Annotated in this window: 46 protein-coding genes and 1 pseudogene (2 of these 47 only partly in view); 18 read left to right on the top strand and 29 right to left on the bottom strand. The window is 71.0% G+C overall.

Going from position 1 to position 57,671, the window contains the following annotated elements:
* Positions 1–257: the 5' portion of a DUF6223 family protein gene (locus tag Aple_RS10585; RefSeq protein ID WP_170321392.1), read on the bottom strand. The gene continues 181 nt to the left of window position 1, outside the view; only the first 257 of its 438 coding nucleotides appear in the window; the start codon lies at positions 255–257; its stop codon lies beyond the left edge, outside the window.
* Between the two features lie 195 nt (positions 258–452).
* Between Aple_RS10585 and Aple_RS10580 the strand changes: the two genes are divergently transcribed.
* Positions 453–1,562 carry a sensor histidine kinase gene (locus Aple_RS10580; protein ID WP_155344334.1) on the top strand — a complete coding sequence of 370 codons (1,110 nt, stop codon included), beginning with the start codon at positions 453–455 and terminating at the stop codon, positions 1,560–1,562.
* Positions 1,559–2,221 carry a response regulator gene (locus Aple_RS10575; protein ID WP_155344333.1) on the top strand — a complete coding sequence of 221 codons (663 nt, stop codon included), beginning with the start codon at positions 1,559–1,561 and terminating at the stop codon, positions 2,219–2,221. The genes Aple_RS10580 and Aple_RS10575 overlap by 4 nt, the downstream gene beginning before the upstream one ends.
* Positions 2,222–2,247: 26 nt before the next feature.
* Here Aple_RS10575 and Aple_RS10570 read toward each other — a convergent pair whose 3' ends face one another.
* Complete coding sequence (locus tag Aple_RS10570) at positions 2,248–3,279, bottom strand: medium chain dehydrogenase/reductase family protein (RefSeq protein ID WP_155344332.1); 1,032 nt, start codon at positions 3,277–3,279, stop codon at positions 2,248–2,250.
* Between the two features lie 130 nt (positions 3,280–3,409).
* Between Aple_RS10570 and Aple_RS10565 the strand changes: the two genes are divergently transcribed.
* Positions 3,410–4,096, top strand: coding sequence for a TetR/AcrR family transcriptional regulator (locus Aple_RS10565; protein ID WP_155344331.1), 687 nt, complete (start codon positions 3,410–3,412; stop codon positions 4,094–4,096).
* Positions 4,097–4,155: 59 nt separating this feature from the next.
* Here the strand turns inward: Aple_RS10565 and Aple_RS10560 are convergent, their stop codons facing one another.
* The 3 genes and pseudogenes from Aple_RS10560 to Aple_RS10550 form a co-directional block, all read right to left on the bottom strand.
* Complete coding sequence (locus Aple_RS10560; RefSeq protein ID WP_155344330.1) at positions 4,156–5,322, bottom strand: xanthine dehydrogenase family protein molybdopterin-binding subunit; 1,167 nt, start codon at positions 5,320–5,322, stop codon at positions 4,156–4,158.
* Positions 5,319–6,077 carry an FAD binding domain-containing protein gene (locus tag Aple_RS10555; RefSeq protein WP_155344329.1) on the bottom strand — a complete coding sequence of 253 codons (759 nt, stop codon included), beginning with the start codon at positions 6,075–6,077 and terminating at the stop codon, positions 5,319–5,321. The genes Aple_RS10560 and Aple_RS10555 overlap by 4 nt, the downstream gene beginning before the upstream one ends.
* 31 nt (positions 6,078–6,108) lie before the next feature.
* Positions 6,109–6,611, bottom strand: a pseudogene (locus Aple_RS10550) ((2Fe-2S)-binding protein); the annotation flags it as partial.
* Between the two features lie 1,013 nt (positions 6,612–7,624).
* Here Aple_RS10550 and Aple_RS10545 point away from each other — a divergent pair.
* Both Aple_RS10545 and Aple_RS10540 read left to right on the top strand, forming a co-directional pair.
* Entirely contained in the window at positions 7,625–8,140 is a 516-nt protein-coding gene (locus Aple_RS10545) for a ricin-type beta-trefoil lectin domain protein (protein ID WP_218038232.1), read from the top strand.
* A 281-nt stretch (positions 8,141–8,421) separates the two neighbouring features.
* Complete coding sequence (locus Aple_RS10540) at positions 8,422–11,577, top strand: FG-GAP-like repeat-containing protein (protein WP_155344327.1); 3,156 nt, start codon at positions 8,422–8,424, stop codon at positions 11,575–11,577.
* A gap of 359 nt (positions 11,578–11,936) precedes the next feature.
* Here the strand turns inward: Aple_RS10540 and Aple_RS10535 are convergent, their stop codons facing one another.
* The 3 genes from Aple_RS10535 to Aple_RS10525 all read right to left on the bottom strand — a co-directional run bounded on the left by Aple_RS10535 (position 11,937) and on the right by Aple_RS10525 (position 16,007).
* Positions 11,937–15,050: an SGNH/GDSL hydrolase family protein gene (locus Aple_RS10535; RefSeq protein ID WP_170321391.1), complete on the bottom strand. Its 3,114-nt coding sequence runs from the start codon at positions 15,048–15,050 to the stop codon at positions 11,937–11,939.
* A 139-nt stretch (positions 15,051–15,189) separates the two neighbouring features.
* Positions 15,190–15,528: a winged helix-turn-helix domain-containing protein gene (locus Aple_RS10530; RefSeq protein ID WP_155344325.1), complete on the bottom strand. Its 339-nt coding sequence runs from the start codon at positions 15,526–15,528 to the stop codon at positions 15,190–15,192.
* The gene (locus Aple_RS10525) at positions 15,525–16,007 is read right to left on the bottom strand and encodes a hypothetical protein (RefSeq protein ID WP_155344324.1); all 483 of its coding nucleotides are present in this window, start codon (positions 16,005–16,007) and stop codon (positions 15,525–15,527) included. Before Aple_RS10525 ends, Aple_RS10530 begins: the two co-directional genes overlap by 4 nt.
* 195 nt (positions 16,008–16,202) lie before the next feature.
* Here Aple_RS10525 and Aple_RS10520 point away from each other — a divergent pair, with 195 nt between their 5' ends.
* From Aple_RS10520 to helR, 4 genes are all read left to right on the top strand, one after another.
* Entirely contained in the window at positions 16,203–16,877 is a 675-nt protein-coding gene (locus Aple_RS10520) for an ABC transporter ATP-binding protein (RefSeq protein ID WP_155344323.1), read from the top strand.
* Positions 16,874–18,814, top strand: coding sequence for an ABC transporter permease (locus tag Aple_RS10515; RefSeq protein WP_155344322.1), 1,941 nt, complete (start codon positions 16,874–16,876; stop codon positions 18,812–18,814). The genes Aple_RS10520 and Aple_RS10515 overlap by 4 nt, the downstream gene beginning before the upstream one ends.
* 133 nt (positions 18,815–18,947) lie before the next feature.
* Positions 18,948–20,189 (top strand): glycosyltransferase, encoded by a 1,242-nt coding sequence (locus Aple_RS10510; protein WP_174889810.1) that lies wholly within the window; start codon positions 18,948–18,950, stop codon positions 20,187–20,189.
* Positions 20,190–20,193: 4 nt separating this feature from the next.
* Positions 20,194–22,338, top strand: coding sequence for an RNA polymerase recycling motor ATPase HelR (helR, locus tag Aple_RS10505; RefSeq protein WP_155344320.1), 2,145 nt, complete (start codon positions 20,194–20,196; stop codon positions 22,336–22,338).
* Between the two features lie 19 nt (positions 22,339–22,357).
* Here helR and pgfA (Aple_RS10500) read toward each other — a convergent pair whose 3' ends face one another.
* The 3 genes from pgfA (Aple_RS10500) to pgfA (Aple_RS10490) form a co-directional block, all read right to left on the bottom strand.
* On the bottom strand, positions 22,358–23,281 hold the full coding sequence (gene pgfA, locus Aple_RS10500) for a cell envelope lipid trafficking protein PgfA (protein WP_155344319.1): 924 nt from the start codon (positions 23,279–23,281) through the stop codon (positions 22,358–22,360).
* Positions 23,282–23,381: 100 nt separating this feature from the next.
* Positions 23,382–24,095 (bottom strand): class I SAM-dependent methyltransferase, encoded by a 714-nt coding sequence (locus Aple_RS10495; RefSeq protein ID WP_218038231.1) that lies wholly within the window; start codon positions 24,093–24,095, stop codon positions 23,382–23,384.
* Complete coding sequence (pgfA, locus tag Aple_RS10490; protein WP_170321390.1) at positions 24,088–25,014, bottom strand: cell envelope lipid trafficking protein PgfA; 927 nt, start codon at positions 25,012–25,014, stop codon at positions 24,088–24,090. Before pgfA (Aple_RS10490) ends, Aple_RS10495 begins: the two co-directional genes overlap by 8 nt.
* 79 nt (positions 25,015–25,093) lie before the next feature.
* On the opposite strand from pgfA (Aple_RS10490), the gene Aple_RS10485 reads away from it, so the two are divergent.
* Together Aple_RS10485 and Aple_RS10480 are read left to right on the top strand one after the other, a co-directional pair.
* A complete protein-coding gene (locus Aple_RS10485; RefSeq protein ID WP_155344316.1) occupies positions 25,094–26,290 on the top strand; it encodes an acyltransferase family protein in 1,197 nt (398 codons plus the stop codon).
* Positions 26,287–28,710, top strand: a complete 2,424-nt coding sequence (locus tag Aple_RS10480) for an acyltransferase family protein (RefSeq protein ID WP_170321388.1) — start codon at positions 26,287–26,289, stop codon at positions 28,708–28,710. Before Aple_RS10485 ends, Aple_RS10480 begins: the two co-directional genes overlap by 4 nt.
* Here Aple_RS10480 and Aple_RS10475 read toward each other — a convergent pair.
* Together Aple_RS10475 and Aple_RS10470 are read right to left on the bottom strand one after the other, a co-directional pair.
* Positions 28,667–30,421 carry a hypothetical protein gene (locus Aple_RS10475; RefSeq protein WP_155344314.1) on the bottom strand — a complete coding sequence of 585 codons (1,755 nt, stop codon included), beginning with the start codon at positions 30,419–30,421 and terminating at the stop codon, positions 28,667–28,669. The two genes, Aple_RS10480 and Aple_RS10475, sit on opposite strands and share 44 nt — an antisense overlap.
* Positions 30,418–34,521 carry an alpha-(1->3)-arabinofuranosyltransferase gene (locus tag Aple_RS10470; protein WP_246264340.1) on the bottom strand — a complete coding sequence of 1,368 codons (4,104 nt, stop codon included), beginning with the start codon at positions 34,519–34,521 and terminating at the stop codon, positions 30,418–30,420. Before Aple_RS10470 ends, Aple_RS10475 begins: the two co-directional genes overlap by 4 nt.
* Positions 34,522–34,650: 129 nt before the next feature.
* Between Aple_RS10470 and Aple_RS10465 the strand changes: the two genes are divergently transcribed.
* Positions 34,651–35,388 (top strand): class I SAM-dependent methyltransferase, encoded by a 738-nt coding sequence (locus Aple_RS10465; protein ID WP_246264338.1) that lies wholly within the window; start codon positions 34,651–34,653, stop codon positions 35,386–35,388.
* A 1-nt stretch (position 35,389) separates the two neighbouring features.
* On the opposite strand, the gene Aple_RS10460 is transcribed toward Aple_RS10465, so the two are convergent.
* The 5 genes from Aple_RS10460 to Aple_RS10445 all read right to left on the bottom strand — a co-directional run bounded on the left by Aple_RS10460 (position 35,390) and on the right by Aple_RS10445 (position 40,014).
* The gene (locus tag Aple_RS10460; protein ID WP_246264336.1) at positions 35,390–36,589 is read right to left on the bottom strand and encodes a glycosyltransferase family 4 protein; all 1,200 of its coding nucleotides are present in this window, start codon (positions 36,587–36,589) and stop codon (positions 35,390–35,392) included.
* Between the two features lie 95 nt (positions 36,590–36,684).
* The gene (locus Aple_RS55495; protein WP_281361542.1) at positions 36,685–36,816 is read right to left on the bottom strand and encodes a hypothetical protein; all 132 of its coding nucleotides are present in this window, start codon (positions 36,814–36,816) and stop codon (positions 36,685–36,687) included.
* A 136-nt stretch (positions 36,817–36,952) separates the two neighbouring features.
* Positions 36,953–38,482, bottom strand: coding sequence for an MmpA family trehalose lipid delivery protein (locus Aple_RS10455; RefSeq protein WP_155344310.1), 1,530 nt, complete (start codon positions 38,480–38,482; stop codon positions 36,953–36,955).
* Positions 38,479–39,096, bottom strand: coding sequence for a PQQ-dependent sugar dehydrogenase family protein (locus Aple_RS10450; RefSeq protein WP_155344309.1), 618 nt, complete (start codon positions 39,094–39,096; stop codon positions 38,479–38,481). Before Aple_RS10450 ends, Aple_RS10455 begins: the two co-directional genes overlap by 4 nt.
* 51 nt (positions 39,097–39,147) lie before the next feature.
* Positions 39,148–40,014: a helix-turn-helix transcriptional regulator gene (locus Aple_RS10445; protein WP_155344308.1), complete on the bottom strand. Its 867-nt coding sequence runs from the start codon at positions 40,012–40,014 to the stop codon at positions 39,148–39,150.
* Between the two features lie 128 nt (positions 40,015–40,142).
* On the opposite strand from Aple_RS10445, the gene Aple_RS10440 reads away from it, so the two are divergent.
* Complete coding sequence (locus tag Aple_RS10440; RefSeq protein WP_155344307.1) at positions 40,143–41,138, top strand: aldo/keto reductase; 996 nt, start codon at positions 40,143–40,145, stop codon at positions 41,136–41,138.
* Positions 41,139–41,169: 31 nt separating this feature from the next.
* Here the strand turns inward: Aple_RS10440 and Aple_RS10435 are convergent, their stop codons facing one another.
* Positions 41,170–41,817, bottom strand: coding sequence for a TetR/AcrR family transcriptional regulator (locus Aple_RS10435; RefSeq protein WP_246264334.1), 648 nt, complete (start codon positions 41,815–41,817; stop codon positions 41,170–41,172).
* 112 nt (positions 41,818–41,929) lie between these two features.
* Here Aple_RS10435 and Aple_RS10430 point away from each other — a divergent pair, with 112 nt between their 5' ends.
* Together Aple_RS10430 and Aple_RS10425 are read left to right on the top strand one after the other, a co-directional pair.
* Complete coding sequence (locus tag Aple_RS10430; RefSeq protein ID WP_155344305.1) at positions 41,930–42,982, top strand: aldo/keto reductase; 1,053 nt, start codon at positions 41,930–41,932, stop codon at positions 42,980–42,982.
* A 34-nt stretch (positions 42,983–43,016) separates the two neighbouring features.
* Positions 43,017–44,006, top strand: a complete 990-nt coding sequence (locus Aple_RS10425) for an SDR family NAD(P)-dependent oxidoreductase (RefSeq protein ID WP_155344304.1) — start codon at positions 43,017–43,019, stop codon at positions 44,004–44,006.
* Positions 44,007–44,158: 152 nt separating this feature from the next.
* Here the strand turns inward: Aple_RS10425 and Aple_RS10420 are convergent, their stop codons facing one another.
* The 10 genes from Aple_RS10420 to Aple_RS10375 form a co-directional block, all read right to left on the bottom strand.
* On the bottom strand, positions 44,159–44,734 hold the full coding sequence (locus Aple_RS10420; RefSeq protein ID WP_155344303.1) for a carboxymuconolactone decarboxylase family protein: 576 nt from the start codon (positions 44,732–44,734) through the stop codon (positions 44,159–44,161).
* The gene (locus Aple_RS10415) at positions 44,731–45,360 is read right to left on the bottom strand and encodes an SRPBCC family protein (protein WP_155344302.1); all 630 of its coding nucleotides are present in this window, start codon (positions 45,358–45,360) and stop codon (positions 44,731–44,733) included. Before Aple_RS10415 ends, Aple_RS10420 begins: the two co-directional genes overlap by 4 nt.
* Positions 45,361–45,365: 5 nt before the next feature.
* Positions 45,366–46,199, bottom strand: coding sequence for a cyclase family protein (locus tag Aple_RS10410; RefSeq protein ID WP_155344301.1), 834 nt, complete (start codon positions 46,197–46,199; stop codon positions 45,366–45,368).
* Between the two features lie 89 nt (positions 46,200–46,288).
* Positions 46,289–48,619 (bottom strand): xanthine dehydrogenase family protein molybdopterin-binding subunit, encoded by a 2,331-nt coding sequence (locus tag Aple_RS10405; RefSeq protein WP_218038230.1) that lies wholly within the window; start codon positions 48,617–48,619, stop codon positions 46,289–46,291.
* On the bottom strand, positions 48,616–49,107 hold the full coding sequence (locus Aple_RS10400) for a (2Fe-2S)-binding protein (protein WP_155344299.1): 492 nt from the start codon (positions 49,105–49,107) through the stop codon (positions 48,616–48,618). Before Aple_RS10400 ends, Aple_RS10405 begins: the two co-directional genes overlap by 4 nt.
* A complete protein-coding gene (locus Aple_RS10395; protein ID WP_155344298.1) occupies positions 49,104–51,506 on the bottom strand; it encodes a xanthine dehydrogenase family protein molybdopterin-binding subunit in 2,403 nt (800 codons plus the stop codon). Before Aple_RS10395 ends, Aple_RS10400 begins: the two co-directional genes overlap by 4 nt.
* Positions 51,503–52,363 carry an FAD binding domain-containing protein gene (locus Aple_RS10390; protein ID WP_155344297.1) on the bottom strand — a complete coding sequence of 287 codons (861 nt, stop codon included), beginning with the start codon at positions 52,361–52,363 and terminating at the stop codon, positions 51,503–51,505. Before Aple_RS10390 ends, Aple_RS10395 begins: the two co-directional genes overlap by 4 nt.
* Positions 52,360–53,208, bottom strand: coding sequence for a nitrilase-related carbon-nitrogen hydrolase (locus Aple_RS10385; protein ID WP_155344296.1), 849 nt, complete (start codon positions 53,206–53,208; stop codon positions 52,360–52,362). The genes Aple_RS10390 and Aple_RS10385 overlap by 4 nt, the downstream gene beginning before the upstream one ends.
* Positions 53,205–54,014, bottom strand: coding sequence for a cupin domain-containing protein (locus tag Aple_RS10380; RefSeq protein WP_155344295.1), 810 nt, complete (start codon positions 54,012–54,014; stop codon positions 53,205–53,207). The genes Aple_RS10385 and Aple_RS10380 overlap by 4 nt, the downstream gene beginning before the upstream one ends.
* Positions 54,015–54,084: 70 nt before the next feature.
* Positions 54,085–54,666: a helix-turn-helix domain-containing protein gene (locus Aple_RS10375; protein ID WP_155344294.1), complete on the bottom strand. Its 582-nt coding sequence runs from the start codon at positions 54,664–54,666 to the stop codon at positions 54,085–54,087.
* A 245-nt stretch (positions 54,667–54,911) separates the two neighbouring features.
* Here Aple_RS10375 and Aple_RS10370 point away from each other — a divergent pair, with 245 nt between their 5' ends.
* The 3 genes in view from Aple_RS10370 to Aple_RS10360 are tightly spaced (at most 41 nt apart) and all read left to right on the top strand, a layout consistent with a single transcriptional unit that may run on beyond the window.
* On the top strand, positions 54,912–56,210 hold the full coding sequence (locus Aple_RS10370) for an extracellular solute-binding protein (RefSeq protein ID WP_155344293.1): 1,299 nt from the start codon (positions 54,912–54,914) through the stop codon (positions 56,208–56,210).
* A 41-nt stretch (positions 56,211–56,251) separates the two neighbouring features.
* A complete protein-coding gene (locus Aple_RS10365; RefSeq protein WP_155344292.1) occupies positions 56,252–57,178 on the top strand; it encodes a carbohydrate ABC transporter permease in 927 nt (308 codons plus the stop codon).
* Positions 57,179–57,183: 5 nt separating this feature from the next.
* Positions 57,184–57,671, top strand: partial view of a carbohydrate ABC transporter permease gene (locus tag Aple_RS10360; protein WP_155344291.1) — the 5' portion only. The gene runs 340 nt beyond the window's last position; the window shows 488 of its 828 coding nt (coding positions 1–488); its start codon is at positions 57,184–57,186; its stop codon lies beyond the right edge, outside the window.

Genomic DNA, 57,671 nt, shown 5'->3' with positions numbered 1-57,671 from the left:
CCCGCCACCAGGGCTACGATGGCTCCCCTTCGTCCGTTGCCGGTGCCGATACGACCGGCGGAGCGGGCCAGAGCCACTGCACCGATGACCGCGCCGGCCAGCCCCAGCAGCGCGGCCACCACAGACCAGAGACGCCCGGAGGTCAAGGCGTAAGAACTGACGGGCTGGACCAAGGTGTGCGCGGCCGCTGGTGCGGCAAGCCCGAAAGCTCCGATCAGAGCGGCCGCGGCCGCGGTGATGACAAATCGGGCTGACATGAGGTGCTCCTCTCCTCCTGCGAGTGGATATGGCCTGATCATGCCCGCCGTACCCACGGACGGTCGTCTAGCGGACGCAGGCAATTCGCGCTGCCGCGGACGCCGCAGGAGCCGCGAAACTACCGCGTGTGCGGTAGTCGACCGATCATCCGCGCGCAGGAGTCGCCCGCGCGGACATCCCGCTAAGGTGCGCGCATGGGTACAGGACGGGTCGGTGTCAAGGATTGGGCGATCGCCGTCTGCGTGGCGGCGACGCTGCTGGTCACCGGACTGTCCGGGCAGGACTCCGCCACCAACCTCTTCGGCTGCGCGCTGCTGGCGGCCGGCGGCTTGGCGCTGGCCGCGCGCCGCCGGGCTCCGGTTCCCGTCCTGGCCATCACGGGGCTGTGTGCGGTGGGTTACCAGGGGGCAGGTTTCGACGTGCCCGCCGTCGCGTACCTGTTCGCGGTTTACGCGGCCGTGCGGGCGGGACACCGCACCATCACGGTGGCGGCGAGCGTGATCATGCTGGCCCTTCTCCCCCTCGCGGCCCTGGCCTCGGGCCTGCACGACACGGGCGAGGCGTTCGCGCAGGCCCGCGGCGCCCTCGAGCTGGCCTGGCTGATCGCGGCCGGCGCCGCGGGTGAGGCGCTGCGGCAGGCCGAGCGGCGGGCGGACGAAGCCGAGCGCACCCGGGAGGAGACCGCGCGGCGCCGCGCCGACGAGGAGCGGCTGCACATCGCGCGGGAGCAGCACGATTCGCTCACCCACCAGATCTCGATCATCAAGGTGCAGGCCGAAGTCGCCGTCCACGTGGCCCGCAGGCGTGGCGAACACGTGCCGGAGGCCCTGCTGGCGATCCAGGAGGCCGGCCGTGAGGCGACCCGGGAGCTGCGCGCGACCCTGGAGGCGCTGCGCGACGACGGCACGACCCCGCCGGGTGGCCTCGACCACGTCGCGGACCTGGTGGAACGGGCTCGGACGACCGGCCTGGACGCGACGCTGACGATCGAGGGACAACGGCATGACGTGCCGGCCGCGGTGGACCGGACCGTCTACCGGATCGTTCAGGAGTCCCTCACCAACATCGCCCGTCACGCCGCCGCCGCGACGGCGTCGGTCCGGATCGACTACCGTCCCGACGCCCTGGCGGTACGCGTCGATGACGACGGCAAGGCCACGCCGGACACCGCCCCGGTGCCCGGCGTCGGGCTGCTCGGGATGCGCGAACGGGTCACCGCCCTCGGCGGTCGTCTGCGCGCGGAGCCGCGCCGCGAGGGCGGCTTCACCGTCCAGGCGGAACTTCCGGTGGACCGTACGTCATGATCCGCGTCCTGCTGGTCGACGACCAGCCGCTCCTGCGCAGCGGGTTCCGCGCGCTCCTCGACCTCGAAGACGACATCGAGGTGGTGGCCGAGGCCGGCGACGGGATGGAGGGCCTGGCTCTGGTCAGGGAGTATCTGCCCGATATCGCTCTCATCGACATCCAGATGCCGGTCGTCGACGGCATCGAGGCGACCCGGCGCATCGCCGCGGACCCGGCCCTGGCCGGGGTGCACGTCGTCATCCTGACCAACTACGGCTTCGATGAATACGTCTTCAACGCGCTGCGCGCCGGCGCGGCCGGATTCCTCGTGAAGGACATCGTGCCCGAAGACTTCCTGCACGCCGTACGGGTCGCCGCGCGCGGCGACGCGCTGCTCGCCCCGTCGATCACCCGCAAGCTCATCAACAGGTACGTCACCCAGCCGCTCGACACCGGCGCCGGCACGGGGCTGGAAGAACTGACCAACCGCGAACGTGAGGCCGTCGCCCTGGTCGCGCGGGGCCTGTCCAACGACCAGATCGCCGAGCGCATGGTGATCAGCCCGCTGACCGCGAAAACCCACATCAACCGGGCCATGGCCAAACTCAACGCCCGCGACCGCGCTCAGCTCGTCATCCTCGCCTACGAATCCGGCCTGGTAGCCCCGCGCAGCTCCTGACATGTCTCGATGATCAGGTTGAAACGCTACGGGGTGAGCACGATCTTGCCGGCGATGGTGCCGGATTCGGCCAGGCGTACGGCGTCGGCGACGCGGGTGAGCGGCAGCTGGGCGGCGATCTGGGCGGTGACGTCCCCGCGCTGGAGGGCCGCGAAGACCTGGGTGAGGTCGGCGCGCAGCCGGGCCCTGAACCGGGTCTTGGCCAGAGCCCGCCCGGCCCAGACGTTGAAGAAGTAGGCGCGGCGGCGGTTGGGCAGCGCGTTCCACAGCCATACCCGGCCGAGCAGCTTGAGCACGGGCCACTGCTTGGACCCCTCGTCATCCCGGGTGGAGGCGCTGCCGTAGGCGACGAGCGTGCCGCCGGGCGCGAGCAGGCGCCAGGAGTCGAGGACGCTGCGACCGCCGACGTGGTCGAAGACGGCGTCCACCCCGCCGGGGGCGAGTTCGCGGACGCGTGCGGGCACGTCCTCGGTGCGGTAGTCGACCGGGACGACGCCACGCTCGCGCAGGGCGTCGTGGTGGCGCGCGGACGCGGTGCCGATCACCGTCACGCCCGCGGCCTGCGCCAGCTGGACCAGGACCGAGCCCACGCCGCCGTTGGCGCCGTGCACCAGGATGGACTGCCCCGAGCGGATCCGTGCCTTGCGGTGCAGCATCTGCCAGGCGGTGATGCCGTTGACCACCACGGTCTCCGCCTCGGCCGCGGTGACCCCCTGGGGAACCTCCACCACGTCCGCCGCTTCGACGATCACATGGCTGGCCCAGCCGCCGACCTTGACCAGCGCGGCCACCCGGGTGCCGGCCAGGCCGGGCTCGACGCCCTCACCGGTCGCGAGCACCGTGCCGACCAGGTCGTAACCGGGCACGAACGGGAAGGGCGGCTGGTCGTAGTACCGGCCGCGGCGCATCTGCTGTTCGGCGAAGGAGACCCCGGTCGCCTCCATCCGGATCAGGACCTGGCCCGGGCCGGGGGCGGGGACGGCTCCGTGCCGGATCTCCAGGCCTTCCGGCTCCACCTTGCCCGGCAGTACGACTTCGACGAGTCCCTCGGCGTTCATGACGACCTCCGCATCGAGTTATGAGCTTTTGCGTTCGTTAGAAGTTGTAACGCCCAGGGACGGGGAGTGTCAATAAGTTTCGTGATAGCCTCTAACTAAATCTTGAAGATGTAGCAGCCCAGGGAAGGCCATGGTGGATACGGACACCACGTCCCCGCGCACGCGTTACCGCACTCAGGTGCGTACGGAGATCAAGGAACACGCATGGGAGCAGATCGCGACGGCGGGGGCGTCCGCGCTCTCCCTCAACGCGATCGCCAAGCAGATGGGCATGAGCGGACCCGCGCTCTACCGGTACTTCGCCAGCCGCGACGAGCTGATCACCGAGCTCATCAGGGACGCGTACCGAAGCCTGGCCGACACCTTCCGGGCGGCCTCGGAGCCCGGCCCGGACCACGCCGCGCTGGCCCACGCACTGCGCGGGTGGGCGCTTGACGACCCCCAGCGGTACTTCCTCATCTACGGCACACCCGTGCCCGGCTACCACGCGCCCGACGACATCACCGCGATCGCGTCCGAGATCATGACGACCTTGCTCGACGCCTGCGCCGCGCTGCCCGCCGACGGCCCCGCGACGCCGTTCGACGCGCACCTCGAGGGCCACCGGCAGTGGGCGGCCGGCCACCCCGCCCCGCCCGCGATACTCCACCGGGCCCTGACCTTCTGGACCCGGCTGCACGGCGTCCTGTCCCTGGAACTCGCCGGCCACTTCACCGGGATGGGATTCGACGCCGCGCTGCTCTTCACCGCCGAGGTGGACGACCTAGGTCAGCCTCCAGCACGCGGTCGAGACGGATCGGCAGGGATCTCTGTCTGACCCCGGTGGCGTGCCAGACGGCGTTCGCGATCGCGGCAGCCGTGCCGACGTTGCCGATCTCACCGGCGCCCTTGACGCCCATGGGAAGGCCGGGCTCGTAGTCGGGCACGAAATCGGCTTCGATGTCGGGCACGTCGGCGTGCGCGGCGATGTGGGGCGAAGGACCCGGGCGCGGCCCCAGGGCCGCGCATCGAGTACGGCGGCAGGATGTCGAGGGGGACCGCGGTGAGCCGCGTACGGATCGCGGGCGCCGCGTAGAGCGTCTTGGTGAGCTCGGTGCACCCCTCGATGTACTCCGCGAGCGGCGACAGCTCGAACGCCGGCTCGTGGTGGATCGCCCGCAGGCGGCCGTCGGCGCCGGCGCCGATCCGGATCCGCTGGTCGGTCGCCGGCCGCATCGCCGTCGTCAGGAACACCTCGTCGCGGGTCAGGGTGACCCGTACGGGCCGCCCGAACCGCGTCGCGGCCATCACGGCCAGCACGAGTTGCGGGCCGCACAGCCCCTTGGATCCGAAACCGCCGCCGACGTGCTCGGTGCGGACGCGCACCTGTTCCAGGTCCAGGGAGAACAGCGTGGCCAGGACGGTGGCGATGAAGAACGGCCCCTGGTTGGAGTCGACGGCCTGCAGGCGCTCGCCCTCCCACCACGCGGTCGCCGAGTGCGGCTCCATGGCGGCGCAGTGCTCCTCGGGTGTGCGGTACCGCTCGTCGACGACCACCGCGGACGCGGCCAGCTCCGCGTCCACGTCACCGACGTCCACGGGCCCGTCGAAGAGCGTGATCGCCGGACGGGCCGCCGGGTGGCCGGCGGAGAAGTCCGTGTCGTGCGGCCGCTCCTCGTACGTCACCGGCAGCGCCTGGGCCGCCGCCCGCGCCTGCTCCGGCGTCTCCGCCACCACGAGCGCGACGGGCCGGCCGGCGAAGGGGATCACATCATCCTGCAGGAGCTGCAGCCCGCCGTCCGGGCCGAAGAAATGCCCGGCCTTCGGGTCGAGCCGGGGCGCGTTCCTGTGATCGATCACGCCCAGCACGCCCGGCATGTCCTGAACGGCCGAGACGTCGATGTCGCGGACGCGCCCCCGGGACACGGTGGACACGACGATCGCGCCAAACGCCAGGTCCCGCATCGGCACGTCCGCGGCGTAGCGCGCGCCGCCGGTGACCTTGGCCCGGCCCTCGATCCGTGGCCGTGCCATGCCGACGGCGCCCGTGGTCAGATCGTTCACGCGCGGGTCTCCTCGGCGAGTTCGGTCAGTACGGCCACGATGAGGTTGCGCGCCAGCGTCACCTTGTATCCGTTGTGCGGCAACGGCTCGGCGGCGGACAGTTCCGCGTCGGCGGCGGCCCGGAACCTGTCGGGGGTGGCGGGCCCCTCCCGCAGGAGGTCCTCGGCGGTCCGAGCGCGCCAGGGCCGGGACGCGACGCCGCCGAGGGCGATGCGCGCACTCCGTACCAGCCCGTCGTGGACATCCAGGCCGGCCGCGATGGAGACGTTGGCGAAGGCGTAGGAGGCGCGCTCGCGGACCTTGCGGTACCGCGACCACGGGGAGACCGCGGACCCGGGCAGGACGACCGCTGTGATCAGGGCTCCTGGCGGCAGCGCCGTCTCCCGCTCCGGCGTGTCGCCGACGGGCGGGTAGAACTCCGACAGCGGGATCTCACCGGCGCCGTCGAGCGTCTCGTAGCGCACGACCGCGTCGAACGCCGCCATCGCCACCGCCATGTCCGAGGGATGGGTGGCCGCGCAGTGCCGGGACCAGCTGTTGGTCGTCGTCGCGCCGATCACCAGCCCGCCGTCCGGCGCCTCGCTCACCCCGTCGAGCGGCAGGAAGCGCACGTCCACCAGCCGGGTGGGCGCCTCGACCCCGTTCTTCATCAGGTCGACGAGGTTCGTGCCGCCGCCCAGGTAACGGGCGCCGCCGTTCGCGGCGACCAGCGCGTCGCGGACCTCCGTCGCACGCTGATAGGCGAACTCCTTCACCGCGCCACCTCCTCGCGGGCGGCCGTGTCGAGATCGCCCGTACGATCGACGGGTACGCGCCGCAGCGGCACAGGTTGCCGCTCATCCGCTCGCGCACCTCCGTCGCGTCCAACTCCGCCGGGCCGTCCGGGGAGACGTCGGCGGTGACGGCGCTCGGCCAGCCGGCCGCGTGCTCGGCCAGCATCCCGACGGCCGAGCAGAGCTGCCCGGACGTGCAGTACCCGCACTGGAAGCCGTCGAGCCTGATGAACGCCTGCTGAAGCGGCAGCAGTTCGCCGTCACCGGCCAGTCCCTCGGCGGTCGTGATCTCGGCGCCCTCGGCGGCCACCGCCAACGTCAGGCAGGACACCACCCGCCTGCCGTCCAGAGCACGGTGCACGCGCCGCACTGGCCGTGGTCGCAGCCCTTCTTGGGTCCGGTGTGGCCGATGTCCTCACGCAACGCGTCCAGCAGCGTCCTGCGGTTGTCGACACTCAACCGGTGCGGCACGCCGTTGACCTGCAGCGAAATCACGCTGCGGTGGTGGTTTGTCATCGCCCTCCCTTTCTCAGGGCTACGCAATCAGTCCTGCGGCAGGCGGAGCATCCCCAAAACTCGCGCGTCCTTGCCCATTCCTGCTCGCGTGGCGGCTGCTCTCGACGGCGATCAGAGCGGCCAGGCCGGCCACCACGCCGGCGGTGTCCGGGGCGGGGCCGGCGTCGTCGCCCCACATCTCGATGAGCTTGTCGCGCTGAAATGACCGTGTAGAACGCGGGAAGGGCACCGGTCGGATCGTTCACCGATGCGAGCGCCTGCCCGCCGGTTTCCTCCCTGAATATGAACGGAATGTCCGCGCGAAATGTCGGTCGACCAAGCATGGTCGCAGGTGGTCGCCAAGGCGTGGACTCCACCGCTCCGACCAATGTGATGGAAATCAGTGTCGCGGTGACATCGGTCGATGGTTGCCGCCGATTCGGTGCGCGGAGTTTGCCGCCAGTCCGGTGCGGCTTTTCTTTTCCGCCTTGGCCTGAGTTGGTTGTCATTGCGGCTTCGCCCTGTCGTCGCTGTGGTGAAGTGCCCCAGTTGACGAAAGAATCCGCTGGTGAGGCAGCCGTAAGGAAGCTGTAATATCTCAAAGATTGACGCCGGGAAATCTGCCCGGTAACGCCGTGATGACAACGCGGCAGACTGCGATCGTTTCTTGACGCTCGGAAGCGACGAGCGGGCTTGGTGTTCTCATGTTCGGCGAGCCATTCTCATGTTGACAGGAGCGGATTCCTGTTGCGTTTTTGTGACGCCGTTTAACCTACCGGAAACATGATCACTTAAAGCACTCGAGTAGCGACTCATCGCGGAATCCCGGCATCAATCGTCTTTATCGTCATCTAGCGCTGATGAATCGTTCATCTGCCGTACACCACACGGCACTCCAGCCCGACTTGAATGCGCGTTCAGGGAATCCGCAACGCCCACAGGGGGTGTCCTTCCTGAACGGACAGCGAGGGAAAATGTCTGGTAGCGGTATCAACTGGGTGATGAGCCGGTCGGCTCATCACCGTGTCCGGAGGATGATCGCGGCCGCGATCATCGCCGCCGTGGCGCTGGCCGTGGGTGTGACGCTGCCCGCGCCCGCCCAGGCCGCGGGGTACGTCGGCGAGAGCATCCTGCGGAGCAAGTTGACCAAGCAGTGCCTGGACAGCAATTTCGCCGGGCAGGTGTACACGCTGCCGTGCAGCGCCCGCGGCACCAACGACCACCAGATCTGGGAGCCGCTCCTTCAACTGCGCAGCGGCCCCGGCGGCCCCGCATATGACATCGTCGCCCTCAAGAACAAGGCGACAAAGAGGTGTCTCGCGTTCGTTTACTCGGGCTCCAGGATCAAGACGACCTCCGAGTGCGACAACGCCGATTCCGCTCTCGATCCCGAGTGGTATGCGCAGGGCACGGGCTGGAGGGACGTCGTCTTCTACCAGTGGCACGGCAATCCCAGCAGGAAGTGGACTCTGTTCACCGATGTCACCGGCGCTGTCTACTCGGAGATCACCGGCAACTACCAGAACGAGCACTGGCAGTTCGGCTGGTAAACACCCGTCCGGGATCCCCGCGTAACTCATGGTGAGTCGCGCGAGCGTGAAGGTGTGTTGACTCCGGCCTCGCCGGGGGTGGACAGAGGTTGCATCCGCCCCGGCGAGGCCGCGGTCACGATCGAGTAATCACATCAGCCTGGCCGTGACCGGGCGGTACCCGCCGAAACAAGGAGCAGGCCGTCGGCCCGGCCTGGGTTGCCCACACGGTGCTCCTTTGCGGTTTATGCGAGAGCCCCCGATTTCTGTCGACGGGCTTTGTTTTCATGAGTGGAGGAAGAATGGCTGTCAGATTAGATGGCGGCGGCACGCAAGGACGATGGCGGCCGTCACGATCTCGCGGGTGGGGCAGGATCGCGGTGGCGATCCTGGTCATGATGTCGATGGTGGTGAGCCTGGCGCGGACGGCCGAGGCCGCCGACGACCCGCTGCCCACCAGCTACACGATCTCCATCCCGCTGCCCGCCGGCGTCGACCTCGCCAGGGTGCGAGCCGAGGTGACGGATCTCAACAACCGGAATCCGCAGCTGAGCGACACGTTCCAGCAGGAGGCCGAGCACTACCCGCTCCGTCTCCGGGACGGGACGTTCACGGTGGAGCGGGACTTCGACGGCACTCTCGCCGTGACGGGTTCCATCCTGTCACTCACCATCGAGGCCGACGAGGTGCAGGCCAACAGTTTGAGCTGGTGGCAGGACGTCCTGGTGGCCGCCGCCAGTTACCTCGCGGGACTGGCGGTCCGCATTCAGTGCGAGGGCTTTTTCGGTCTCGGTACCGGCGGGGCGGGCAGCGTCTTCGCCGCGGCATTCTGCGTGGCCGTGGGCAACGCCCTTAGCGTCCTCATCTATCAGGCGGTGAACATCTTCGCCGACGGCGCCCAGCAGGACTGGAGACGCTGGGGTAAGGCGGTGGGGCTCGCGGTGGTGGCGGCCCTGATGGGAGCCGCCTGGGAATCGGGGCTCAACGTCTGGGCCCGCACCAAGCTCCCGGGCATTATGCGGAACGTGGGCCGATGGGTGAGGGATACAGGCCGAAGCCTCACGGGCTGGGCGAGAACGGCCGGGTCCCGCCTCGAACAGGCCGGCGAGGCGATCGAAATGAACGCCGACGGCTTCACCGAGAGCCTGGCGGACGGGCTGGAGGAAGGCGCCGCGACCAGCTCCGTGAATCTGCGGGTCCTGCCGTTGGGTGACTCGATCACCTACGGAGACGGGACGCCGGACAGCTCCAGCTACCGGGCCCAGTTGTGGGATCTTCTCCTCGCCGATGACGTCGACAGTCTCGACTACGTCGGCGCCCAGAAGACCGGCCAATTGGCGGACGGGGACAACGAGGGGCATCAGGGCTGGACGATCAGCCAGATCAGCGGAATCGCGTCCTGCACGATGCGTGAATACCGGCCGAACGTCGTCACGCTGCACATCGGCACCAACGACATGGCCCGCAACATCGATGTGGCGGGCGCCCCCGAACGGCTGCGCGGCCTCATTGGCCAGATCATCGCCGCCGGCCCGGAGACCACGGTCCTGGTCTCCACCCTCATTCCGTCGACGACACCGGCGATCATGAATCGCATCCAGCAGTACAACGCGGCGATCCCGGGCATCGTCGCCGGCTTCCAGGCCGCGGGCCGGGCCGTTTACTTGGTCGACATGGGCGCGGTCACACCGGGAGACATGACCGACTCCCTGCATCCGAACGCCAACGGCTACCGGAAGATGGCCGCGGCATTCGACAAGACGATCAGCACCGCCCTGCGGTGGGGCGGCTTCCTGACCGCCAAGAACGGCGTCCCCGGAGCGTGCGGCCCAACGCCCGGGAATGGCCCTTCGGTCACTGGCATGGACGGCTGGAACCGATTTGAGCGATTTGGGGGCATGATCGCCGCCGGTGTGCCGGGCGGGACGCGAGAGGAGTTGCGGTTCGCCGACCTCAACGGTGACGGCCGCGACGACTACCTCCTCGTCGACCCGCAGGGACGGGTACGCGCCTGGGGCAACGCCCTCCCCTCCGTGATCTGGACCCCTTGGGGCGAGCTCGCCGCCGGTGTGCCGGGCGGGACGCGAGAGGAGTTGCGGTTCGCCGACCTCAACGGTGACGGCCGCGACGACTACCTCCTCGTCGACCCGCAGGGACGGGTACGCGCCTGGGGCAACAACTTCCCCTCCAAGATCTGGACCCCCTGGGGCGAGGTCGCCGCCGGTGTATCGGGCGGGGCGCGGGAGGGATTGCGGTTCGCCGACATCGACGGTGACGGCCGTGACGACTACCTGATGGTCGACTCGCAGGGACAGGTACGCGCCTGGGGCAACGCCCTCCCCTCCAAGATCTGGACCGAATTGGGCGTCGTCGCCTGGGGTGTCGGAGCGACCTCTCAGGAGGTGCGGTTCACCGACATCGACGGTGACAGCCGCGACGACTACCTGGTCGTGAACGCGCAGGGGAAGGTGCGGGCCTGGCTCAACACCATCGGCCAGTCCGGTGGCGGGTCATGGCTGGTCCAGGGTGAGATCGCCGCCGGTGCCGGGGCGTCCCGGGAGAATGTCGAGTTCGCGGACGTCGACGGCGACGGCGGCGCCGACTACCTGACGATCAACGCCGCCGGGCAGGTCTGGGCGTGGATGGGCGCGCGGTTCGCCGGGGCCGAGCGCTGGGATCATCAGGGCGAGATCGCCGCCGGTGTATCGGACGGGACGCTGGAGGGGTTGCGGTTCGCCGACCTCAACGGTGACGGCAAGGCGGACTACCTGATGGTCGACCCGCAGGGACGGGTGCGCGCCTGGGGCAACAAGCTCCCCTCCGTGATCTGGATCCCGTGGGGCGAAGTCGCCGCCGGTGTGCCGGGCGGGACGCGGGAGGAGTTGCGGTTCGCCGACCTCAACGGTGACGGCCGCGACGACTACCTCCTCGTCAGCCCGGAGGGAGGGGTACGCGCCTGGGGCAACAACTTCCCCTCCAAGATCTGGACCCCCTGGGGCGAGGTCGCCGCCGGTGTATCGGGCGGGACGCGGGAAGGGTTGCGCTTCGCCGACATCGACGGTGACGGCCGTGACGACTACCTGATGGTCGGACCGCAGGGGCAGGTACGCGCCTGGGGCAACGCCTTCCCCTCCAAGATCTGGACCGAATGGGGCGAGATCGCCGCGGGCATCGGCCTTCACGATTCGATGATCACCTTTGCCGACATCGACGGTGACGGGCGCGACGACTACCTGTCGGTCAACGATCGAGGGCGGATCTGGGCCTGGCTGAACAACCGGGGTAGCGGGGGCCCGAACTGGCTCATCCAGGGTGAGATCAGGACCGGCGTCGGGGCGACCCGTGGTCAGGTCTTCCTGGAGGACGTCAACGGTGACCGCCGCTTCGACTATCTGGTCTCCACCTCCACCGGTGCGGTGACGGCCTGGCACGGCAACGGGCAGGTCCGCAAGGGCTGACCCGGACGCGGACCGGCCGGGCGATCGTCTTCACCGGCGCCGCCCGCAACTCCCTGGTCGTGCTGCCCCTGCCGGTCCTGGGAGGTCCTGGCCATCGGGCCCCGCCGCAGGCTGCGGCGGGGCCCTCAGCTGCCGGCCTGTCACAGCGATCGCTCGCGCGGTGTCTTGAGGTCGAAGCGGCTGCGTGCGCATCCTCGTCGTCGCGTGGACCTTCGCCGTGGTCACCTACCGCCGCAAGATCTCCTAGGGCCGTGCTGAAAGTCGGCCCGAAGCGCGGTGCCGGTCTTTCGACCGGTCCGTTTCTTCGGGCCGCTTCCCTCACCCGGCGCGCCTCTTCACGGCACCGGGCGCTCCGCCTGCTACCGGTCGGCCTGGTTGCCGCCCGCGTTCAGCCACGCCTCCGTGGCCCCCGAGCGCGGGTCGACGATCAAGTAGTCGTCAAGGCCGTCACCGGAGAGGTCGGCCAGATGGATCTCGGCCTCGTAACCGACGGCCACCCCCCAGGCGACCTTCTTCGGCGCGGCCCATCGGTTCGCGAACCCATCCAGGTTCGTCCAGCCGGTCAACTTGTTGTTCTGGGTGGGGTCCCGGAGCACGTAGTCCGCCCGGCGGTCGCAGGTGAGGTTCGCGAACATCGTCTTCTCGTTGATGCTCGCCGTCGGCTTGGCGATCAGGCCCTTGGACGTCCATCCGCCCCCTCCCGGGGCGTTCGTGCCGTCGTTGCGCCACGCGGTGACCGAGTGGTCCGACGCCACGACGAGGTAGTCGTCGTCGCCGTCACCGTCGATGTCGGCGAACTGGACCTCGCCCGGGTTCGGCGTGCCGTGCGCGATCGTGCCCACCTCCTTCCAGGCGCTGCCGCCCTTGGCGACGACGCCGTCGTTGCGCCAGGCCCGCACCACACCGGCACCGGTCACGACGAGGTAGTCGTCGTCGCCGTCACCGTCGAAGTCGGCGAAGGCCACCCGTTCCGATGAGGACATCGACACGCCCTTGGCGATCCTGCCGAGTTGGTACCACCCCTTGCCGCCCACCGTGTCGACGTTGTCGTTGCGCCACGCGTCGACGACTCCTCCCGGGCCGACGACGAGGTACTCGGCGTCCTTGTCGCCGTCGAGGTCCGCGAAGCGCACCGTCCCGGAGACGTTGAGGTCACGGACGTGCAGGCCCTTCTCGGTCCAGCCGCTGCCGCCCACCTCGGCGACGTCGTTGTTCTGCCAGAGGCTGACCTCGCCGCGTTCGCCGATCACGAGGTAGTCGGCGTCCCGGTCGGAGTCGACGTCGGCGAACTGCACCTTGGACCCGCCGCCCAACGCGGTGCCCTTGGCGATCTGGCCCCGTGACTTCCAGCCACTGCCGCCCACGTCGTCGACGTTGTCGTTGCGCCAGAAGTCGGCCGCGCCGTTGTCGTGCACGACCAGGTAGTCGGCGTCCTTGTCGCCGTCGAGGTCGGCCAAGCGCACCTTCGACGCGGGATTACCGGTGCCCTCGGCGATCTGGCCCAGTGACTTCCAGCCACTGCCGCCGACCTCGTCGACCTCGTTGTTGCGCCAGGCGTCGATCGATCCGTTGTCGTGCATCACCAGGTAGTCGTCGTCAAGGTCGCCGTCGATGTCGGCGAAGCGCACTTTCGACCCGGGATTACCGGTGCCCTCGGCGATCCGGCCCAGCGAGTACCACCCGCTGGGACCGTTGACGTAGACACCGTCGTTGCGCCAGGCGTCGACCGCGCCGTTGTCGTGCACGACCAGGTAGTCGTCGTCGTGGTCGCCGTCGATGTCGGCGAAGCGTACCTTCGACCCGGGATTGCCCGTACCCGGGGCGATCTGGCCCTTGCGGTCCCAGCCGCCGGTGATCTTGGTCCACGCGTCGACCGCGCCGTCGTCCTTGAGGAGCAGGTAGTCGGTCAGGCCGTTGCCGTCGATGTCCGCGAACCGCACCGCACCGCTGACGCGGGCCACCCCACCCGTGGCGATCTTGCCGCGGTCGACCCAACCGCCGCCCACGGTCGGGCAGGAACCGTCGTCGCCGCCGCCGACGTTCGGATCGGTGACCCCGCCCTGCGGCTCCTCTACCCAGCCGCGGGATATCATGGCGTCCGTCGTCTCCGCGAACTCCTGGGCTATGAAGGCGTACCCGCTGTCGTTGGGGTGCAGCCGGTCGAACATCATGTCGGCGGTCATGGGCCCCATCTCCGCGAGCATGACCTTCTTCCCCTGATCTTGGTACGTCTCGACCAGCGCGCGGACCTCCGTGTTGAACGCGTTGCGCCGGGCCTGCGCCGGCGGGTCGCCCACCACCGGCACCAGCGTCGCCACGGCGATCGCCACCTCCGGCGAGCCGTCGAGCACCTGATCGATCAGGCGGCCCAGGCGCGCGGGGGCGTTCGCCACGTCCACGTCGCGCTGAATGTCGTTCGTCCCCGCCATGAGCGTCACGACGTTCGGGCGCATGGTGGAAGCGTCGCGGCTCGCGGGTCCGGCGATCGTGTCGATCTCCCGGCCCGGATACCCGTTGTGGTCGTCGTCCATCATGCTGCCCGAGCTGTTCGAGCCCACGAAGTCCAGGCCGGAACTGATCTCGCGCAGCCTGTCCCAGAGCATCGCCCGATACCCGTTGCCTGACGAGCTCCCCACGCCGTAGGTGATCGAGTCACCCGCCGGCATCACCCGCAGCGCGCTCCGAACCCTGACCCGGGAGACCGCGTCGGCGAGGTTCCTGCCGACCTCCCGGAGGAACTCGCCCGCGGCCGCGCAGCCCTCCTTGAAGGTCGCCCACCCGGCGGACAGCCGGTCACCCAGCCGGACGAGCGCCTGCCCCAGTCGGTCGATGTGACCGGGCAGCACCTCCTTGGACCAGCGGCTGACGCCGCCCTCCCAGGCGGCCCCCCCTGCGGCCAGGAGGAGCGACTGGGCGAGCGTCTCGGCCCACGCCTTGCCGTCCTTGAGGGTGCCGTCGATGGCCTGGATGATGATCCCCCGCGTCATGCCGCCGAAGAAGTTGCCGATGACGACACACATCACGGCCGCCTCGGGGGCGAAGCCGATGCAGATGGACCGCAGCACCAGCCCGGTCAGCACGCCCGCGGCCGCGGCCAGAATGTTGGCCCAGAACGAGGCGTTCGTGAGCGGCTGATCGGAGTCGACGCGCAGCGCGATGCCGGTATCCGTGATCGACAGTTGCCCGTCGAAGTCGGGCCATTCGCTGGGGTCCTCGCCGCCCCCCGGCATTCCGTTCGTATGCTCCTCGAAGTCCTCGCGAATGGTGTCGCTGAGGCGCGGGTTACGGCTCTGCGTCTCTTGGAGAAACTCGCGCATCTGGTCCCGGTCGAAGCCGGACGCGTCCAGCTCCAGGGTTACGGACTCCGCCGCCACGACCACGGAGAAATTCCCGAGGGAGCCACTCGGCACGGCGAACCGCGGCCCCGCCGCCGCTGTCGCCGGGGGCGTCAGGCCCAGTAACAGAGCCACCACGACGGACATGATCAAGGCCACCCGGCCAGTCGTTCTTCGCGTATTCACGCACACCTCCGCATTCGGTGTTGATCATGTCCAGCCCAGACAAGATCGGCGTGAATCCCCCATTAACACTCGCGGGCGGCTATGACAGCGGTCACCAGCGACCTGGCCCATCGGAGGAGGTCGAGGGGAGCACCGACGCGCCCGCTTTGGCGACGATCTCCTGCAGTGCGGCGACGTGCTGGTCGAAGGCCGCCCGGCCGACGTTGGTGAGCCTCGCCGACGTGCGCGGCCGCTTTCCGACGAAGCCCTTACGGATCTCGATGTAGCCGGCGTCCTCGAGCGTCGTGAGCTGTTTCGACAGGGCGGAGTCCGACAGGCCGACGCTGTCGCGCAGGAACTGGAAGTCCGCCCACCCGGTGGCCGCGAGCAGGGAGACGAGCGAGAGCCGGGTGGGTGCGTGGATCAGCTCGTCGAACTTGGGCTTGATCACCGACGACTCCCGGACCGGTTCGCGAGCATGAGTCCCTGAAGGTACCGCATGAGCATCGGGCCGCCGACCACGAGCATGACGGCGGCGACCGAGACACCAATGGTCGCGGCGTACGAAACCCCGAACGCCTTCAGGATGAACGCGACCGCCAGCGACACGACGTTGGTGACCGCCACGAAGCCCAGGATCGCGACCACGCCACCGGGGCCGAGCAGGTCGTTGCGCGGCTGGGCGCTACGGACCGTGCGGAACACCACCCGCCCGGTGCTGGTGAGCACGCCGGCCACGAACACGGCGGTGCCGATCCCGACGACGAGACTCTGCCGGGTGTCGACGGCCGCCGCGAACGCGACCATCAGGACGGCGATGGCCCACCAGTACCAGTGGGGAATGACGGTCAGCCGGATGACCTGCTCCTGCCGCTGGCCGATCTCGGTGAGCGCGCGTGCGGCCTCCTCGGGCCGTACCTGGTCAGACATGTGCCCTCCTCGACAATACTTTCCTAGATGGAAAGTACAATGAGGTTTCCTGGCTGGCAAGTACTTTCCCTCATCGCACACGCTCGAGCTTGGTCCAGCCGGTCCCCGGGATCCGCCGTTCGGCCGAGGCGGTCGAGATGGATGTGGACGAACGGCCGATCTCCTGTACCCGTCCCGGGCGCGAGGCTCGTCGGCATGGATGACGTGCTTGTTGGACGGGCCCTGGTGAAGAGGTTCGGGCAGACGGTCGCCCTCGGCGGCGTGGACATCGCGGTGCGGGGCGGCGAAGCCGTGGCGATCATGGGCCCGAGCGGGTCGGGCAAATCGACGCTGCTGCACTGCCTGGCCGGGATCATGAAACCCGACGAGGGCGAGGTGCACCTGCTGGGGCAGCGCATCGACACGATGGGAGAGCGCAAGCGCAGCGAGTTGCGCCGTACCCGCTTCGGCTTTGTCTTCCAGTTCGGCCAGCTGCTGCCCGAGCTGCCCGCCGAGGAGAACGTCGCCCTCCCGCTCATGCTGGGCGGCGTGCCGAGGGCCCAGGCCGTACGCCAGGCCCGCGAGTGGTTCGCGCCTCTCGGCCTGCAGACGATGGAGACGCGGCGGCCCGGGGAGCTGTCCGGCGGCCAGGCGCAGCGGGTGGCCATCGCCAGGGCGCTGGTGAGCAAGCCAGCGGTGGTGTTCGCCGACGAGCCCACCGGCGCCCTCGACCAGCGCACCGGCCACGACACGATGCGGCTACTGGTCGAGGCGACCAGGCACAACGGCGCCAGCCTGATCGTGGTCACCCACGACCCGAACGTGGCCGCCTGGTGCGACCGCACCGTCGAGGTCCGCGACGGGCAGCTGGTGAGCGAGGTGCGCGCATGAACCTCGCACTGACCTGGCGCCTGCTCAAGGGCGGCGGACGCCGCGGCATGCTCGGCACCTGGCTCACGCTCGGGGCGGTCGCCGTGTCAACGGCACTGCTGCTGTTCGCGGTGGCCGCCAACTTCGCCTTCCAGGCCAGGGCCGATCGCGGCGCCTGGCGCAACCCGGTCCCGGCTTCCTCGGGCGCCGTGGCGATCGAAGGGTCGCGCCAGGACTTCGTCCGCGACCAGGCGATCACCGTCGTCGACCTGGCCGCGCTCGGCGAGGCACCCGATCCGCCGCCCGGCCTGCCTCGCTTCCCCCGCCCCGGCGAGGCGTGGCTCTCGCCCGCCCTGGCCGAGCTGGCCGGGCGGCTTCCCGATGCCGAGCTCGCCGCGCGTTTCCCCCGCCAGGCGGGGGTGCTCGGCGACGAGGCGCTCGTGTATCCGGGTGAGCTGGTCGCGGTCGTCGGCCACAAGCCGGCCGAACTGGCCGCGTCCGGCGGCGGCGACTCGATCGGCGACACGGCGCCGGTCAAGGTCGCCACCCTCGGCGGGCAGGCGAGCCAGGAGGCGACGCAGTACCAGATGCTCGCGGTCATCGCCAGCGTGCTCATGGTCGTGCCGCTGCTTATCTTCGGGGGCGCGGCGGCCCGGCTCACGGTGGCCCGGCGCGATCAGCGGCTGGCCGCGCTCCGCCTGGTCGGCGCGAGGCCCGGCCAGGTGGTGGGGATGACCGTGGCCGAGGCGGTGATCGTGGCGTTGGCCGGCGCGCTGGCCGGGACCGTCGGCTACGCCCTGGCCGCGCCGCTGCTGTCCAGGATCGAGATGCAGGGAGGCCCCTGGTTCGCGGCCGACGTGTTCCCGAGCCCGCTGGTCATGGCGGCGGTGCTGGTCGCCGTGCCGCTGCTGGTGGGCCTGTCGGCGGTGGTCGGGCTGCGGCGGGTGGTGGTCAGCCCGCTGGGGGTGGCCAAACGCGAGACACCGCCCGCCATGCGGTTCGTCAGAGTGCTCGCCCTGCTTGCGGTGCTGGCCGTCATCCCGCTGCTGTCGATGAACACCGGCATCGCGATCATCGGGGTGGCGCTGGCGCTGGCGTTCCTGGGCGTGAACCTGGTCGGGCCCTGGGTGGTCGGCATGATCGGCCGGATCACGGCCAGGCTCGCCCGCGGCCCAGTACGGCTGCTCGCCGGCCGCAGGCTCGTGGACGACCCCCGCTCCGCCTGGCGAACGGTGAGCGGGGTGGCGCTGACCGGGTTCGTGGCCGGTTTCCTCGGACTGCTCAGCCCTGCCGTGCTCGACGGCGGGACCGCCGGACCCCCTGAACTCCGCGTCACCACGTCCGCCGGGCAAGCCCAGCAGGTGAGCGAGCAGGCCCGCGAACGCCTGCGCGAAGCCGGCGTGACGGCGACCGTGAAACCCGAGCGGAACGCCGTGGTCACGGCCCTCGACGGCGCCGCCGACGCGGCCACCGTGGACCGGGCCCGCACGGCGCTGGCCGGGCTCGTTCCCGGGCGCACGCCCACGACTCGGGCCGACAATCAGTCCACCCGGCAGATCTTCACCGACATCCGGGTGGGCACGAACGTCGTGCTGGCGGTGTCGTTCCTGGTGGCCATCGCCAGCTCGGGCATCACCGCCATGTCGTCGGTGCTGGACCGGCGGCAGACGTACGGGCTGCTGCGCCTGGCCGGCACGCCGCTGGAGGTGCTCGACCGGGCCCGCCGGGCCGAGACGCTGATCCCGCTGACGGTGATGGGCGGCGGAGCGATCCTCGTGGGCGTGTTCTGCGCGCTGCCGTTCATGTCCGGCGCCACGTCCGGCGGCGCCAGCACGGTGGGCGCGGCCACCCTGGCCGGATGCGTCGTCGTGGGGTTCGCGGGCGTGATCGGCGCGGGCGCGCTCAGCCGCCCGCTCCTGCGAGCGGTCACCGCCGACCCGGCTCCCCGCCCGGACTGACCGAAGGGAAAGGAGAGCTCCCGCTCCTTTCCACTCTCAACGTATAGCGGACCGGGGGGCTTGCGGCAAGACCCCCGTCATGCCGCAGAATCGCTGGCCGAAGCCAGAAGCTGCGGCAATGGGGGGTTGCGAAGTGCGTGTGTTGTTGTCGACGTATGGGTCGCGCGGGGACGTCGAACCGATGGCGGGACTCGCGGTGCGGCTGCGGGAACTCGGCGCGGAGGTGCGGGTGTGCGCGCCGCCGGACGAGGAGTTCGCGCGGCGGCTGGCCGGTGCCGGCGTGCCGCTGGTGCCGGTCGGCCCGGCGGCTCGCGCGCTGACGGACCAGGCGCCGCCGCCGTCAACGCTGCCCCGGCGCGCGGCCGAGTTGATCGCCGCCCAGTTCGCCGCGGTAACCGCGGCGGCCGAGGGATGTGACGCGTTGGTGGCGACCGGCATGACGCCGACCGCGGCCGGCGCGCGGTCGGTGGCCGAGAAACTGGGCATCCCCTCCGTGTCCGTGACCTTCCAGCAGCTCACCCTGCCGTCGCCGCACCGCCCGCCGCTGGCGTATCCGGGACGGCCGCTGCCGCCGGAGGTGACCGACAACCAGGCGTTGTGGGACCTGGACGCCCAGAACGTCAACGCGCTGTTCGGCGCGGCGCTCAACACGAATCGGGCGTCGATCGGCCTGCCACCGGTGGACAACGTCCGCGACTACGTCATCGGCGACCGGCCGTGGCTGGCGACGGACCCGATCCTGGACCCGTGGCAGGGCACGCCGGACCTCGACGTCGTCCAGACCGGCGCGTGGATCCTGCCCGACGCTCGCCCGCTCCCGGCCGAGCTGGTGGCGTTCCTGGACGCCGGCACGCCACCGGTGTACGTGGGCTTCGGCAGCATGCCCATGCGCGCGTCGACGGACGTCGCCAAGGTGGCCATCGAGGCGGTCCGAGCGCACGGCCGCCGCGTGGTCGTGGCCCGCGGCTGGGCCGACCTGGCCCTGATCGACGACCGGGACGACTGCTTCATCGTCGGCGAGGTCAACCAGCAGGCGCTGTTCGGCCGGGTGGCCGCCGTGGTGCACCACGGCGGCGCGGGCACCACGACGACCGCCGCCCAGGCCGGCACGCCCCAGGTGGTGGTGCCCCAGCTGGCGGATCAGCCCTATTGGGCGGGCCGGGTGGCCGAGCTGGGCATCGGCGCGGCACACGACGGTCCGGCTCCGACGACCGAGTCCCTGTCAGCCGCGCTCGCGACGGCTCTCGGGACCCGCGCGCGAGCGACCGCCCTGGCTGGCACGATCCGTACCGACGGGGCGACGGTGGCCGCGAAGCTGCTGCTCGACGCGGTCGGCCGAGAGAGCCGCCCAGTGTCCACCTCGGATCGGAGCTGATGTCGTGAATCCCCTGACTACCAGCGCGTTCGACCTTTCCGGCCACCTCGCGCCCAAGGCCGACCCGGCGCTGATCGCCGGTGATGAGCGGCACTTCGCGGCCATCGCGGAGAGCCTCGAGCAGTCGATCACCGACCTGTCCGGCCGCCTCGACGCCGAGCGCAAGGCGCCCGGTGGCAAAGGCCGGCAGGCGCTCGACCGGGACCTGGAGGTCCACCGGCTGACCTCTCGCCTGCGCGCCCTGCGCCGCTTCGGTCTGGACCTGTGCCTCGGGCACATGGTCAGCGCGGACAACCCCGAGCCCGTGTACGTCGGACGGCTCGGCCTCACCGACAGCACGGGCCGCCGGCTGCTGCTCGACTGGCGCTCCCCCGCGGCCGAGCCGTTCTTCGGCGCCACCCACGCCAACCCGATGGGCCTGGCCAGCCGCCGCAGGTATCGCTGGACCCGCGGCCGGATCAGCGACTACTGGGACGAGGTGTTCACCGCCGACGGGCTGGTCGGGCACGCCGCGCTCGACGATCAGTCCGCCTTCATCGCCAGCCTGGGCGGCAACCGGTCGGCCCGGATGCGAGACGTGCTCGGCACCATCCAGGCCGACCAGGACGCCATCATCCGCGCGGGATCCCGCGGCGCTCTCGTCGTCGACGGCGGTCCGGGCACGGGGAAGACCGTCGTCGCCCTGCACCGCTCCGCCTACCTCGTCTACTCCGATCCCCGCCTCGGTCACCACCGGGGCGGCGTGCTGTTCGTCGGTCCGCACCAGCCCTACCTGGCGTACGTCGCCGACGTCCTCCCCAGCCTCGGCGAGGAGGGCGTGCAGACCTGCACCCTGCGGGACCTCGTCGCGGAGGGTGCCGCGGCGGCGATCGAGACCGACCCGGACGTGGCCCTGCTGAAGTCGTCCGCGAACCTGGTGAAGGCGATCGAGCCGGCCGTCAGGTTCTACGAGAACCCGCCCGCCAAGGGGATGACGGTCACGACCCCCTGGTCCGACATCTGGCTGAGCGCCGACGACTGGGCCGAGGCGTTCGAAGCGCCAGAACCCGGCACGCCGCACAACGAGGCGCGCGACCAGATCTGGGCGGAGCTGCTCACGATCCTGATGGACAAGCACGACGGAGACGCCTCGGCCGACCTGCTCCGCAAATCGCTGTTGCGGGACAGGGAGCTGCTCACGACCTTCAACCGGGCGTGGCCGCTGATCGACGCGGCCGACCTCGTCGGAGACCTGTGGTCGGTGCCCGCCTACCTGCGGATGTGCGCTCCCTGGCTCAGCCCCGACGACGTACGGGCGCTGCAGCGCGCGGACGCCCAGGCCTGGACGGTGTCCGACCTGCCGCTCCTGGACGCGGCGCGGCAGCGGCTCGGCGACCCCGAGGCGGCGCGACGCAAGCGCCGGCACCAGGCCGCCGTCGCCGCCGAACGCGAGCAGCGGGCCAGGGTCACCGACATCCTGCTCGAAGCCGACGACGACGGCGAAGGCGCGGTGACGATGCTGCGCGGACAGGACCTGCAGGACACCCTGGTCGACCAGACCGCGCCCGGCACCGAACCGGACCTGCTCGCCGGCCCGTTCGCGCACATCGTCGTGGACGAGGCGCAGGAACTGACCGACGCGGAGTGGCAGATGCTGCTGCTGCGGTGCCCGTCCCGGAGCTTCACCATCGTCGGGGACCGGGCCCAGGCCAGGCACGGGTTCACGGAGTCGTGGCAGGAACGGCTCGAGCGGATCGGGCTCGACCGGATCACCCTGGCCTCCCTGAGCATCAACTACCGGACGCCGGAACAGATCATGGCGGCGGCCGAGCCGGTCATCCGGGCCGTGCTCCCGGACGCCAACGTGCCGACCTCCATCCGCGGCGGCGACACCCCCGTCGTCCACGGATCCGCTTCGGAGCTGGGCTCGATCCTCGACGCCTGGCTCGCCACGAACGCCGACGGGATCGCCTGCGTCATCGGCGACCCCGCGTTCCGGGCGACGTCCCGCGTCCGGTCGCTGACCCCGGAGCTGGCGAAAGGGCTCGAGTTCGACCTGGTCGTCCTCATCGACCCGGAGGCGTTCGGCGAAGGCATCGAGGGAGCGGTCGACCGCTATGTCGCGATGACCCGGGCGACCCAGCGACTCGTCATCCTCACGAGCTCCTGAGGCCGAACTGGAACGCGTTCTACTCTGGCGCCTTCTCGCGGCGCGAACGGGTCAGGATCACGCCGACGGCCAGCGAGAGCACGCCGAAGACGAGCGCCGCCAGCGGGAGGGTGCTCCTGATCAGCCGCACCTGGTCGAGGCTCTCCCGTACGGTGGCGACCTGCGCGTCCACGGTGGCCGGGGTGAACTTCGCGGTGGCGATGAAGGCGGGCAAACGCTCCACGCCGTCGGTCGTCTTCAGCACCTCGTGGCGCTGCTGCTGCTGGTTGACGGGGGCGCCGGTGGTGGGCTCCACCCAGTACGTCACCACGCCGTCGTACACCCGGTCGACCTTGACGTTGCCGGTCTCCGGCAGGTCGAGCACGGAGGCGGGCGCGTCCAGCGTGTCGATGACGGTCGGGGGGATCTTCTGCTCGAACTTGTAGACCCGGAGCCCGCCGATCGTCTCCTCGCCGACGAACACCGCGTCGTACGCCTTCTTGGTGCTCGGGTTGAAGACCTTGTACGTCTTCTTCTCCACCCCGAACGGGAACAGGTAGATCTGGCCCTCCAGCGTCACCGGCACCTCGTCGATGTTGGCGTTGCAGCAGTTCACGCCGACGCCGTTGTACTTGTTGAAGGCGCTGCGGAACTCCGACAGGGAGATGCCCTGCTTGTTGTTGGTGACGTCGTCGACGGCGGTGAACTGGTCCCAGACGACGTGGTCGCCGGTGGCCTGGTCCACGTCGCCGCGGGTGGTGACGGTGATGTCCAGGTTTCCGGTGAGGACCTTCAGGTCGCCGACGCTGAAGTAGGTGGCGTTCTCGGCGGCCAGCTTGGTGATGCCGTACTGGTCACCGGGGGCCTGGACCAGGCGGTCGGCCACGGGATACCTGACCAGCGGCGCGAGGACGACGAGAAAGGCCCCGAGCGCGATGAGAGTGATTCCGAGCCTGCGGCGCATCGGCCCCTCCATGTCCGTGAAACATGGTCCATTTCGCGTCATGGTAGAGCTTGTTGTGACATGCGTCACTGAGGATACTGAAAAGTAACCGAAACATGTTCTAGCGCGATTTGCGGGCGTGCACGGTCAGGATCGCGGCCGCCGACGGCCAGTGGCGGAGGAGGCGGTCGACCGGTTTGAGGGGCCCCGGGACGTCGTGGTAGCCCGCCCCGCGCACGATCAGTTCCGCGAAGCCGTACGCGAGGAGGAACTCGCGGAGCGCGGGCAGCGTGAACAGCCGCAGGTGCCCGGCCACCGAACTGCCCGGGCGGCCGAACACGTGCGCCATGCTGACCTCGGAGAACACCGGCTGCATGCCGAGCAGGAGCATGCCCCGGTTGAACCAGGCCGCCAGGTTGGGCGTCGACAGCAGCAGATGCCCGCCCGGCCGGAGCACCCGCCGCAGCTCCATGATCGCCGCGTCCGGATCGACGAGATGCTCGATCACCTCCGAGAAGATCACCACGTCCACCCGGCCGGAGGCCATCGGCAGCCCGGGATGGGCGGCGCCCCCGCGCACCACCGTCAACCCCTTGCCGCTGGCCGTCCGCAACGGCGCCGCCGCCCAGTCCATGCCGACCACCCGATGTCCGGGCGCGGCCTCGACCGCCATCCGGGTGATCCCGCCGTCGCCGCAGCCCACGTCGAGAATCGTCAGCGGCTCGCTCGCCGTCCCCACGATCTGCCGGAGGAACCCGACAATCCGCGTGGTCCGATCCTCGGCCGCCGACACCGGCGTCTCCGGATTCTCGTAAAAGTCACGTAACTCAGCCATCTGACTCCACATCTCCGCGCGGCCGGTAAAGCACGAGGCCCGCCACCAAGGCGACCGCCGCCGATCCCCCGCACACCCAGGGCGCGGGACCCCGGGCGAAGCTGAGGACGGTGATCGTGGGGCGGAGGTCGTTCGCGTGGGTGGTCGTTTCCTCGGGTGGGGTGTGGAAGTCGGCGGCGAGGGCGGTCAGGCGGGGGACCCCGCCAGCGGTTCTGATGGTCTGGTTCTGGGTTTCGCGGACGCGGAGCGGAGTTCCGGTAACCGGTTCTACCCAGTAGGTGCGGTCGACGGAGGCGTACAGGAAGGCGGGCACGTCGGGGGTGGCGGCGGGCAGTATCCCACCGGGAACCGGCCCGACGCGGCGGTCGGGGATCGTCTGGTGGTAGCGGTATACGGTCAGTCCCGAAACACGTTCCTCGCCCTCGTAGCGCATGGGCTGGGTCTGCAACGTGACCGGATCGAAGAACGGATAATCCCGGCGCCCGGCGAAATATGGCCATTTGTAGGCCAAGCCCGACTGCTCGACGTCGCTCTCCCCGACGTACGCCCCGCAGCACGTCACGACCAGCCCCGACGTCTTGTCGAACGCGACCCGGCGATCGCTGTAGGCGAGCACGATCCCGGTCGACGTCTGCACGGTCGTCGTCCCGTCCCAGACGACAAGATCCGCGGTGGCCGCGTTCGGATCACCGCGAACGGTCGAAACGGACTCCACGTCGAGCCCGGTCAGCACCTTCCCGCTCGCCTGATCGAGACCTTCCGCCCCAACGGCGCGCAGCCGGAACACCCCGTAATAGTCCTCCGGCGCCACCGCCAGCGCCCCCAGCAGATAGGTGGGCACGACCACCGCGAGCACCCCGAGAAACCCCGCCACCGCGAGCAGGAGGAGACCCGCCGACCGCCGCATCCGACTTCCCATCCGCAGTAGAACAGATTCTAGGCAAGAGGTAGGGTAATGCGACTTGTCACCTTCCGCCGCACCCCTGGCCAGGCGCCTGATGCACGTCGACCAGCACACCGCGACCACCCCGCGGCTGAACGCGGTCGACGGCCTCCGCGTGCTCGCCGCCCTGGCGGTCCTGGTCTTCCACATCGCCGGCATCACCGGCCTGCAGTACGGCGAAGGACCGCTGGCCTGGCTGCTCTCCCGGGGCGAGGCCCGCGTGGCGGTCTTCTTCGCCATCTCCGGCCTGCTCCTCTACCGCCCCTGGGTCAAACACCTCCTGACCACCGCGCAGCCCCCCGGCACCCGGGTCTACCTGACCCGCCGGATCCTGCGCATCTTCCCGCTCTACTGGGTGGTCGCGATCACCGCGCTGGTCGCCTTCAATCTCGACGCCGCGAAGACCGTCTGGGACTGGGCGGAAGTCCTCCTCCTGGTGTACGTCTTCGACCCCACGCCGTGGTGGCCGGTGGTCCAGCTGGCCCCCATCGGCCTCCAGCAAATGTGGACGCTCTCCATCGACGTCAGCTTCTACCTGCTCCTCCCCCTGCTGGCCGCCGCCCTCGGCCGGGCCGCCCGCGCCGGCGGCGCGTCCGTCGACACGCGGGCCAAACGCCTGCTCATCCTGCTCACCGCGCTGTCCCTGACGTCCTTCGCCTACATGTACGCCGTGCGCCATCCCGTCTACACCATGCGCATGGAATGGTGGCTCCCGCGCTTCTTCCCGTGGTTCGCCGTGGGCATGGCGATCTGCGTGCTCACCGTCTGGGCCGGGGCCGACTCCCCCGGCGCCGAACGGATCCGCCGCCGGGGCGCCGAGATCGCCGCCAACGCGGGCACCTGCTTCGTGCTCGCCGCCATGGTGTTCGGCCTGGCCGCGACCCCGCTCGGCGGGCCGAAGACCCCGCAGTCACTCGCCCCCGACCTGCTCCCCGACGCGTTCCGGCTGGTCGCGTACGCGGTGATGGCGTTCCTGATCGTCGCGCCGGTGGCCCTGCAACCGCCCGGACGGACCTGGGTGAACGTGCTGCTTGGCAACCGAACGATGCGGTGGCTGGCCAACCTGTCGTACGGGGTGTTCGCGTGGCAGATCATCGTCGTCTGGGCGTATTACGACATCAGCGGGCGGGCGTACCTCGATCAGCAGTTCTTTCCGGTGTTCTTCGTCGTGCTGGCGGTGAGTTCGGTGCTCGCGTGGGGGACGTACCAGCTGGTGGAGAAGCCCGCGCGCCGGTTCGGGAAGCGCGCGTGACGCGGCGGATCGACGCGATCAGCGGGCTCCGGGCGCTCGCCGCGCTCGGCATCCTGGTGTTCCACGTGGCGGCGATGACCAACTTCACGATGACCGGCGGGGTGGCCGGCGCGCTCGTGGCGCGGCTGGACGTGGCTGTGTCGATCTTCTTCGCGCTGTCGGGGTTGCTGCTTTTCCGGCCGTGGGCGCGGGAGATCCTGCTGGCGGAGCCGCGGCCCGCTGTGCGGGAGTATCTGTGGCGGCGGGCGTTGCGCATCCTGCCCGCGTACTGGATCACCGTCGTGGTGGCGATGACCATGCTCGCCGAATCGACCGGGTACACGGTCCGCCAGTGGATCCAGATGCTGCTGCTGGTCCAGGTCTACGACCCCGACCCCGGCTGGCCGAACGGAGGGCTCGGCCCGACCGCGCTCGGGCAGATGTGGAGCCTGGCCGTCGAGGCCGCCTTCTATCTGGTGCTGCCCCTGCTCGCGTGGGCGGCCCGCCGCTTCATCCGGTCGGGCAACACCGATTCCCGTGCGGTACGGCTCCTCGCCGCGCTGGGCGGTCTCGGCGCCACCTCGTTCGTTTACGCGATCTTCATGCACGTGCCGGAACGGGTGTTCTGGATCCAGTTCCTGTTACCGCACTACCTGGTCTTCTTCGCCCTGGGTATGGCGGTCGCCACCGTGCTGACCTGGGCGGAGGCCGACTCGCCGGGCGGGCTCCGGGCGCGCGGGGCGCGGGACACGGCGGCCAAGTCGGCCGGGACGCTGCTGGTCATGGCCGCGCTGGCGTACTGGCTGCTGATGACGCCGGTGGCCGGGCGGTTCGGGGATCCGTTCACGGGGTTGCGGGACGAGGAGCTCCGGCTGCTGCTGCACGCGCTGATCACGCTGCTGGTGGTGCTGCCGGTGGCCTGCCAGCCGTCCGGGCCGACGGGGGTCAACCGGGTGCTCGGCAGCGGGCCGATGCGCTTTCTCGGGCAGGCCTCCTTCGGCATCTTCCTGTGGCAGTTCGTGGTGATGGAGGCGGTCTTCCGGGTCACTGGACTGCCGTATTTCGGAGGAAATTTCCTGACGGTGCTGGGTTTGTCGCTGGTGGGCACGGTGGCGCTGGCGGCGGCCACCTACTACCTGGTGGAGCGGCCCCTCCTCGGACGCCCGGCCGAACCTCGGGAACCAGCGCCCACACCGCCAGAACCAGTCACGAAAAAGCGGGAAATATCGGTTAAGCCACCCAGGCGGCCGCGTCAGCGGGATGTGGCCCATCAGGACGCGCTGGATGGAATCCGGGCGCTCGCCGCCCTGGCGGTGCTCGTTTACCACGTCGGCGGCAAGACCGGTCTGACCGAAGGCTGGGGCGCCTGGGCGGTGTCGCGCGGGGACGTCGGCGTGGCGATCTTCTTCACCCTGTCCGGGTTGTTGTTGTACCGCCCCTGGGCCCGCGCCGCACTGGACGACGGAGACGGCCCGGACACCACCGCCTACCTGTGGCGGCGGGCGTTCCGCATCCTCCCCGCCTACTGGCTGGTCGCCGTCATCGCGATGATCTTCTTCAACTCCGGCCACAACGCCTCCCAGTGGGTCTGGGCGAAATGGCTGCTGCTGCTCCAGATCTACGACGTCGGCTCGTGGTGGGGCGGCACCGAAGGCCGCGGCTTGGAGCAGATGTGGTCGCTCTCCGTCGAAGTCGCCTTCTACCTGGCCCTGCCGCTCATCGCCGCCGCCCTCGCCGCCTTCGCCAGGAGAAGCGCGGCCACCGGGACGCGCGCGCTGGCACTCCTGGCCGGAGTCGGCGCGCTCGGCGTGATCTCGGTCATCTGGACGGTGATCGCGCACCAGCCCGGCATGCCGCCCGAGTTCAACATGCTGCTCCCCCGGTACTTCCTGTGGTTCGGGGCCGGAATGGCCCTGGCCATCGCCTCGGCCTGGGCCGCGACGGACGAGCGGGCGCGCTCGTTCTGCGCGGTCGTGGCCCGACGTCCCGCCCTGTCCTGGACGATCGCGGCGCTCGCCTTCGCCGTCGGCAGCACCCCGCTGACCGGCCCTCTGCACCTGGGCGCGCTCCCCGCCACCGAAGGCACCACGAAAGCCGTCCTGTGGGCGGTGGTCGGCCTCTTCCTGGTGGCGCCCTCGGCGTTCAGCACCGGCCGCGGGGGCCTGACTCACCTCGTCTTCGGCAACCCCGTCGCCCGCTACCTGGGACGCGTCTCGTACGGGATCTTCCTGTGGCAGTTCGTCGTCATCTACGGCTACTACGAGCTGACCGGCAATGAGGTGTCCTTCGGCGGCGGCTTCGCGACGGTCCTGGCCGTCGCCGCGGCGGGCACGCTGGCCCTGGCGGCCCTCACCCACCACCTGATCGAGCAGCCCTTCCACCAGCTTGGCCGGGCGGTCACTGCGGGCGCGGCGCCGGTGACCCGATCCGTATCCCGCTGACGCACACCCCGGCGCCGGCGGTGATCCCGGAGATCCGGACCGCCGGGCCGCCGCCGGTCGCCTGGAGGTAACGCACGCCGCTACCCCGGTCGAGGGTGATCGGCACGCGGGCGCCGCCGAGGGAGAAGGTGGCGAGGGCGGCGCGGGTCGCGGTGTAGGAGAAGGCCACCGTGTACTTCCTGGCCGGCAGGTCGTGGGCGAGCGGGATGTCGATCCGGCCGGCGACCAGCCGGTAGCAGGCGGGCGTCGAGGCCGGCGCGGCGGCGACCACGGTGGTGAGCGTCATCGGGCGGAGCCGTCCGGTCCGGTCGAAGACCATCGGGTCGGCGGCGGGGGCCGGGCGGCGCATCGCGTCCCGCAGGTCCGGACCGGCCAGCGGCCCGAGCACGCGGGAGGTCATCCGGTAGTCCCCGAACCAGCTCGACATCAGCTGCCGGGGCACCGGCGTGTCGTAGATCTGCACGCTCGACGGCGTTCGCGCCAGTTCGGCGGCGGCCGTGGCCAGGTAGTCGCGGGCCGGTTGGGTCCGGATGTTTCCGATGTACGCCGACGACGACCACACGGCCAGCACCACCACACCGGCGATCGCGACCACGGCGGCCAGCCTGGGCAGGCGCGGCCAGGCGTCCGGTCCCAGCGTCGCCAGGCCGAGGCAGAGCGCGACGACGGGAGCGGTTCCCGCCAGCAGTTCGGTCTGCCCGCCGAGGATCTCCCCGACCGAGGCCACCGGACCGAGCAGCGCGGGGAGGGCTCCGGCGGCCAGGACGTACCCGAGCAGCATCAGCCATGCGGCGGCGGCGTTCGCGCGCGCCCTCACGGTGACCGCGACGACGATCAGGATGACGATCCAGGCGGCCACGACGAGCGCGGGGGCGGGTAACGCGATCCCGTGGTCCGGCCGCCCGAAGTACCACCGGCCCGGCCCGCCGATCAGGCCGGTCGCGAAGGTCTGGCCGATCAGCCGCCACAGGAACCTGACGCCGGTGGCCGGGTCCGGCGCGTTCCACCCCGATGCCGCCAGGCGTACGACAACGCTGACGGCCACCACGAATCCGTACCCGGTCCACAGGACAGGCGCACGCCGTCGGCGCAGATAGACACGGGACAGAACAAACAGCAGGACGGGCACCGCCGCGACGGACAGCGAGAACAACGCGCCCGCGATCACCCAGGACACGGCGGCTATCGCGTGCACCCGCCGTCCTGTCCGCTCCCACAACACGTGCGAGGTGACGGCCATGGCCACCGCCAGCTGCGGGACCAGCGCGGACAGCGACGCCGACCACCAGGTCAGGACGGGCAACGTCAACGGCGTCACCAGAAAGATGATGAAGGGTCCCAGAATCGCCGGACGCCGCCCGAAGACGACGACCAGCATTCGCAGCACCGCCAGCGACACCAGCGCCTGCACCACCAGCATGGTGATCGCGACGACCGTCCAGTCGTAGGCGTCCGCGCGCGCCGGGAACCACGCCAGCAGCAGTCCGCCCGGCGTCAGCCGCCCACCCAGCGGCGTGAACAGGGAGCTCCAGCCGAGATCCTGCTCATGCGCCCGGACGATCAGGACGAAGTCGTCCTCGCGGAAGAACGACCGCAGCACCCCGGGCGTCCGCCATCCAAGCTGCACGGCCACCAGGATGACACCCACCAGAACGGTCAGCCGGGAACCCGCCGGCGCGACGACGGTGGGCCGTATCTCGGTCTGGGTCATGTGCGCGCTCCCGCCAGAGCATGAACCTCATCGGGTTCCGGCACAGGAGGTTCCTCCGGCTCCAGCAGCCCGGCCACCAGCCGCCCCAGCACCGGCAGGCACAGCAACTGGGCCACGACATCACCGATCACCCCGGCCGCCGCCTCCTGGCCGAGCCCGGCGAGGTACTGACCGAGCCCGGCCGCCAGACCGGCCAGCCCGAGGAAGACCACCACCAGGAGGGGCGAATCGACGACCCTGGCCGCGCGGAGCGCCGGCGCCCGCCGCAGGCCCACGACCAGGGCATGCGTGCCCAGCACCAGCAACAACCCGAACAGCCCGCCCGTCCAGACCCCGACCACGACGGCCAGCCCGGCCGCCGCGCGGGCGGACACCCCGGCAGGGACGGCCGCCGGGATCGCCACCCCCGGCCGCCGCCACCTGGCCAGCGCCACCAGCACCATCACCAGCACGAACCCGGCCACCAGCGCGGCACGGTAGCTCGTCTCCGGCGGGTACTCCAACGTGACCCGATGCTCTGACGCTCCTGGTGGCAGGATCCACGCCTGCCGCCACCCGTCGAGGCGGACGGCGGTCAGCTCGGTGTCCCCGAGCCTGGCCCGCCACGCGCCATTGAAGTTCTCATTGACGACCAGATAGCCAGGCTGGTCGGTCTGCGGCCAGAACGTGCGCTCACCGCCGGTCCACTTCTCGGTGACGACGGGGGTGGACGTGACGGACGGCAGAGGACGGTCCAGCGGATCCCTGACGGCCATCGACAGGATCCGATAGGGGTCCCGCGCGGCCACCCGGATGCGGTTCTCCCCCGCCGCCAGCGTCCACTTCTGGCAGCTGGCGAAGGTCAGCGGCCGCCCGCTGATCAGGTCGGCCACCGTGCCGCCGACGATCCGGGTCTGGACGGGATACCCGTTGACCGACAACGCCGGCCCGACCCCGCAGATCGTCCGGACCGGGAACGACCCCGGCACGCCCGCCGGGCGCACGCCCGGGATGCGGATGTCGGCGACGTGCACGGCCTGGCTGCGGCGCGGCAGGAACTGCAGCACCACCTTCCGGGTGGTGACCGGCTTGAACCGGAAGACGCCGTCCGCCGGCACGTACCCGCCGCGCAGCGCCTTGTCCGCCCAGACCAGCAGCTGCATGGGCGCGGCCCCGGTGATCGTCTCCGGATACGTGATCTCGATCTGGTCGATCTTGCGCCGTCTGCCGAAATCGATGGTCAGGGTGGGCTTGGCGTCGAAGGCTCCCGCGTACCAGATGGTCTTGGGGTCGCCGTCGAAGGCGGACAGGCCGACCGCGGCCGGATGGTCGACGAGCGTCGAGGAGGCCGAGACGTGCGGGTAGATGTTCGGGAACGTGGTCGCGGTCTCGATCGCGTGCGGATCGGTGAGCATGGTCTGCCCGACCGCCTCCCTGGGCGCGGTGGCGGGCGAGGTGATCGTCCGGTCGAAGCCGAACCCGTCCTCACCGCGCATCTGCAACTGACCGGAACAGGTCCAGATGAACGACCCCTGCATGCACCCGGGTGCCGCCCCGGTGCTTCCCCCCAGCGCGTAGGTCGGAATCACCGGGTTGGCGGCCACCCCCGGCACCAGCACGGTCCGCCCGGCGGCCACCCCGGGAATGGCCAGTTCGGTGATCCCCACCCGGCTGCCGAGGTTCGACTTCGGCCGCCAGGCGACCCGGGTCACGGTGATCCGCACCCGATCGGTCGCTCCCGGTGGAACGTGCACGAGCTGGGCGGCACCGGTGTTCTTCACCGTCTGCCGGACCTTCCCCGCCGAGGTCTCCACCTCGATCTCGGTCACGGCCGGCCCGACGAACTGGGTGAAGGCCACCGCCAGCTGCGGGATCGACACCTTCCTGACCAGGTCCACCTGAAGCCACTCGCCGACCGCGCCGTCCCACCCGCCGGACCGCCACGACGTACGGGCGTCGCCGTCCACGGCCGCGAACGGCAGGTTGCCCGTGTCCCGGGTGTCCGGCAGCGCGGTCACGTCGGAGGCCGAGGAGGACGCGGTGATCGCCTTGATCCCGGCCGGCCGAGCGACGGAGGTGAAGGAGTCCCAGCCGGGATCGAGCAGGTCGTGCTCGGCGGCCGGGCGCCGGAACTTCTCACCGGCGGTGAGCGTCGGGGAGCTCGCGAACCGCAGCTCGCTGAAGGCCACCTCGCGGCGGCGCAGCGTGTCGGTGACGATCGTCCGGCTCCCTGGCACCGACGCGGCGCCGGGGTCGTCGCCGAGCAGCACCGGCCGCCCGTCCGCGAGCAACCCCAGGTCGGCCAGGGCGAGCAAGGCTTCTGGGCCGCCGGTCACCCGGAGCGGGTCACCGGTCAGGGTCGCGGCGAGCGGTGCCGGGCGGTCGACCCGGTAGACCTCCAGCGCCTGGTACGGCTGGTTGAACCAGGTGGTCGCGTTCGCGGTCTTCGGGTCGCCGACCACCGGGCCGAAGCCTTTGACCAGGGTGAGTCCGGCCTCCGCGACCGCCTCGTGCACGCGTGGCGGCCAGGCGCCCCGGATGGAGAACTTATCCAGGTCATTGCGGACCAGCACATAGCCGACCCCCATCCGGCGCAGCACCTCGGCCAGGCCCGCCGACCCCTGCCCGGTGGCGAAACGCTGGTCGATCGCGTCCAGCAGCCGGGTCAGGCCCGCCGACCCCCACGGCACGATCATCCGGCTGGCCCAGCGCGCTTTCAGCAGGGGTTGCAGGGGTTCGTCCATCGGGCGGCCCCACAGGTACTCCCCCCACCGCGCGCCCGGCTGCGCCAGCACCATCGAGTCGCCCGCGTTCTGGTTCAGCCAGGTCGCCGCCTCCCGCCAGTATCCGGGAATTTCCGGGTACGACCCGCGGGCGGCCAGCCCCGCCGTCGCGATCGGCAGGAAGGTGACGCCGAGCAGCACCGACGAGGTCGCCGCGATCGGCGCCCTGAACCGTGGCACGGCGGAGACCGGCAGGTAGGCCAGCCCCAGCGCCACCGGCAGCCGGACCAGGGCGTCGAACTTGTGGATGTTCCGGAACACCGCCAGGGTGCCGTCGAAGAGGTCGCGCAGGTTCCCGGCCAGCGGGTTGGCGACCACGCTGAGATGGCCGGTGACCATGATCGCCGTACCGGCCAGCACGAGCAGGATCAGGAAGGCGCGTTCCGGGAGGCCGCGCCGTACCAGGCCGACCAGGCCGAGACCGGCCACCAGCGCGGTGAGCACCACCAGCCACGGGCGGACCGAGTGCTCGTAGGCGGCCGGCCACCAGGGCAGGCCGTCGATGGGCAGGTAGCCGATCCAGTTGTTGGCGCCGCGCAGGGTGTTGGTGAGCGAGGTCACGCCGGTGGTGGCGGCGGCGTTCTCGGTGTACGGCATGAACGAGAAGGCGTGGCGGCCCAGGATGGCCAGCGGTGCCAGCCACCAGAAGGAGGCGGCGGCGGTGCAGCCGAGCCACCACAGCAGCAGCCGGTTGCGGCGCGGGCCCCGGCCGCGGGTGAGCAGGTAGAGGAACGGGATGATCAGGACGGCCAGCTCGGCGGTGGCGTTGACGCCGCCGCAGCAGACGAACGCGAGCGCGGAGAGCGCGGCGGCCCGGCGTGGGCTCGCCCCCTCCCGTGTTCCTCTGACCAGCGGGATCAGCATCCAGGGGACGAGCGCGCTGGGCAGGAACTCCGAGGAGTTGACGCCGATCAGGGCCTGCGCGTGGGGGGCGAGGGCGTAGGCGAACCCGGCGATGACGCGGGTGTTGGCGGTGCCGATGCCGAGCGCGTCGGCGAGGAGCACGATGCCGAGGAAGGCGGCGCAGAGGACCAGGGCCATCCAGAGGCGTTGCAGCACCCAGGGCGGCAGGCCGAGCTCGGTGCCGGCCACGTAGAAGGGGCCCATCGGGAAGAGGTAGCCGTATGCCTGATTCTGGATATATCCGAAATGGGTGCTGTCCCAGAGGGTGAGGGCCCGAGTCAGGAAGCCCCAGGGATTGACCGGCATGTCCAGCTTGGTCTCCGAGATGATCCTCTCGGGGGCGACCGAGAAGGCGACCACGAAGAGCGCCAGGCAGGCGGCGAGCAGGCGCGACCGGCGGCGGAACCGGGAGTCGGCCTGCTCCGGAACGATCAAGAATCTCCTCCGAGTCACGCGCGAGTAGCCCTGAGGCTAGAACTCGTTCCAGATAAGAGCCAGGCCGTTCCCCGAATTGTGACGGAACGCCCATCGGCGCCTGAAACAGGTACCAGTAAGCTGCCCGCCGTGGACATCCCGCCCTTCCGCGCCGACCTCGCCAGGTCGGTACGGCTGTTCGCCGCGTTCCGCCAGGAGCAGCGCGATCCGGAGTTCTTCTACGGCCTGCTCGCCCGGGACACGGTCGCTCAGCTGCGTGCCTTCGTCCCGCTGGACGGGCGGCTCGTGGTGGACGTCGGGGGCGGTGCCGGATATTTCGCCGAGGCGTTGCGGGGCGCGGGGGCGCGGATCGTCTGCGTGGACGTGGACGCCGGGGAGATGACCGCGCGGAACGGGGTCATGCCGGAGGGATCGGTCCTGGGCAGCGCGTTGCGGCTGCCGCTGCGGAGCGGGACGGTGGACGTCTGCTTCTCGTCCAACGTGCTGGAACATGTTCCGGATCCGTACCTGATGGCCGAGGAGATGGTGCGGGTGACCCGGCCGGGCGGGCTGGTGTACCTGTCGTTCACCAACTGGCTGTCGCCGTGGGGCGGGCACGAGACCTCGCCGTGGCACTACCTGGGCGGCCACCGCGCCGCGCGCCGCTACCTGCGCCGTCACGGGCGGCCGCCCAAGAACGTGTACGGCGAGAGCATGTTCGGGGTGTCGATCGCGTCCGCGATCCGATGGGCGCGGCGGCAGACCCAGGCGGACGTGGTCGCGATTCTGCCCCGGTACCTGCCGTCCTGGGCGTGGTGGGTGACCAGGGTTCCGGGGGTCCGCGAGTTCGTGACCTGGAACCTGGTGCTCGTGCTCCGCCGCCGATAGATCACGAAATTTCCGGCGAGACCCGGGATTCGGGGACGATCGCGGGCGCGAAACGCGCGGCCAGTTCCGATTCGACCAGGGCCGCCATGAGGGTGACCGTGCGTTCCCAGGAGAACTCCCCCGCCCAGGCCCGGCAGGCGGCGCCGATCTCGGCCCGGGCCGGCGGGTCGGAGAGTTCCTTCAGCGCGCGGTCCACCACGTCGGCCAGGTGTTCCCCTTCGGCCGCGAGCCAGCCCGTCACCCCGTCCCGGACGGAGTCGCGTAGGCCCGCCACGCCGTACGCGACGGTCGGGACGCCGAGGGCGGCGGCCTCTATCACGGTGAGGCCCCAGCCCTCGAACTCGGAGGCGGTGACGTGCAGGGTCGCCGCGCCGAGCAGGCGGATCTTCGCCTCTTCCGGCAGATGGCCATGCAAGACGACTTTTCCGGATAATCGGCGGGCTTCCACCATCTGGGCGAGCGGCTCGAACTCCGGCCCCCGGCCGATGACGTGCACCCGCAGCCCCGGCCACCGGTCGGCGAGCAGGTCGGCCAGCTCGACCACGCGCGCCACCCGCTTGTGCCCGACCAGCCGCCCGAGAAAGACCAGCGCGGGTTCGCCGAGCGCCGGATCGGGCCGCACTCCCTCGGCGACGGTCGCGCCCCCGTTCGGGATGACCTGGATCGGCGCGGTCCAGCCGAGCCGCTCGCGCAGGTCGCGCATCGACGAGTCGGACACGGTGACCGTCCGGCACCGCCGGTAGAGCCGCCGCGCCACCGGCCCCTCGACGAAGCACCCGATCCGCGCCAGCCACGGCGGGAAGAACGCCCAGAACTGCCGGCCGTGCACGTGGTGGATGAGCGAGATCACCGGGGTACGGCGGGGCAGCACGGCGGGGGCGAAGAACGGGATGCCGTTCATGCAGTCCACGACCAGGTCGAGCCGCCGACGGCGGAGCAGCAGCCAGAGCGCGGCGAGCGGGTAGAGGGTGTAGCGGTTGCCCATCCGGCGCAGCGTGACGCCGTGCCGTACCTCGGATCTCGGCTGATCGGGTTCGCGGGCGGTGACGAACCAGACGTGGGCTCCCTCGGCGCCCAGGTGCATGGCGACCCGCCAGGCGTACTCCTCGGCGCCGCCGGCGACGGACTGCAGCGGTTCGCGGAAGTTCAGGATGGCGACCCTAGCGCCCGATAAACCAGGGCCAATGTGAGCCTTACTCATGTTTACCAACAACATCTCCTCCCGGAGCGGCGCTTTCGGGCATGGCTCACGCCAAGGTCAGACCTGAAGGGGATCTCCGGCGCGGACGGGAAAGGTCAGCGAGTGCCGTAGTTGTAGAGCGGTTGGTCCGGCGGCTGCAAGCTCGGCGAGGCGACATTGAGGATGGCCACCGAGGCGACGCCGGCGAGCACAGCTCCGATCGCCACAGCCACGAGCACCTTCAACACCGGCTTCTCCCTTCCGCAGGTTCCAGCGCAGTGTGCCGAGAGTAGAACGTGATACAGGCAATAGCCAGAGACCTTCCCAAACCGTGATAAAGAAAGTTACCGCTCGGTATGTCGCGAAATTTCGGGACGTTGCTGGTCACAAGCGCAACAGGAGGAGTCCCTCGCCACGGAAAATCGGGGTCGCGTCCTGGAGCTTCAGCAGGAACGCGTTCTCGTTGCCGTCGATGAGGACGTAGCGGACCCCGGCGGCGGCCAGCCGGGCCCTAGCCGGTCCCGGCCCGGCGAGCAGCGCGCCCACCCGGCCCGCCAGCGGGTCCTCGGCGCTGACGCTGATCTGCCCGTACTCCCGCGATTCGACCACCAGCGTGTCGTTCCAGACCACCCGGCGGGCGAAGAGTTTGGTCGCCGGGTCGAGGATGACCCGGCCGCCCGTCCACCGGAACACCCGGTGCGCCCGCCACGGCAACGACACCAGCGCGCCCGGCGCCGGATCGGCGTTGACGATCCGCTGCACCTGCCGCCATTCGGCCGGATAATCGGCCGCCGCGAGCCGCCCGAACGCCCCGATCGCCAGCGTCGGCAACACCAGCACGGGCACCGCGACCGCCGCCAGGCCGATCCTGCCGCGCGCGAACGACGCGAGACCGAGCGCCTGGACCAGGGCCAGCGGCGCCAGGTACACCTGCCCGTCCCGCAGCGGCCCGAAGCCCGGCCACCAGCTGATCAGGCCTTTCGGCACCTCCGGCGCGAAGGCTCCGAGGCCGGCGATCGCCAGCCCGAGCAGGGCGGCCACGGCGAGCCCGAGCAGCGCCGGGTCGCGCCGGCCGTGCCGGAGCAGCCGGACGAAACCCCAGACGGCGACGGCCGAGACCAGGAGGCGGATGGTCGCCGACGCCCAGAAGCCCTGGCCGGGCACGCCCGCCTCGGCGTTCCAGATGCCGCCCAGCGAGAGCAGGCTGCCGACGACGCCGAAAGGGCCGTCCGCCCGGGCGGCGAAGGCGTCCACCCCGGCCGGATCGGTGGCCGCGCCCGAGCGCAGCGCCGGGATCAGCCACGGCAGGCTGAGCACGGCGGCGACCCCACCGGCGACGGCGACCGCGCGCCACCGCTCGGCGCGCCGGGCGGCGACCGGGATCACGGCGAGCAGGGTGACCAGCATGGCCTGGAATCCGCCCACGGCCGCGGGAATCAGGGCGATCGCGAATCGGCGTACCCCGCCTTGGGCGGCGGCGCGGACGGCCCACGGCAGTCCGGCGTATCCCAGGAGGAGCGCCCACTGGCCGAGCAGCAGCCGCTGGGCCAGGTACAGGTTCCAGGCGTAGAAGGCGGCGGCCACCAGGCGGGCGGCCGTCCGATCGGAGGGCATCAGCGCCGCCGCTCCCGTCGCGGCCAGCAGGAAGATCCCGAGCAGGATCAGCTTCTGCACCACCACGGCCGGGATCGGGTACGACAACACGGCCACGACCAGATCACTGGGAACCGCCCTGGGGAATCCCCCTAAGTCCCGAAATATGGGTGGATCAGGGACGAAGACCATGTCGTACCGGAGGGCGAAGCCCGGGCCCAGGGCCGGGCCGAGGGCGAGCATGCCGAGCAGCACTCCGAGCAGGGCCGGCGAGAGCCGTACGAGCAGGGAGTGCCGCGCGGTCGGGAAGGGGTTCCTCATCTGCCGGGCGTGAGCCGGTAGACGAGGCCGGCGTGGTCGTCGGTGACGTAGATCGAGCCGTCAGGGCCGGGCACGGCGGCGACGGCGTAGTCCCACGCGACGAGCCGGGTCGCCTCGCGGACGACCAGGATCGTGCGACCGTCCTGCTCGGTGAACGCCACGCCCTGCGGGTTGGCCAGGCCGTCCAGCAGCGTCGTCACGGTCGGCGCCCTCCCGGCGGAGGTCGGAGCGAGAATCGACACCACACCGCGACGTCCGGTGGAGACGACCAGGCGGCCGTCCGGGCTCCATGCCGCCACCCGGGCGTCCGGCACATCGGCCCACACCTCCGCGGTCCACCCCTCCGGCAGGTTCAGCGAGCGGCCGCTCGCCATGCCCGCGTCGGCGCCGTCGGCGACCGTGAGGGGCACCGGGGACAGCGGACCGATTCCCCGCCCGGCCGCGAGGGGCTCGGGCGAAGCGGTCGCCGGCGTGACCGTCGGCAGGCCCGCGTCGCGGCCGCCCGCCGCGCTCGCGCATGCGCCGACCCCGAGGAGCAGCGCTCCGGCAACGACGCGCGTGCCGATCGTTTGCAGCCTCAGGCTCATCCTGTGCACGGAGTGGAACGTCTGCATGTCTTGACGGTAAGCGTTCTGGGGCCGCTCAGACCGGGACGACACCGCCCTTCAGCCTGGGAGGCGGGAGTCGTCCGTTGCCCTCGTGGGGAACTCTTCGATACCGAGTACTCGCAGCAGTTCCAGCCGCTCGCGGGTCTCGGCGTCCGCCGGGGTGAGTACCAGCAGCTGCTGACCCTGGTCGGGAGTGACCAGGGTCTCGCAGTTCATCACCAGGCGGCCCACCCGCGGGTGCAGCATGGTCTTGCGGTCGGCGCGCCGGACCGCCACCTCGTGCTCGGCCCAGAGCCGCCGGAAGTCGGCGCTCGCGGCCTGCAAACGGCCGACGAGTCCGGCGACCGTGGGGTCGCCGGACTGGCGGCCGACGGCGGCGCGCAGGTCAGCCACGAGCTGACGGGCCTGATGCTCCTGCTCCTCAGGCGGGCAAACGGCGCGCGCGGCGGGCTCGGTGAACCAGCGGTATACGACGTAGCGCCGGTCGCCTGAGAAGCCGGTGTGGTCGCCCGTCAGCAGGACGGCCGCCCGGTTCTGGGCGAGGATCTCACCCAGGTCGGACAGGACCAGGGCCGGGGTGTCGCCGAGCAGGTCGAGCATGCGCACCAGGCCGGCGCGGGCCAGGCGGGCCACCCCGTCGGCGGGCGGAGGCCGATGGCCGGCCAGGTGGAACAGGTGGTCGCGCTCGTCGTCGGACAAGCGCAACGCCCGGGCCAGCGCGCCGAGCAGCTGGGTCGAGGGCTGACTGCTGCGGCCCTGCTCGAGGCGTACGACATAGTCCACCGACATGCCCGCGAGCATCGCCACCTCTTCCCGGCGCAGGCCGATGGCGCGGCGGCGAGGGCCGTCGGTGAAGCCCACCTCGGCCGGGCGAATCGCCTCGCGGCGGCGGCGCAGGAAGTCGGCGAGCTCGTCACGTTGCATGGCTTCATCCTGCCTCGCGGCCGGCGAGCCGAGCCAGGGAGCGGCTCTCCCATGATGAACGCTCCGCTCCCGCCCGTCCCGGCCCGGGCGCATGGTTGGGGACAACATCGAGAGCGAGGGAGAACGTGATGCAGAGACGAACCCTGGGCCGCACCGGACCGGCTGTTTCCGCGCTGGGCCTGGGTGCGATGGGCATGTCAGGCGCTTACGGCGTGGCCGACCGCGCGGAGAGCATCGCCACCGTGCACGCCGCGTTGGAGCGCGGCGTCACGCTGATCGACACCGGCGACTTCTACGCCATGGGCCACAACGAGTTGCTGCTCGCCGAGGCGCTGCGCGGCCGGGATCGCGACAGCTACCAGCTGAGCGTCAAGTTCGGCATGCTGCGGGGGCCGGGACCCGATTTCGGCGGGCATGACTGCCGTCCCGAGGCGGTGAAGAACTTCCTGGCCTACTCGCTGACCCGGCTGGGCACCGACCACATCGACATCTACCGTCCCGCCCGGCTGGACCCGGCGGTGCCGATCGAGGAGACGGTGGGCGCGATCAAGGAGATGATCGACGCCGGATACGTGCGGCACATCGGCCTCTCGGAGGTCGACGCGGCGACGATCCGCCGGGCGCACGCCGTACACCCGATCGCCGACCTGCAGATCGAGTACTCGCTGATCTCCCGCGCGGTGGAGGCGGACGTTCTGCCCACGCTGCGAGAGCTCGGCATCGGCCTGACCGCCTACGGCGTCCTCAGTCGCGGCCTCATCTCCGGGCACTGGACGGCCGGCCACACCGCCGGCCCCGGCGACAGCCGCGGCTTCAGCCCGCGGTTCTCCAGCGGGAACGTGGAACACAACCTCGCCCTCGTGGAGGCGCTGCGCCGGGTCGCCGAGGCGAAGGGCTGCACCGTCGCCCAGTTGGCCATCGCCTGGGTGGCCGCACAGGGCGAGGACATCGTGCCGCTGATCGGCGCCCGCACCCGCGACCGGCTGGCCGAGGCGCTGCCGGCCATGGGACTGAGCCTCACCGCGGACGACCTCGCCGAAATCGAGAAGGCGGTGCCGCCGGGCGGGGCCCGCGGCGACCGATACCCGTCCGCGTTCATGTCCCACCTCGGCGTGGGCAACTGAGTCTGGCTGGAAGATCTATCGTCCTGGGCGTTCAGGAGCGAGGCGGGCTCGGATCGGCGCCGTAGCGTAGTCCGTCGATGAGGAGCGCGACCATGCGCTGGCTGTACGCGACTCCCTCCTCCGCCACCGGCATGCACAGATTGGCGACGGCGTACAGGAGGTCCTGGGGGCTGATGTCGGTACGAATCTCGCCGCTCGCTGTCGCGGCTTCGAGCAGTGACCCGAGGGTGGGTCCGAGTCGTCCCATGAAGTAGCCGGGCAGGGCGTCGAACGCCGGATCGCCCGAGTGCAGGGCGGTGGCGAGGCCCCGTTTGGTTGCGACGAACTCGGTGTAGCGGAGGAGCCACTTCGCGAGTGCCACTCCTGGATCGTGCGCCGCGGAAAGGGCCGGGGCTGCGTCGGCGCAGGCGTCAACCTCGCGCTGGAAGACGGCCTTGACCAGGTCTGAGCGCTGCGGGAAGTGCCGGTACAGCGTGCCGACTCCGACGCCGGCCAGATCGGCGATCTCCTTCGCGGGGGCGTCCACGCCTGACGTGGCGAAGACGGCCTTCGCCGCCTCGAGCAGGGAGTCGATGTTGCGTTGCGCGTCGGCGCGCAGCCGGCGCGGCGCGCGTTCGGGTGCGCCGCGTCCCGCCGAGCCGGTCGAGTCGACTCCGGTCGGCGCTGTGTTCTCCGTCACGCCACTCCTTCGCTTGCTTAACCGGAAAGCCTTTCCGTATAGTTCCGGAAAGACGTTCCACTTCGGTCCAGGATACGACATCTGAACGGACCGCAACCTCAGGAGAAACGGCATGCAGTACCGCACCCTCGGCAGGACCGGCATCAAGGTCAGCCCCTACGCGCTCGGCGCCATGATGTTCGGAGCCGCCGGCAACCCCGACCACGACGACTCGATCAAGATCATCCACAGAGCTCTGGACGCGGGGATCAACTTCATCGACACCGCCGACATGTACTCCCACGGCGAATCCGAAGAGATCGTCGGCAAGGCCCTCAAGGGGCGCCGCGACGACGTCGTGCTCGCCACCAAGGCCCGATTCCCCGTGAACTACGACCCCAGCGGCGCCACCCCGCCCGTCCCCAACCAGTCGGGCGCCTCACGCCGCTGGCTGATCCGCGCCCTGGACGACTCACTGCGCCGCCTGGACACCGACTACGTCGACCTGTACCAGATCCACCGGCCCGACCCCGACACCGACATCGAGGAAACCCTCTCGGCCCTCACCGACCTGGTGCGCGCCGGCAAGGTCCGGGCCATCGGCACCTCCTCCCTGCCCGCCTCGGACATCGTCCACTCCCACTGGGTCGCCGAGCGGCGCGGCCTGACCCGGCTGCACACCGAGCAGCCGCCGTACTCGATCCTCAACCGCGGCATCGAGCGCGAGGTCCTCCCCGTAGCCCAGCAGTACGGCATGGGCACCCTGGTTTGGAGCCCCCTCGCCGGCGGCCTGCTCACCGGCCGCTACCGCAAGAACCAGCAGAACGCCACACACCGGTCCCAGTTCGGCTTCCAGCACCTGCGCGACGAACGCCGCCTGGACGCCGTCGAGCAGCTCATCCCGCTCGCCCAGGACGCCGGAATCCCGCTGACCCACCTGGCCACGGCCTTCGCGATCGCCCACCCCGGCGTCACGTCAGCGATCATCGGACCGCGCACCATGGACCACCTCGACGACCTCCTCGCCGGCCTCGACGTCACGCTCACCGACGAGATCCTCGACCGGATCGACGAGATCGCGCCACCCGGCACCGACATCGGCGCCCTCGACATGGCCTACAACCCACCCGCCATCGAGCACGCTCGCCTGCGCCGCCGCCCCGTCGACGAACGCGCCGCCGCCTGACCGTCATCGCTCCCCCACGAAAAGGACCGGTCTCATGACTCACAAGCAGCACCCCATCGGGACAGGATTCACCGCCGCGTCGACGGCCGCCGACGTCCTCGCGGGCATCGACCTGACCGGCACGAACGTCATCGTCACCGGCGGCCACTCCGGGCTCGGCCTGGAGACCACCCGAGCGCTCAGCGACGCCGGCGCCTCCGTCACCGTGGGCTCGCGCGACCCGGACCGTGCCGCGGTCGCGCTGGCCGGGATCGAGCGGGTCGAGACCAGCCGGCTGGACCTGCTCGACCCGATGTCGATCGACGCCTTCGCGGCCCGCTACCTCGATTCCGGCCGTCCGCTCCACGTCCTGATCAACAACGCCGGCCTCCCGGCTCCGGACGGACTGGTACGAGACGCGCGCGGCTACGAGTCGCAGTTCGCGACCAACCATCTCGGCCACTTCCAGCTGGCCCTGGGCCTGCTGCCCGCACTGCGCGCCGCCCACGGCGCCCGAGTCGTCAACGTGTCATCCGGCGCCCAGCGAATGTCCGACATCCGCTGGGACGACCCGCACTTCACCACCGGCTATGACGGCCACCTCGCCTACGCCCAGTCCAAGACCGCCAACGTGCTGTTCGCCGTCGAGCTGGACCGCCGCTGGGCGGAGGACGAGATCCGCGGCTACGCCGTACACCCAGGCGTCGTCGTCGGCACGAACTTGAACAGCTCGGCGGGCGAGGACCAGCTGCGGGCCATGGGCCTGATCGACGAGTCCGGCCGGGCGATCATCGACCCCAGCCGCGGGAGGAAGACCCCGCAGCAGGGGGCCGGCACCATCGTGTTCGCGGCGACCAGTCCCCTGCTCGCCGGGATCGGCGGTGTCTACCTCAAGGACAACGACATCTCACCGCTGGACGACGACTCGAAGCCCGTCACCTTCGGCACCGAGCAGGACATCCGATCCGACATCGCGCCACACGCCATCGACCCGCAGTCCGCCCAGCGGCTCTGGGAGCTAAGCGAGGAGCTGATCAAGGCGTGACGTCCCGCACGGGCTTGTCCGGCTTCGGGGGGATGACAGCGGGCGGGAAAGCTGGAGCGAGGGCCTTGTCGTTGCGGGGTTTTGGGGGGGCGGATGGATTTTTGCGGATGGATTTTTTCTGAGAGTTCGCGCCTTTACAAAGTAGATCAATACTAGCCAGGTTCGGTGGGTGCGCCCACCGCGAAGACCGTCAGTAGCTGGGCCAGCGTTCGGTAGTAGCCGACGAGTACGGTCAGGTCGATCAGCTGGCGGTCGGTGAGCGCGGCTGAGGCGGCCGCGAACTCCGCGTCGGTGACCGTGGCCGAGGTGAGCAGGGTCGCGACGAAAGTGGCGGCGGCGTCCTCGGCCGGGTCGGCGGAGTGGAAGGACCCGAGGGAGAGCGCGGTCAGTTCGGGGGCGGTGAGCCCGACCGCCCGGCCGACGCGCTCGTGGGCCCACCACTCGAAGGTGCTCCCGGTGGCGTGCGCCGTCTGCAGGATGGCGATCTCCCGGATCCGGGGAGTCAGGTCGGTGCCGAAGCGGACGGCCGCGCCGAGCGCCTGCAACGCCAGGCCGACGCCCGGGGCGTGCAACATGATCCCGAACGGCCCGTGCAGGGAGCCGTCGTCCGCGGTGAGCGGGAAGTGTTGCACGCCCTTGGCGCGGTCTCCCCCGGCGATGGCCTGGTAGACCGCGTGCTGGGCCTCGTCCAGGTCGGCGGGGGTGAGCCGGGGCAGGCGCTCGGTCATCGCCGGCGGCCGAAGACGAGCCAGCCGAGCAGGAAGCCCAGCAGGACGCCGACCGCCGCCTTGCCGTACCGGTCCCGGAGCACGGGGAGGATCAGGTCGACCGCGTTGAGGCCGGCCGGCTCCGGCTCCGGTTCCCGCGACGGCGGCGGCAGTGGGGCTGCCGCCTGCTGGGGGGTGTCGGCGGGCACCAGCTGGGTGCTCAGGTTGCTGACGAACTGGCCGATCAGGCGGTTGCTGACGTCGGCGATGGCGCCCCGGCCGAACTGGGCCATCCGGCCGGAGATGTCCAGGTCGGTGTCGATCAGCACCCGGGTCCTGGCCGGGCCGACCGGCTCCAGCCGGGCGTGGATCCGGGCGGCGGCCGTGGCCTGTCCCTTGGGGTCCTTGCCGCTGGCGGCGATCACCGCGACCCGGGCCGCGTCGTCCCGCTGGTCGAACCTGGCGGTTCCGGTGAAGTGCGCGCCGATCGGCCCGACCTTCACCCGGACGCTGCCCAGGTAGGTGTCGCCGTCCCGGCCGTCCAGCCGCGCCCCCGGCATGCAGGGCGCGATGCGTTCCAGGTCGGTCAGGAGCGCCCAGGCCCGGTCCAGGTCGGCGTCCAGTTCGAACTCGTTCTTGAGCAGCATGGCGGTCAGCCCTTCCAGCCGGCCAGGCCGTCGATGACCTCGTCGGCGCCGCAGTCGAAGAAGGCCATGATCCGGCACGGGCAGGCCTCGCCGCCCTCGATCTTCCACGGGAAGGCCCCGATGATCGCGCGCTGGTTGAGCACGGTCTTCAGGTCGCCGCCGACGTTCTCGGCGTGGATGCAGCCGTCCTGGAAGGCCAGGTGGTGCATGGGGAAGATGTCAGAGGTGATCTCCCGGCCGGACATGTGGTGAGTGTAGGTGTACTCGCCGAGGAACTCCTTGTAGCCCATGCCCACGTGCTCCTCGAACTTCTTCAGCAGGTCGGGGCGCATGTTGCGGATGGTGGTGTTCATCGGGTGGTCGCCGGATCCGGCGTCGATGCCCCACCAGGCGATCTCCATCTCGGCCATCCACTTGGCCAGCCGCAGGCTGCCGCCCGGGTGCATGGTGAAGTAGCGGACCAGGTCCTGCTTCTCCCGGCCCTGGTAGTAGTCGATGAACCCGGTGTGGATGATCAGGATGTCGCCCTTGCGGACCTCCACCTTGGCGGTGATGTGCTCAGGCTCGATGAGGTCCCAGTCGGACACCACGTCGGAGACGTCCACGATCACCCCCGGGTGGATCAGCTTGGTCAGCGGCAGCGAGGCCATGTCCAGGCCGCCGTCGGTGCCGTGCATCGGGCCGTCCAGGTGGGTGCCGCTGTGCAGCGAACTTTCGATCCGCTGCGAGACGATCTGGTTGGTCTGCAGGTTCTGGGTGTAGTACATCTTGCCGCCCGGGTAACCGACCCAGCCGGGAGTGTGGATGCCCCAGGGGTGGGTCAGGTCGACGATCCGCATGATGGTGCTCCGTTCAATGTGAGTGATAGATATTCGAGTGGAGTGAAGTCGGTAGGGCTGGTACGGCCACCGGCCCAGGTCAGCGGGCATCAGGCCAGCAGGCCGCGAATCTGAGCGGGGTGGATGGGCACCGAGGTGATCGCGTTCGGCCGGCCGAGCGCGTCGTCCACGGCGGCGGCCACCGCCGCGGCGACCGCCGTGGTGCCGCCCTCCCCCGCGCCCTTCACCCCCAGCGGGTTGATCGGGCTGGGCGCGTCCTCGGTGATCAGGGTCTCGATCGGGGGGATCTCCAGGGCGGTGGGGATCAGGTAGTCCATGAACGTCGTGCAGAGCGGGGTGCCGTCCTCGGCGTACCGGAACTCCTCGTACAGCGCGCCGCCGAGGCCCTGCGCGACGCCGCCTGCGATCTGGCCCTCCACCAGGGTCGGGTTGAGCGCGCGGCCGACGTCGTAGCCGACGATGAACCGTTCGACGTGCGTCTGGCCGGTGCCGGGGTCGATCCGGACGACGGCGGCGTGCAGGCCGTACGGGTAGGTCATGTGGTCGGAGTGGAACCAGCCGTCGGCGGTCAGGCCCGGCGACTCCTTCAGCTCGGCCGCGCCGGACGGGTCCAGCAGGCGGGCGATCTCGCCGAAGGTGAGGGCGCGGGCCGGGTCGCCGGTCACCAGCACCTTGCCGCCGGCCAGGCCGAGGTCCTCTTCCGGGACGCCGAGGGTGTGCGCGGCCACCCGGCGGGCCTTGTCGGCCAGGGCCTGCGCGGCGTTGGAGACCGCCGAACCGGCCATCACGGCCAGCCGGGTGGCGAACGCGCCCCGGCCGTACTCGAACTGGTCGGTACGCCCCCGGACCACCCGGATCGAGTCGTGCGCGATGCCCAGCACCTCGGCGGCGACCTGGGCCAGCACGGTGTCCACGCCCTGCCCGACCGAGGACGCGCCGCAGGTCACGGTGACCGCGCCGGAGCTGTCCACCGAGATCCGGGCCCCCTCGTACGGCCCGATGCCGCTCTTCTCCACGAAGAACGCGAACCCGAACCCGGCCAGCTCCCCGGCCGCCCGCCGGGCCGCGACCTCGCGCCGCACACCGTCCAGGTCGAACTTCTCCCATACCTTCGCGCGCAGCAACGCGTAGTCGCCGGAGTCGTGCACCAGCTCGGTGCCCATCGCCTGGATCGGCCGCTCGTACGGCATCGCCTCGGCCGGGATGAAGTTGCGCTCGCGCACCTCCACCGGATCCAGCCCAAGCTCACCGGCGATCCGGTCCACCAGGCGCTCCCGGGCGAAGGTGCCCTCGTAGCGGCCCGGCGAGCGGTAGGTCCCGGCCGGGGTCTTGTGCGTCAGCCGGACCTGGGCCCGGACCCGGAAGTTCGGGATCCGGTACGGCCCCGGCAACATCGAGGCGGTCAGCGAGGCCACCGTCGCGCCGTGGGTGCGCACGTAGGCGCCCTGGTCCAGGACGAAGGCGGCGTCCAGCGCCTCGATCACGCCGTCCGCCCGGACCAGGGCCCGCAGGCGGTGGTGCTGCCCGCGGGAGTGGTTGGTGGCCATCAGGTGCTCCTGCCGATCCTCGATCCACTTGATCGGGCGGCGCAGCCGTACGGCGGCCAGGGTGACCAGGACGTCCTCGGGGTAGAGCTCGCCGCGCGGGCCGAAGCCGCCGCCGACGTGGGTCTCCCTGACCTGCACCTGGCGGGGCGGCAGGCCGCACATGGCGGCGACCGCCTCCCGGTTCCAGAACGGCACCTTGGCCGCGCCGTCCACGATCAGCTGCTGCTCGGCCGCGTCGTAGACGGCCGCCAGGCCCCGGCACTCCATCGGCACGCCGGTGTGGCGGCCGATCCGGGCGTCCGACTCGATCACCCGGTAGCCGGGGCCTGGGGCGGCGAAGGCGGCGTCCACGTCGCCGTACTCCACGGTGAAGGCGGTGGCCTGGGAGTCCTGCGCGGGCAGTTCGCGGCCCAGGCCCGCCGCCCAGGTGGCCTGCTCGGCGTCGACCCAGGCCACCGGTTCGGCGTCGGCGTCCAGGTGCGCGGGCAGCGGGTCGAGGTCCAGCCGGACCAGCTCGGCGCCGTCCTCGGCCAGGTAGGCGGAGGTGGCGAAGACCACGGCCACCGGCTCGCCGACGTACCGGACGATCCGCCGGGCCAGCACCGGCTGCCGGTAGGGCAGCAGGTCGGGCAGCGGGGTCAGCCGGAACCCGATGGCGGGCAGCTCGGCGATGTCGGCGTGGGTCCACGCGGCCACCACGCCGTCCAGCAGCAGCGCGGGGGTGACGTCGAGCGAGCGGATGCGGCCGTGCGCGATGGGCGAGCGGACCACCCGCATGTGCAGCTCGCCGGGGCGGATGACGTCGCCGGCGAACCGGCCGGCGCCACGCAGCAGCACCGGGTCCTCCAGGCGCAGCGCCCGTGCCCCGATCACGGCCGCTCCTCCCCGCGCATGGCGCGGGCGGCGCACATCGTCGAGGTCAGGATGTTCTGGTAGCCGGTGCAGCGGCAGAGGTTGGAGGAGAGCACCTCGCGCAGCTCCGTCTCCCCCGCGTCCGGATGTTCCTCCAGGTAGCCGGCGATCAGCACGAGGAAGCCTGGGGTGCAGAACCCGCACTGGAGGCCGTGGTTCTCCCAGAACGCCTGCTGCACCGGGTGCAGGTGCTCCTCGTCCGGGGCCAGGCCCTCCACCGTGCGCACCGAGGTGTCCTCGGCCTGGACGGCGAACATCAGGCAGGACCGGACCGGCTGCCCGTCCACCAGCACCGTGCACGCGCCGCAGACGCCGTGCTCGCAGCCCAGGTGGGTGCCGGTCAGGCCGCAGTCCTCGCGGAGCGCGTCGGCCAGGGTGCGGCGGGGCTCGACCGCGATCTCGTACCGGTCGCCGTTGACGTACAGACGGAGCGGAATCGCGGAGCTCATGATGCGGTCCCTTTCTCGGTTCGGCGGATGTCGGCGCCGGTGCGGATGGCGGTCCTGACCCGGTGCGGGGTGGCGGGCAGGTGGAAGACGCCGAGGCCGAACGGCGCGAGCGCGTCGCTGACGGCGTTGGCGATGGCGGCGGGCGCGCCGATGGTGCCGCCCTCGCCGACCCCCTTCGCGCCGGTGATCGATTCGGCGGAGCGGGTGTCCAGGTGCACGATGTCGATGCCGGGCATCTCGGCGATGGTCGGCGGCAGGTAGTCCATCAGCGACGTGGTCACCAGCACTCCCCGCTCGTCGTAGATCAGTTCCTCGTAGAGCGCGTTGGCGACCCCTTGCGCCACTCCCCCGTGGATCTGCCCGTCCACGATGGCCGGGTTGATCAGCCGCCCGGCGTCCTCGGCGACCAGGAACCGGGTGACCGACACGTGGCCGGTCAGCGGGTCCACCTCGACCTCGGCGACGTGGCAGGCGTTGGCGAAGGTGCCGGACGGGTCGTACCTGCCGACCGCCTCCAGCGCGGGTTCGCCCTTGTCGGGGATGAGGTGCGCGTTCAGGTAGGTGTCGCGGGCCAGCGTGGCCAGCGAGACCCCGCTCTCCTCCCCCGCCCGTACGGCCTGCCCGCCGGCGAGTTCGATGTCGTCGGGCAGCCCGCCCAGCCGGGCGGCGGCCAGCACCCGCAGCCGGGCGGCCAGCTCCCGGGCGGCCAGCAGCGACGCCCCGCCCGCGATCACCATCGCCCGGCTGGCGAAACTCCCCCAGCCGTACGGCGTGGCGTCGGTGTCGGAGGCGATCACCCGGACCGCGCCCGGCTCAAGCCCCAGCTCGTCGCAGACCAGCTGGGCCAGCGTGGTCCGCAGCCCCTGCCCGTGCGGGGAGGCCCCGATCCGCAGGGTGAGCGCGCCGGACGGGTCCATGGTGAGCACCGCCCGCTCGTACCCGGGGGTGATCAGCGGCGCGGGCTCCCGGCCGAGCTTGATCGGGCGGGACCTGGCGGCGAAGGCGGGCGTGCCGTAGCCGGTGCGCTCGGCGAAGCAGGCGATGCCGAGGCCGAGGTAGCGGCCCTGCGCGCGGGCCCGCTCCTGCCGGTCCCGGAAGTCGGCCAGGTCGGCCAGTTCGGTGGCGGCGCGCAGCGTCTCCAGGTGGGAGGCCTGGTCCAGGACGAGCCCGCTGGGCGAGCGGTGCGGGAACTCCGCGATCAGGTTCTGCTCCCGGATCGCGACCCGGTCCAGCCCCAGTTCGGCGGCGGCCACGTCGAACAGCCGCTCCATGGCCAGCACCTGGACCGGCCGGGACACGCCGCGGTAGGGCGCGATCGGGCACTTGTTGGTGACGATCGCCCGGGACCGCACCGAGTACTCCCGCACCCGGTAGGCGCCCGGCAGCTCGGCCATCGCCATCAGCGGCTCCACGCCCCACGTCACCGGGTAGCAGCTGTAGGCCCCGACGTCGCAGACCAGGTCGCCGCGCAGGGCCAGCAGTTCGCCGTCGGCGGTGAAGGCGCCGGTGATGTCGTAGACCTGCTCGCGGCTGTGCCAGGCGGCCAGGAAGTTCTCCTCGCGGGTCTCCAGCCAGGCGATGGCCCGGCGCAGCCGCCGGGACGCCCAGACCAGGGCCACGTCCTCCCTGGCCAGCGCCATCTTGGCGCCGAAGCCGCCGCCCACGTCGGGGGCGACGACCCGCAGATCGTCCTCGCGCAGGCCGAGCGAGTCGGCGATGCCGGTCCTGATGAGGTGCGGCATCTGGGTGGTCACGTGCAGGGTGGAGCGCCCGCCGGCGCGGTCGTAGGCGACGTGGGCGGCGCGGGCTTCCAGCGGCATGGCGCTCTGCCGGGCCGAGCTGACCTGGATCTCGACGATCCTGTCGGCCCGGGCGAAGGCCGCGTCGAAGCCCTCGGTGTGGATGCGGCCGTCCACCACGGTGTTGGGGTCGCCGGGATACTCCACCGCGTGCACCAGCGGCGCGCCGGGGGCCAGCGCCTGCTCGGTGGAGACCACGGCGGGCAGCGGCTCGATCTCGACGTCCACCAGTTCCAGCGCGTCCTCGGCCTCGGCTTCGGAGGCGGCGATCACCAGGCCGACCGGTTCGCCGACGAAGCGGACCGTGTCGACGGCCAGGATCGGGGTGTCCACCGCGACGAAGTCCGGCCGGTTGAGCACGGCCCGGATGGGTTTCACATCGGCCAGGTCGGCGGCGGTGAACAGGGTGACGCCAGGCGGGGCGGAGACCGAGATCAGCCTGCCGGAGGCCACGCCGCTCCGGACGAACCGGGCGTACAGGCAGCTCTGGTCGCGGGCGGCGATGTCGCCGACGTAACGCCCCCAGCCGCGCACGATCGCCGGATCCTCCAGCCGGGGCAGCGCCCGCCCGGTCCAGGTCGGCGGTTCGGCCCCGGTCATCGCCGCACGTCCAGGCCGAGCGCCCGGGGCACCAGGGCCCGGACGAGGTCGCGGCGGTAGGCCGGGTCGCCGTGCGCGTCGCCCGGCGGATCGCAGTCGGCCGCGGCCGCCTCGGCGGCGGCGGTCACCAGCTCAGGCGACCAGCGCTCGCCGAGCAGGACGCGCTCGGCGGCATCGGCGCGCACCGGCACCTCGGCCACCCCGCCCAGGCAGATCCTGGCCTCGGTGACCAGCCCGTCCTCGACCCGGACCGCGGCGGTGGCGGCCACGATCGCGAAGTCCCCGGCCCGGCGGGCGAACTCGGCGATGCCGGTGCGGTAGTGCTCGTCCAGCGCGGGCAGCGCGATCGAGGTGAGGATCTCGTCCGGGGCCATCGCGGTGGTGAAGACGGCCTGGAAGAAGTCCGCCGCCGGGATCACCCTGGTCCCCCTGGCCTGGCTGCGCACCGTCATCTCGGCGTCCAGCAGCCGGGCGACCAGGCACCACTCCGAGGCGGCGTCGCAGTGCGCGATCGAGCCGCCGAACGTGCCCCGGGTGCGGATCGGCAGGTGCCCGACGTGCGCGGCGGCCCGCCGCAGCAGGTCGCCGAGCGGGCCGGGCAGCGGGTTGTGCTCCATCGCGTGGTGCCGGGTCAGCGTGCCCACCCGCACGCGGTCCCCGTCGGCCGCCAGCCCGGCCAGGCCCGGCACCCGGTTCACGTCAACCAGGCGGGCGGGGCGGGCCAGCCGGAAGTTCATCATCGGGATGAGGCTCTGCCCGCCGGCCAGGATCTTGCTGTCGTCCGGATCCTGGGCGATCGCCGCCAGCGCCTCGGCGAGGTCGCGCGGGCGGACGTACTCGAACGGGCTGGGCTTCACCAGGGCTCCCCACGGTAGTTGAGGGAATAGACATCGGTCCTGCGGTCCTCGCGGGGGCGGATCGCCGGGCCGCGCACGCGGGCGGCGCGCACCGCCGCGATGTCGATCTCCACCAGGGCGGTGTCGGCGACGGTGCGGGAGAGCGGTCCTGCCAGCACTTCACCGTAGGCGTCGCAGGCCACTGATCCGCCCAGGGTGGCCGGGCCCCCGTGCGAGCTGCCGGCCACCTGGGACACCGCGACCACGGCCACCTGGTCCAGGTTGGCCTGCGCGAGCACCGAGTCGACATGGCGGGTAGCCCCGGCGGCGGGGACGGTGCGGTCGAAACCGGCCACCCAGGCGGCGGGGGCGATCACCAGGTCGGCGCCCTGGAGGGAGAGGGCGCGCAGCACCTCCACGAACCGCAGGTCGTAGCAGACGCACAGGCCGAGCACGCCGTACGGCGTCTCGCGGACCGGCAGGCCCAGGTCGCCGGGGGTGTAGACGCCCTTCTCGCGATCGAACAGGTGGAGTTTGCGGTAGTGCAGGACGGGCCCGTCCCCGTCTACCGCGACGACCGTGTTGAACAGGTCGTCGCCGTCGCGCTCGCAGAAGCCGTACACGACCAGGCCGGACCGCCCGGCGACCCGGGTGAAGGCGGCCAGGCTCGGCCCGTCGAGCGGTTCGGCGACCGTACGGGCGAGCGCCGGATCGACGACGTAGCCGCTGACCGCCAGCTCCGGCAGGGCCACCAGGTCGGCGCCCGCCCGGAAGGCCGCCGCGGCGCGGGCGACGGCCAGGTCGCGGTTGGCGGCGACCTGGCCGGCCACCACGTCGATCTGCTCCAGCGCGACGGTGGTCATCATGCGGTGCGGGTCAGCGGCAGGGCGTCGACGTCCACCCCGGCCGCGCGCAGCATGTCGGTGTCGGCGGGGCAGGGGCCGCCGACGCTGACCACCCGCTCGCCCCGGTCGGCGGCGACCGCGTGCCAGAAGCCGATCTCGATGTGGATGGTGTCGCCGGGCCCGAACAGGAGCTTCTCCCCGGTGGTCACGTTCTCCGCGGTGCCGTGCCCGGCCAGGATGTGGATGGTGTCCTCGGACTCGGCGTGCACGTGTTCGCGGTTGCGCTCGCCCGGCTCGAGGACGACGTAGTTCATGTTGGCGGTGACCGCCCCGGCGCCGAGCCAGACGACCAGCCGGGCATCGGCCGAGATGAACGGCACCAGCAGGCCCGGCCGGTCCCGATGGTAGGTGGTCACGCCGGGCTCTGCGGCGGGTTCGGCGGCGGTGCCGAGGGCCGGGTCCACCGGGCTGGGCCCGCCGACGAGCCGGGCTCCCGCCTCGGCCGCGAACGTGTACACCGACCCGGGGCGGATGTGCGCCATCGCGCCCTCCCCCAGCTCGTGACCGGCGGCGCCGCCCCCGGCCAGGTGTTCGGTCACCGTCACCGCGCCGCCGGCGACGTAGTAGACGGCCTCGCCGGCGTGGGCGAGCGGCCGGGTGGCCGCGCCCGGTCCGAGGTCGATGGCGTAGAGGCTGCGGCAGCTGGCGCCGACCCGGGGCCCGATGATCTCGCGCCAGGTGCCGCCCGCGGCGAGGCCCAGGTCGGGCCCCCACTGCTCGGGGGAGACGACGCGCATGCCCGGGGAGGTCTGATGGTTCTCCGTCACGCCAAGGACCATAGCATTCAATTGCATCGAAGTTATTAAGTGGTACTAAAATCAGTCATGGTGGGATGTATCAGTCGATGTTTATCCACACCGCGACGGCCTCATCCGGCCCCGGGTTGACGATGCGGTGCGGGCGGCCGGACGGGTAGGCGATCACGTCGCCCTCCGTCAGCTCGTAGATCTCACCGCCCAGCTCCACGGTGAGCGAGCCCGAGACCACCAGGCCGAACTCCCGGCCGCCGTGATGGGTGGCCCGCGGGCCGCTCGCGCCGCCCGGCTCGTAGGTGTTGACCGCCAACTCGACCCCCGCCTGCGTGTCGTTGTGCGCCACCCGCCGGGTGGTGCCCTCCCCGGCCCGGATCAGGGTCTGCTCGGCCAGCCGGGTCACCGGCGTGCCGGCGCCCGGGTCCGGCCGGTCGAAGAGGTCGTACATGTGCAGGCCGAGCGCGGAGGCCACCGAGACCAGCGTGCCGACCGAGGCGTTGGAGACGCCGCGCTCCAGCATGCTCAGCATGGAGGTGCTGATCCCGGTCCGCTCCGCGACCTCCTTGAGGGTCAGCCCCCGCCGGGAGCGCAGCACCCGGATGCGGGCGCCGACCTGCGCCATGGTCTGGTCGGCACTCTGCTGGTTGGGTGCGTCCGGCGCGTCCAAAGGATCTCCGATCAGAGGTGGGCGGGCAGCGCCCACGGTTTCAGCCACAGTGAACTGGGGTCAAGCAGGCTCGGCCGTCTGCCGTCACGCCCGCCCACAGATTCCACTACCACTGAAACTACTTCATAGATATTTTACGCGCGACTATTGCATAAATCGGTCCGCACGCCACATAGTGGCTGGCACGCAGCCGTCGGGAGGCTGCCGGACCCGCCACCACCTCCCACTCCCGAAGGACGACCCACATGATCATTAAGAAGTACGCCACAGGCTTGGCCCTGGTCACCGCCGCCTCCCTCACGCTGACCGCCTGCGGCCGCGACTCCGGCGGCGACACCGCGAACGCCCCCGCCACCCCCGCCGCCACCGCCATCGACGACAGCCCCGCCAAGGGCGAGATCACCGTCTGGGCGATGGGCGGCGAGGGCGACCAGATGCCCAAGATCGGCGAAGCCTTCCAGCAGGCCAACCCCGAGGCCAAGGTGACCGTCACCGGCGTGCCCTGGGACGACGCCCCCACCAAGATCTCGACCGCCATCGCCTCCGGCCAGACGCCCGACGTGACCCTGCTCAACCCCGACGCGCTCGCCACGTTCGTGGCCGCCAAGGGCTTCGCCCCCGTGCCCGCCGGGCTGATCGACGAATCGGGCTTCGACGCCAACGCCATCGCCGCCACCAAGATCAGCGGCGCGAGCTACGCGGTCCCCCTCTACGTCGACACCCGGACCCTCTTCTACCGCAAGGACCTCGCCGAGAAGGCCGGCGTCGCCGCCCCCAAGACCTGGGCCGAGCTGAACACCTTCGGCGCCGCGCTGAAGAAGGCCGGGGCCAAGGAAGGGCTGCTGCTGGCCACCGGCGAGGCCGGTTTCACCCACCAGGTGCTCCTGCCGTACATCTGGCAGGCCGGAGGCGCCCTCACCAACGCCGACCAGACCGAGTTCACCCTGAACACCCCCCAGGTGATCGAGGGCCTGGCCAAGTACCAGTCGCTCGTCAAGGACGGCGTGTCCAGCCAGACCGGGACCTACGAGCCGTGGGGTTCGGTCGAGGAGCGGCTGGCCCGCGGCGAGGTCGGCTCGGTGGTGAACGGCTCCTGGCTGATCGGCCCGCTCAAGGAACTGCTCGGCGACGAGTTCGACCAGAAGATCGGCATCGCCACCGTGCCCGCCGGCGCCGGCGGCGGCGTGAGCTGGCTCAGCGGCGGCCAGCTGGCCGTCTTCGCCGACGCCAAGAACCCCGACGGCGCCTGGAAGTTCATCCGGTTCATCTCCACCCCCGAGCAGGCCGCGAGCTTCAGCGAGCTGACCGCCGACCTGCCCGCGGTCACCGCCGCGTGGGGCGTGGCCGGACTGGACAAGGACCCCGCCGTGGCCGTCTTCAACGACCAGCTCAAGTCCACCGCCACCCCGCCGGTGATCCCGACCTGGGCGCAGCTCTCCGCCATCGTCGACGGGTACGGCGAGCGCCTGGCCCGGGGCACCATCACCCCGCAGGACGCGGCGGCGGGCCTGCAGCAGGACATGTCGGCCGTCGGCCTCAAATAGCCCCCGCTGCGATAATCCCCGCTGCCTAGGAGACGTACCGCATGAGCCCCACTGCCAACGCGACGACGGCCGCGCACCGCCGCCGACGGCCCGCGTGGCGACGGCGCCGCGCCCTGGCCGGCTGGCTGCTCGCGCTGCCGTTCACCGCGCTGTTCGCCGCCTTCATGGTCGGGCCGCTCACCGCCTCGCTGGCGCTGAGCTTCTCCGACGCGACCAGCCGCGACCTGCGCACGCCGTTCGCGGTGGGGTTCGTCGGACTGTCCAACTTCGTCGATCTGTTCTCCGACGAGAAGTTCCTCCGGGCGATCGGGAACACCCTCTACTTCGCCGGGGTCGGCGTGCCGCTCACCGTGGCCGTCGCGATGCTGATCGCGCTGGCCCTGAACAACGGCATCACCCGGTTCCGGACGCTGTTCCGGGTCGGCTTCTACACGCCGGTGGTGACCAGCATCGTCGCCATCGCCGTGGTCTGGAAGTACATCCTGGAGCCGGACGGCCTGCTCAACCAGGGCCTGGCCGCGCTCGGCGTGACCGGGCCCGACTGGCTGCACGACACCGGCTTCGCGATGCCGTCGATGATCCTGATGGCGATGTGGCGGAACATGGGCACTCTGATGATCGTGTTCCTGGCCGGGCTGCAGGGCCTGCCCGCCGAGGTGTACGAGGCGGCCCGGATGGACGGCGCCAATTCCTTCCAGCGCTTCCGCTCCCTCACCCTGCCGCTGATGCGCCCCACCATCCTGCTCGGCTGCGTGCTGATCAGCGTCTACTACTTCCAGTTCTTCGAGGAGGCGTTCGTGATGACCGGTGGGGGGCCGCTGGACAGCACGCTCTCGATCACCTACTTCACCTACAACCAGTTCGGCTACGGCAACTACGGATACGCCTCCGCGGCCAGCTATGTCCTCGCCATCGCCATCGCCGTGGTGACGCTCGTCCAGTTCCGCGTGCTCCGTCCAAAGGACTGACCGAGATGATGAGAAATATCCTGCGCGGCCGCTGGTACCTCTACATCCCGCTGCTGATCGGCCTCGGCCTGACCGTGCTGCCGTTCGTATGGATGGTCAGCGGCGCGTTCAAACCGCAGCGCGAGATCCTCTCCGGCGAGTTCACTCTGCTGCCGGAGAACGGCACGCTCCGCAACTTCGCCGACCTGTTCACCCGGGTGGACTTCAGCTCGTACTTCGTGAACAGCGTGGTCGTCGCGGTCGCCGTCGTCCTGGGCAACCTGCTCTTCTGCTCCATGCTCGGGTACGCGCTGAGCAAGATCGAGTTCCCCGGCCGGAGAGCCCTGTTCGCGGTGGTCATGACCATGCTCATGGTGCCGACCGTGGTCACCTTCATCCCGCTGTTCGTGCTGGTCACCCGGATGGGGCTGGCCAACACCTTCGGCGCGCTGATCCTGCCGTTCCTGGCCACCCCGCTCGGCGTCTTCATCATGCGGCAGTTCATCGGCGACAT

This window comes from Acrocarpospora pleiomorpha (assembly GCF_009687885.1).
GTDB lineage: Bacteria > Actinomycetota > Actinomycetes > Streptosporangiales > Streptosporangiaceae > Acrocarpospora > Acrocarpospora pleiomorpha.
This window is presented reverse-complemented; position numbering and strand designations above follow the sequence as displayed.

Excerpts from the sequence above, each read along its gene's own strand:
- Aple_RS10580 (WP_155344334.1), top strand. The coding sequence starts at position 453 with ATGGGTACAGGACGGGTCGGTGTCAAGGATTGGGCGATCGCCGTCTGC.
- Aple_RS10575 (WP_155344333.1), top strand. The coding sequence starts at position 1,559 with ATGATCCGCGTCCTGCTGGTCGACGACCAGCCGCTCCTGCGCAGCGGG.
- Aple_RS10570 (WP_155344332.1), bottom strand. The coding sequence starts at position 3,279 with ATGAACGCCGAGGGACTCGTCGAAGTCGTACTGCCGGGCAAGGTGGAG.
- Aple_RS10565 (WP_155344331.1), top strand. The coding sequence starts at position 3,410 with ATGGTGGATACGGACACCACGTCCCCGCGCACGCGTTACCGCACTCAG.
- Aple_RS10545 (WP_218038232.1), top strand. The coding sequence starts at position 7,625 with ATGATCGCGGCCGCGATCATCGCCGCCGTGGCGCTGGCCGTGGGTGTG.
- Aple_RS10540 (WP_155344327.1), top strand. The coding sequence starts at position 8,422 with ATGGCTGTCAGATTAGATGGCGGCGGCACGCAAGGACGATGGCGGCCG.
- Aple_RS10525 (WP_155344324.1), bottom strand. The coding sequence starts at position 16,007 with ATGTCTGACCAGGTACGGCCCGAGGAGGCCGCACGCGCGCTCACCGAG.
- Aple_RS10520 (WP_155344323.1), top strand. The coding sequence starts at position 16,203 with ATGGATGACGTGCTTGTTGGACGGGCCCTGGTGAAGAGGTTCGGGCAG.
- Aple_RS10515 (WP_155344322.1), top strand. The coding sequence starts at position 16,874 with ATGAACCTCGCACTGACCTGGCGCCTGCTCAAGGGCGGCGGACGCCGC.
- pgfA (WP_155344319.1), bottom strand. The coding sequence starts at position 23,281 with ATGCGCCGCAGGCTCGGAATCACTCTCATCGCGCTCGGGGCCTTTCTC.
- Aple_RS10495 (WP_218038231.1), bottom strand. The coding sequence starts at position 24,095 with ATGGCTGAGTTACGTGACTTTTACGAGAATCCGGAGACGCCGGTGTCG.
- pgfA (WP_170321390.1), bottom strand. The coding sequence starts at position 25,014 with ATGGGAAGTCGGATGCGGCGGTCGGCGGGTCTCCTCCTGCTCGCGGTG.
- Aple_RS10485 (WP_155344316.1), top strand. The coding sequence starts at position 25,094 with ATGCACGTCGACCAGCACACCGCGACCACCCCGCGGCTGAACGCGGTC.
- Aple_RS10475 (WP_155344314.1), bottom strand. The coding sequence starts at position 30,421 with ATGACCCAGACCGAGATACGGCCCACCGTCGTCGCGCCGGCGGGTTCC.
- Aple_RS10460 (WP_246264336.1), bottom strand. The coding sequence starts at position 36,589 with ATGAGTAAGGCTCACATTGGCCCTGGTTTATCGGGCGCTAGGGTCGCC.
- Aple_RS10455 (WP_155344310.1), bottom strand. The coding sequence starts at position 38,482 with ATGAGGAACCCCTTCCCGACCGCGCGGCACTCCCTGCTCGTACGGCTC.
- Aple_RS10450 (WP_155344309.1), bottom strand. The coding sequence starts at position 39,096 with ATGCAGACGTTCCACTCCGTGCACAGGATGAGCCTGAGGCTGCAAACG.
- Aple_RS10445 (WP_155344308.1), bottom strand. The coding sequence starts at position 40,014 with ATGCAACGTGACGAGCTCGCCGACTTCCTGCGCCGCCGCCGCGAGGCG.
- Aple_RS10440 (WP_155344307.1), top strand. The coding sequence starts at position 40,143 with ATGCAGAGACGAACCCTGGGCCGCACCGGACCGGCTGTTTCCGCGCTG.
- Aple_RS10430 (WP_155344305.1), top strand. The coding sequence starts at position 41,930 with ATGCAGTACCGCACCCTCGGCAGGACCGGCATCAAGGTCAGCCCCTAC.
- Aple_RS10425 (WP_155344304.1), top strand. The coding sequence starts at position 43,017 with ATGACTCACAAGCAGCACCCCATCGGGACAGGATTCACCGCCGCGTCG.
- Aple_RS10420 (WP_155344303.1), bottom strand. The coding sequence starts at position 44,734 with ATGACCGAGCGCCTGCCCCGGCTCACCCCCGCCGACCTGGACGAGGCC.
- Aple_RS10415 (WP_155344302.1), bottom strand. The coding sequence starts at position 45,360 with ATGCTGCTCAAGAACGAGTTCGAACTGGACGCCGACCTGGACCGGGCC.
- Aple_RS10410 (WP_155344301.1), bottom strand. The coding sequence starts at position 46,199 with ATGCGGATCGTCGACCTGACCCACCCCTGGGGCATCCACACTCCCGGC.
- Aple_RS10400 (WP_155344299.1), bottom strand. The coding sequence starts at position 49,107 with ATGAGCTCCGCGATTCCGCTCCGTCTGTACGTCAACGGCGACCGGTAC.
- Aple_RS10395 (WP_155344298.1), bottom strand. The coding sequence starts at position 51,506 with ATGACCGGGGCCGAACCGCCGACCTGGACCGGGCGGGCGCTGCCCCGG.
- Aple_RS10385 (WP_155344296.1), bottom strand. The coding sequence starts at position 53,208 with ATGATGACCACCGTCGCGCTGGAGCAGATCGACGTGGTGGCCGGCCAG.
- Aple_RS10370 (WP_155344293.1), top strand. The coding sequence starts at position 54,912 with ATGATCATTAAGAAGTACGCCACAGGCTTGGCCCTGGTCACCGCCGCC.
- Aple_RS10365 (WP_155344292.1), top strand. The coding sequence starts at position 56,252 with ATGAGCCCCACTGCCAACGCGACGACGGCCGCGCACCGCCGCCGACGG.